Here is a 57,671-nt window from a genome sequence, read left to right on the forward strand (position 1 = left end):
GTTGAGCTCGATCTTCTCCCTGATCCGGCGGATGTGCACCATCACTGTGTTCTCCGAGGCGTAGGCCTCCTCCCCCCAGACCCGGCGGTAGATCTCCTCCGCAGGAAAGACCCGGCCCAAGTTGCACATCAGCAGGTCCAGGATGCCCAGCTCCGTTGCGGTGAGCTTCACCTCGTCCCCGTCCGCCGTCAGGACCCGGCTGTCCGGGTCGTAGGACAGCCGGCCGCTGACGATGCGCCGGTCTCTGGCGGAGGCGTTCACATCCCCAAGCCGGGTGTACCGCCGCAGCTGGCTGCGCACCCGGGCCACCAGCTCCTGGGTGGAGAAGGGCTTGGTCACATAGTCATCCGCCCCCATGGACAGTCCCAGCACCTTGTCGCTCTCCTCGCTCTTGGCGGACAGGACAATGATGGGCAGGTTGCGCCGTTCCCGGATGCGGAGGACGGCGGAGAGGCCGTCCAGGCGGGGCATCATCACATCCATCAGGATCAGCCGCAGCTCCGGGTCCAGGGCGTGGTCCAGGGCCTCCATGCCGTCATAGGCACGCAGCACCCGGTAGCCCTCCTTTTCCAGGGCCAGGGCGATGGCCCCCACGATCTCCCGGTCGTCATCCACCACCAGGACGGTCTCCTTTGTGTCCATAGCGCAGCTCCTCTCTCGGTTTGCCTGGGAACAGGATAGCAGAGATTTCTTACAAAAAAGCTGGGGGAAGTCTTACAAGTTTCTTACAGATGGGGCCCGGCCGCCGGCCCTTCCATTTTTCCTGATATATATATACCATAAATGAGGAGATCACAAAAGAGGAAAGGTGCGGACCGCCCCCAAAGCCTTCCCCCCTCTGGGGGGAGGTGGCACGGTGAAGCCGTGACGGATGAGGGGTCTTTCTTCTCCCGTCCCGCTTCTATGAGGCAGACACCCACTGTGTGCCCCTGCGCAGGTCCGGTTCAGGGGCCGCGCAAAAATTTTTTGATCCCTGCAACATTTTGCCCCGCTGTGGGGTGTTTGAGGTGAAAGGAGGGGGATGACATGGACCGGACGAGCCAGGCGGAGGAGACGGTCCGCCGCTACTCTGACATGGTCTATCGCCTTGCCTTTGCCCGGACGGGGAACACCGCAGACGCTGAGGATGTGTACCAGGAGGTCTTTCTCCGCTACCTCCGCAGCGACCCCCAGTTCACCTCGGAGGAGCACCGGAAGGCCTGGCTGCTGCGGGTCACTATCAACTGCGCCAAAAAGCTTCATGCGGCGCCCTGGCGGCGGCGGACGGAGCCCCTCAGTGAGACGCTGGAGGCCCCCTCCCCGGAGGGAGAGGCGCTCTGGGAGGAGCTGCGCCGCCTGCCGGACAAGTACCGCACGGTGCTCCACCTCTACTACTACGAGGACATGACCACGGAGGAGATCGCCCGGCTGCTGGACCGGAGCCCGGCCACGGTGCGGTCCCAGCTGATGCGGGGCAGAGACAGGCTGCGGGTGCTGCTGGAGGAGGGATAGCATGGATCGAAGAGAATACAAGCAGATGATGGAGCAGATCCGTCCTGCGCCCGAGCTGATGGAGCGGGTGCTGGCGGAGGGGCAGACGGAAAGGAGCAGACCGATGAAGCACAGGATACGTGCTGCGGGGGTAGCGGCCCTGGCGGCAGCACTGCTGATGGGCACCGCCCTGGCAGTGAACAGCGGATTTTTGGAGCGGTATTTCAAGGGCGACCTGAGCGTGGTGGAGCCCTATATCCAGGGGGGCGAGAGCGTGTCGGACGGGAAATTCCGCCTGACCCTGGACAGCGCCGTGGTAGACCAGTACGGCCTGGTAGCCCAGGTGACCCTGGAGGCCCTCACCGACGAGGGGGCGGCCTGGCTGATGGAGGGGGCCCAGATGAGCCCATGGGAGCGCTATGATGCCCCTGAGTCCACCTTTGATCCCGGAGATGTATGGCTGGCCAGCGCCGACTACGCGGGGGAACAGCTGTCCTGGCGGTACTGCAACGCCTCCCCCAAACTGGAGGGTGAGCACAGCTACAGCTTTTGGGAAGACATCAGCCTGCGCACCGACCGGAGCGTGACCACCCAGCTCCGGGTGGAATTCGACCCCAACGAGATGGAGGAGGGACTGGACACCCTGTGGATCGGGGTGGACTGCATGGGACCGAAGTATGCCATCCGTCTGCCGGAGGTGGGCTCCATGGGCGCCGTGACGGTGGAGCCGGAGTGCAAGATCCTCCTCAATCCGGAGTGGGACCGGAGCGCCACCGTCCACCTGCTGGAGTTCGGCCCCCTGAGCTACAAGCTGGTCTACTCTTATGGGGAGTGGGAGGAGTCCTGGGACACCTTCCTCCAGGGGGAGTTCTTCCTGAAGCTGAAGGACGGCACCATTTACACCCCCGGCGACCTGAAGGCCGGGTGGGGTACCCGTCCGGAGTATGACGATGCCCCGGAGGGCCAGCGCACCATCACCGAGACCACCATCGGCTTCTTTGACCGGGTGGTGGATCTGGACCAGGTGGAGTCGGTGATCCTTGGGGACCTGGAGTACCCGGTGGACAGCAGCGGGCCCGTCCCGGCGGAGCTGGACGAGAGCCTGCGGCCCTTCGTCCTCTACTACCCCGGCTGGAGCGCTGACGACCAGGTGCCGGCGGCGGAGCTGTGCAGCCGGCTGGGAGCCGGCTGTCATTGGGACCGTGAGGCCGGGACGGTGACCATCACCTACCGGGGCCACACCGCGGTGCTCACCGTAGGGACTGAGGAGCTGGTGGTGGATGGAGCAGAGGAGATGACCTTCGGCCCCACTGTGGAGCGGGACGGCCAGGTGTACCTCAACTGGAAGGTCTGCGACTACCTGGAGATCCCCTGCCAGAGCATGACCTACGCCCTGCGGATCATGCCGCCTGGTCTGAAATAAAGGGGGACTGGCATCGGGCCCACACCCCGGTATATCAACGCGCCCCCGGGACAGAAACTGTCCCGGGGGCGCGTGAAACTGTCGAAAAGTGGAAAAGTCACTTTTTCGAGAAAGCAGCAGTGCTGCGCGCAGGGTCTGTCCGCCGCAGGCGGGCAAACCCTCAGCTTGTCGACAAAGCATTTTCGACGAGCTGAGAGCACTTTTCAGAACGTTTTAACGTTCTGAAAAGTGGTTTGATTGCATGTGAAAGACAACCCTGAAGGTTTTCTTTCACAGTATCTTTTCCTCCGAGTCCTTTGGCTGGCCGTTTTTTCGACAGTCTGCCTGCACCTGCAGCCTGAGCTGGTTTTCCCGACGCACATGTCGCCGGGAAAACCAGCTCAGAACTTGGTTTGCGTCTGCGGGCGCGAACTCTGCCATGCTTTTTCCACAAGCTGATGCGTCCCCGGGACAGTTTCTGTCCCGGGGACGCATTCTGATAGGGGCTCAGACGGAGCGATCAATACACGCCCTGCCACAGCATGGCGTCGGCCACCTTCAGGAAGCTGACGATATTGGCGCCGGCCTGGATGTCACCCTCCTGGCCGTACTTAGCTGCGGTGTCGGCGCACTGGCGGTAGATGTTCTCCATGATCTCCTTCAGCTTGGCGTCCACCGCCTCAAAGGTCCAGTACAGGCGCTCGCTGTTCTGGCTCATCTCCAGGCCGGAGACAGCCACGCCGCCGGCGTTGGAAGCCTTGGAGGGGGAGTAGAGGAGGCCGGAGGCTTTGATGGCCTGGATGGCCTCGGGAGTACAGGGCATGTTGGAGCCCTCAAAGACGGCCTTACAGCCGTTGGACACCAGCAGTTTGGCGGAGTCGGTGTCGATCTCGTTCTGGGTGGCGCAGGGCATGGCGATGTCGCAGGGGACGGACCAGATGCCGGCACAGCCCTCCACGTATTTGGCCGTGGGGACATAGTTGGGATAGGTGCTGATGCGCTCCCGCTTCTGCTCCTTGATCTGCTGGATGATGCGGAAGTCGATGCCGTTCTCGTCCACCACATAGCCGTTGGAGTCGCTCATGGCCACCACAGTGGCTCCCATCTCGGTGCACTTCTGATTGGCGTAGGTGGCCACATTGCCCGAGCCGGAGATGATGACCTTCTTCCCCTGGAAGGACTGGCCGTGGTCGGCCAGATAGGCGGCGCCGAAGTAGCACAGGCCGAAGCCGGTGGCCTCGGTGCGGGTGAGGGAGCCGCCGGAGGCCAGGCTCTTTCCGGTGATGGCGCCGGTCCACTGGTTCTTCAGCTTCTTGTACTGTCCGAAGAGGTAGCCGATCTCCCGGCAGCCCACGCCGATGTCACCCGCAGGGACGTCGGTGTTCTCACCGATGTGGCGGTAGAGCTCATTCATAAAGGCCTGGCAGAACCGCATGACCTCGCCGTCGGACTTACCCTTTGGATCGAAGTCGGACCCGCCCTTGCCGCCGCCCATGGGGAGGGTGGTCAGACAGTCCTTAAAAGTCTGCTCAAAGGCCAGGAATTTCATGACAGACTGGTTGACAGAGGGATGGAATCGCAGCCCCCCCTTATAGGGGCCCAGGGCGGAGCTGTGCTGCACCCGGAAACCGTGATTCAGGCGGGTCTTGCCCTGATCGTCCACCCAGGACACCGGGAAGCAGATCAGGCGCTCCGGCTCGGCCATGCGGCCCACGATGTTCTGCTGCTCATAGCGGGGGTCGGAATCGATCACAGGGGAAAGGGGCTCCAGAAATTCCTCCACAGCCTGGAGGTACTCGGGCTCGTGGGCGTAGCGGGCCCGCAGATCATCCATCACGGAATTAAGGTAAGCGTTCTGAAAGGACATTGTTGACCACTCCTAGAAATTTGTTTTCTCTGGCACCAGGTACTTTATTGAGTTAGCGAAGTGATGCTATTATAGTCCTTTAAAAATTGATACGCAAGATGGGAAAATAAATAATTCATATTTTAACGAAAATGACGGATTTTTACCGCCAAATCCATTAAAAACAAAGGAGCGCAAAAATTATAATGCAAAAAAGACGGATGAGCTGCATCAAAATCCAGACTGGCCGCCGGGGCTGCCGGGGAGAGCACGCAGGCCGCCCTATGACTTTGTTAAAAATACCGAAAACTATGGGAAAATATGGTATATTCGGACAAAGGCCCGCCAAACATGTCCGCCCGGGCGCAAAGCCTCCCTGCTCCGGCTCGTCAGCGCCGGAACAGGGAGGCTGGAACGGGCACGGTCCCGCCCGGAGGTGGGCGGGTGCTGGGGCCCTCTGCAAAAAGGCGCGGTCCCCGTCCGCATGATCGGACGGGGGCCGCACCGGGTGCTTATCCGTGTCTTCCTACTTCTGTTCCTCGATTCAGACGAGCAGGCTCTTCTCAGATTCGGGGTCGAAGAGATGGATGAGGCTGGGGGAGAAGGTGAAGCGGAGCTTGGTGCCATAGGGCACGCCGCCCCGGTACTCCGCCGGCAGTTCTACGGTGGGGGTGCGGATGACCACCTCCTGGCCGCCCTCCACGGTGGCGTGGAGGTACAGCTCACTGCCCATCAGCTCGGACACCTCGATGGATGCCTCGATGGCGGAGGCGGAAGGGTCCTTCTGCACCGCGATGTGCTCCGGACGCACGCCCAGGATCACGTCGGCGCTCTGCTGTCCCTTCCCGGCCAGCTTGGCGCTCATCTCCCCGTCCAGCGGGAAGCTGGCCCCGGCATACTCCACCGAGTAGTCGCCGCCCTTCTTCTCCAGGCGGGCGTTGAAGAAGTTCATCTGGGGCGTACCGATGAAGCCGGCCACGAAGATGTTGATGGGCTTCTCAAAGACCTCCTGGGGGGTGCCGATCTGCTGCACAAAGCCGTCCTTCATGATCACGATCCGGTCGCCCAGGGTCATGGCCTCTGTCTGGTCGTGGGTCACGTACACGAAGGTGGTGTTGATCCGCTGCCGCAGCTTGATGATCTCCGCACGCATCTGGTTGCGCAGCTTGGCGTCCAGGTTGGACAGGGGCTCATCCATCAGCAGCACCTTGGGCTCCCGGACAATGGCTCGCCCGATGGCCACACGCTGCCGCTGGCCGCCGGACAGCGCCTTGGGCTTCCGGTCCAGATACTGGGTGATGCCCAGGATCTCCGCCGCCTGGTCCACCCGCTGCTGGATCTCCTCCTTGGGCACTTTCTTCAGCTTCAGGGGGAATTCCATGTTCTCCCGCACCGTCATGTGGGGATACAGTGCGTAGCTCTGGAACACCATCGCGATGTCCCGGTCTTTGGGCTCCACGTCGTTGACCAGCTTGCCGTCGATGTACAGCTCTCCCTTGCTGATCTCCTCCAGGCCCGCCACCATCCGCAGGGTGGTGGACTTGCCGCAGCCGGAGGGGCCCACCAGCACGATGAACTCCTTGTCCGCGATCTCCAGGTTGAAGTCGCTCACTGCGGTGACCGAGTTGTCATAGATCTTGTAGATGTTCTTCAGACTGACAGTTGACATGGCTTCTGGCCGTGAGACCTCTGCCTCCGCAGCAGGCCCCTCCCCCGGACGGACTGTCCCTCCCGGGGCTTACGACAGGTCTCCACACTGCCGCACCGCCGGCCGGCGGTCTTTTCTTCCTCCTTTTTTATGGGTCCGAGGACTATGAAGAATGGAGTAGTTCCACGGCCCTGGTCTCGTTAGATCAGCAGTACTTCCCGATGGCAGCCGAGATCATCCCTGCCGCTTCCCGCACGATGGATGCGTCTCCGTCGGCCAGAGGGGGCATGGGCAGGCGGACGCTGCCCGCGTCGGGGCCGCCCTGGAGACGGATGATGGCCTTCTGGACCGCGTACAGGTTGCCCTTGGCGGTACACATCTTGTAAATGATGCGGCAGGCCTCGTTCTGGATCTGGCGGGCAGTCTCCATCTCACCCTTGCCGTACAGCTCATAGATCTTCAGATACAGCTCGGGCATGACGGCATAGGTGCCGCCGATGCCGCCGATGGCGCCCGCCGCCAGGCCGGACAGGAACTGCTCATCGGGGCCGTTGAATACGATGCAGCCCTCGTCCTTCCACATCTGAATGTCCTGGACAGGCATGGAGGAGTTCTTTACGCCGATGACCCGGGGATTCTTCAGCATCTCCTTGAGCAGGGAGCCGTTCAGGGCCACACCGGCCAGCTGGGGGATGTTGTAGATGACGAAATCCGTGTTCGGGGCGGCGGCGGAGATGTCGTTCCAGTACTTGGCGATGGCGTAGTCAGGCAGGTGGAAGTAAATGGGTGGGATGGCGGCGATAGCGTCCACCCCCAGGCTCTCCGCGTGGGCGGCCAGGGCCTGGCTGTCAGAGGTGTTGTTGCAGGCCACGTGGGCGATGATGGTGACCTTGCCTCTGGCCTCGGCCTTCACATTCTCCAGGACCAGCTTGCGCTCCTCCACACTCTGGTAGATGCACTCGCCGGAGGAGCCGCCCACATACAGGCCCTTCACGCCCTTGCCGATCAGATAGCGGGTGAGCTCCCGCACCTTGGTGGCGCTGACGGCGCCCAAATCGTCATAGCATGCGTAGAATGCCGGGATGACGCCCTGATATTTGCTGAAATCGCGCATAAATCGATCACTCCAATATAATTTGCAAAGATTTAAAGTTTTTTAGGATCAGCCCTTGACCGCACCCATGGCGATACCCTGGGTGAAGTACTTCTGGAAGGCCACGAATACGATGATGATGGGGATGGAGGCCAGCGCCGCGCCCGCCATGATCAGGCCGAAGTCAGTGGACATCTCGCCCTGAAGGTTGGCGATGGCCAGCGGCAGGGTCCAGCTCTCCATGCTGGTGAGCATGACCAGCTGGAGGAAGTAGTCGTTCCAGGTGTTGACGAAGGTGAAGATTGCCAGCGCACCGATACCGGGCTTGATCATAGGGAAGACCACGGTAATGAAGGTGCGCAGCTCACCCGCGCCGTCCACCCGGGCCGCCTCCAGGATCTCTGTCGGGATGGTCTCGGAGAACTGCTTCATCAGGAATACGCCGAAGGGCCAGCCCACCGTGGGCAGGATGACGGCCCAAAGGGTATCGTTCAGATGGAAGAAGTTGGTCATCTCCTGGGCCAGAGGGATGACGATGACCTGCTTGGGCAGGGCCATGGCGCAGATGATGATGGTGAACAGGACGCCCCGGCCGATGAAGCGCTTCTTGCCCAGGGCGTAGCCCGCCAGGGAGGCGGTGAGACAGGTCAGGATCATAGCCGCCGCCGAAATGAAGATGATGTTGAACAGCCACAGGAAGGCGGGGTTGTCAAACAGCCGGGCGTAGTTTTCCACCGTGGGTTCGATGGGGAACCAGATGGGCGTCCGGGCCGTAATCTCCAGCTTGTTCTTGAAGGAGCCGGTGACGATCCAGTACAGAGGGAACAGGAAGAAGATCACCATGACCACCAGGATGGCCACGGAGAAAACCTTATACCCCTTGGAGGTGCCGCTCAGATCAGTGGTTTTTTTCATGTTCTCGCCCCTCCTTAATTGTCAGTCTTCGCCACTTTGAACTGGATGGCGGAGAAAATGGCGATGATGAGGGCCAGAACCACGCCGATGGCACAGGCATAGCCCAGGTCGTTGAGCCGGTACGCGGTGTCGTAGACCTGGTACATGATGGTCATGGTGGAGTTCAGCGGGCCGCCCTTGGTCAGCAGCTGGATCAGCGCGAAGCACTGGAAGGTGTTGATGGTGGTGATGACCAGCACATACAGGGTAGTGGGCATGATGGAGGGCCATTTGATCTTCCAGAACACCTGAAACTTGGTGGCGCCGTCCACCTCGGCTGCCTCGATAATGGAGTTGTCCACATTGCCCAGAGCCGCCACATACAGCACGATGGGCTGACCGATGGAGGTGGTGAACAGGATCAGGATGATAAACCAGATGGCGGTTTTGGGATTGCCCAGCCAGTCAAAGCTGGAGGTGCCGGCCACCTGATTGAGGATGCCGTTGTAGGGGTCCAGGATCCACTTCCACACCACGGTGATGGCCACCGAGCCGGTGACCACCGGCAGGTAGAACACACATCGGAAGAAGGAGCGGGGAATGGAGTGCATCTTGTAGATGGCGGAGCTCACCCACAGGGAGAATGCGGTGACGCTGGGCACCGCCACCACCACCATGAGCACCGTGTTCAGAAAGCCGCGGTGGAAGATGGGGTCCTGGAACAGCTTGATGTAGTTGGACAGGCCGGCGAAGCCCTTGACGCCGCCCAGTCCGTAGTCGGTAAAGCTGTAATACACACAGATGAACATGGGGACGACCACGAAGGTCACAAAGAAGATCAGGCTGGGCAGCAGGAACAGGTAGGCCGAGGTGGTCTCCCGCCGCACCAGCGCGCGGCTCATACCGGAGGTAGCGCTTTTCTTGACTTTTTTAGGCTTCTGTCCGGCAGCCGGAGCAGGAGTGTTCTGAGCCATAAGATTTCCCCCTCTTTGACAAGAATTTGCCTGCCCTCCCCCGGGGAGGACGGAAGATACACAGTGCCCGCCCCCTCTCATTCAGGGAGCGGGCACAGGATCGCATGGAACAGGATACGTGCTTCCGCAGGAGGTCAGCCGATGTTGGCGTTCGCCTGAGACACGAAGTTGTCGGCAGCGGTCTGAACGTCAGCGCCGGTGGTCAGGATCTCAGCGAGCATGGGCCACCACAGGGCGCGCTGCTCGGTCCAGCCGCCGGTCAGGTTGTAGTAGCGGCCCAGATAGTTGCTCATCAGGGCGAAGGGAGCGCGCAGGTCGGCATCCTCAGCGTCGGCGTAGACATCGCCCCAGTCGGAGTGCACAGGGAAGAAGCTGGAGGTCTTCACAGCCTCCACACCGGCGGTGGCATCGTTGCAGACAAAGTCGATGAACTTCTTGGCGGCGTCGATCTTAGCCTGGTCCTTGTTGTCGAAGATACCGAAGCCGTAGGGGCCGGCCATCTCCAGCTCGGGGGTGCCATCGTCAGAGGGGAACGCCATGGCGAAGGGGGTGAACTGGGTCTGGTCCGCGTACTGGCTGTAGTTGGAGAAGTTCCAGCAGAAGCTGACCGCACAGGTCTGGTTGGCGAAAGCCTGAAGCTCATCGGCAGCGGCGTAGCTGGCGTTGGCGGACAGAGAGCCGGCGTTCACCATGTTCTGCAGCAGGGTCAGAGCCTTCACATTGTTGGCGCTGTTGGCATTGTAGGAGGTGCCGTCCTCGGTGACATAGTAGTCGGAGTACAGGTTGTTCACTAGGGCGCGGGTACCCTGGTCACCGCCCTGGGCGCCGCAGTAGACGATACCGGGGGTGGCCACGGTGACGGTGCCGTTGTCGATGGCAGTCTTGATGGCAGCCATGGCGGCCTCGAAGCCCTCGGTGGTCCAGGTGCGGGTCTCCTCGTCAATGTACTGCAGGGCGCCGGCGGCCTCAAAGACCTCGTAGTTGATGGCCATGCAGTGGGCGGCCGCGCTCAGGGGGTACATGTAGTAGGTCCCGTCCAGCTGGCAGACACTGGAAATATTCTCACCAATATCCGCGGAGGCATCGCCCCACACGTCGCCCAGGTCCACCATCAGGCCCTCACGGGCGTAGTTGCCCACGATGCGCTCGGGGCCCTCAAAGATGATGTCGGGGCCGCTGCCGGAGGTGATGGCGGAGGTGAGCTTCTGGTCGCCGTCCTGATAGTTGATAGGGGTGACGGTGACCTTGATGTCGGGGTTGGCCTCGTTGAAAGCGGCGATCAGGGAATCCCAGTTGGAGGCCTCGGTGAAGCCGCCGATGTTGAAGGACCACAGGCTGATCTCAGTGGCGCTGCTGGAGGTGGTGCCCGATGAAGAGGCACCGCCGCTGGACTGACTGGGGGTGGAGCTGTTGCCGTTGCCGCAGGCAGCCAGGCCCAGCGTCATGGCGGAAGCCAAGACAAGAGCTGCTACTTTTTTAAATTTCATTTCATTGTCCTCCTTGTGAATCATTTTTCACAAATAATTGCCGATTGGGTTAAGAAAATTTTATAGGAAATCACTGAGCTTGTCAAGACGGAATGAAAAAATTTTCACAAATTGCGAAAAAAGAAAATTTTTAACGTGGAGTTAGACCCAAATTGAAACAAAACCTTGACAATTTCAGGAAAACTGATAGGTTATAGGTACAAAAAAATAAACAAAACGGGGGACTGAAATATCATGAAGCGCCATGTTATCTGTCTGGGCGACTCCAATACTCACGGCTACTGTGGAGCTCAGGAGGGGGAAACCCTCTGCGGAGGCCGGTTCAGCGAGGCGGAACGCTGGCCCTGTCTGCTCCAGCGCGCCCTGGGAGAGGAATATCTGGTGATCGAGGAGGGACTGTGCGGGCGGACCACGGTATTCCCCGATCCCCTGGAGCCGGGGCTGGACGCCATTTCCTATCTGCGTCCCTGCCTGCTGAGCCATGCCCCGGTCTCCCTGCTGATCCTGATGCTGGGTACCAACGACACCAAGGAGCGCTTCGGCCTCTCGGCGGAGGAGATCGCCCGTGGGATGGAGCGGCTGGCCCGGCAGGCCATGTCAGAGGACTGCTGGGGACCCGGGGGACCCGACCTGCTGGTCGTGGCGCCTCCCGCCATTCGTCCGGAGGTGGAGCACTCCCCCGTGGCCGCTGCCATGGGCTGGGGATGCGCGGAGAAGTCCCGTCAGCTGGCGGAGCACTACCGCCGGCTGGCAGCCAGGCTAGGCGCGCGTTTCCTGGACGGGGAGGGCTGTGAGCTGAATCGAGTGGACCACATGCACCTGACCCAGGCGGGCCATGCCCAGCTGGCGGCCAGGGTGGAAGCGGTCCTCTCCGATCCGGCCACGGGGGCGCTCGGGCAGTGAAAAAAGCGGGCGGGGACACCGGGAATGGTGTCCCCGCCCGTTTGCCGTCGAATGAGAGGTGCGGAGAGGGTCACAGCTCCTCCCCTTCAGGCTCCTTCTCTGGGAGATACCGGCGGATAACGCGCTCCGCGGGCATGGAGGCGAGCAGTGCGTTGAGAGCGGGGGTGAAGACGGCCAGCGGGAAGAAGCCGGCCGTGGTCCACACCGTGACGAACAGGAGCAGGATCAGGAGCAGGGTCTGGGGCAGGTGGCGCAGGGTCACCTGAAAGGAAGTGACCAGCAGGTGTCCCAGCCCCATCTGGAAGCGGGACAGCAGAGGGAAGGCCCAGCAGGACACGCCGGCGGGGACGATGAGGGCCGCGCAGTAGCAGCCGTACATGGCCAGGGCGCCGCCGCCCACGGAATTGGCCGCCAGGACCATGATCTGGTACCCCTGGAGGAGCAGGGCGCCCGCGGCCAGGACCAGCAGGCCGGCGGGGATGCCCACCCGGAGATTGGCCCGGAAGGAGCGGAAGAAGGTGAGGTAGGTGCTGTCCCCCTGGCGGACCACACAGTGGGTCACCGTGTGGTACAGGGCGGCACAGGCCGGGCCGAAGGTGACCAGAGGGAGGGAGAGCACCACCCATAAAAGGCTGAGCCCCACCACGTCCACCATGCGGGAGAGTGTGCGGAAAAAGCCGTTTTCCGGATCAAAAATACCTCTGAGCCCCATAAGCGACACCCTTTCCCCGGGACATAGTCCCGTATCTGTGATAGGTCGGGAAACATTATACCACTGGAACGGCAGCAGAGGCAAGACGGGAGTTTGCGGGGCGGGTCTGGGCCCCCCACGGGATGCTTGGAGCTGCCGCCCCTTCCCGTCCCTTGGGCCCCGCATTCCACGCAGGGGGCGGCTGCCCGGGCATCGGGCTGGATCGCCTGGGAAATCCGCTGTTTCTTTTTCCGGTCCGCTGTGATATACTGCTCCATTATGGGGCCGCGTCCCCCATCCCGCATGAGGTGATCTGAATGACTCGGCTGCGCGCTGTTCTGCTGGCTCCCCCAGGGACCCAGCCCAAACTGCTCCGCTGGCACCACGTCTGGCTGGCATTTGCCCTGACAGGGCTGGGCTTCTGTGTCGGCGTCCTGACGCTGATGCTCGCCGCCACCGCCTATCTCAAACTGGACAGCACGGACCTGTTCCTGTCCTATTTCCTGTTGGAGCCCATGCTCCTGCTCCTCAATGTCCTGCCGCCCATCCTGCTCATCTGGTTCTTCTATTTTCTTACCCGTCGGGCCTGGGCAGCTTTTCTGGGCAGCTTCCTCCCCTGTGTGGGACTGGCCCTGGTGAATTACTTCAAGATCCGCCTGCGAGGGGACCCTCTGCTGGCCGCCGACCTGCGCCTGGTCACTGAGGCGGGGGGGATCGTGGGACACTATCAGTTGGACCTGACCTGGCTGGTGTGGCTGTGTGCGGCCTGCCTGATCCTGGGCCTCCTGTTCTCCGTTTTCCTTCTGCCCCGCGGGATAGGCCGGGGCCCCCTTCGCTGGTTCTGCCTGTGCTCCTCCGCCGCCCTGCTGGCGGTGTCCTATGCGGCCCTCTACTGCGACCAGAGCCTGTATGACCGCACCGCCAACGACACCCATATCACCCCCTGGTCGGATGTGGAGGTCTTTGTCTCCCGGGGCTGCCTCTACCCCTTTCTGTACAGCGTGCAGGACATGTTCCCCACCCCGCCGGAGGACTACGACCCGGAGGAGGCCGCCTCCCTGCTCGCCCGGTATCCAGACCAGGACATCCCGGCGGACCGCCGGGTCAACGTGGTCGGGGTGATGCTGGAGGCCTTCTGTGACCTGACCGACTTCCCCGCCCTGGCGGAGCAGCCCGCCGTCCAGGCGGTCTATGCCCCGCTCCACGACCTGGAGGAGCAGTCCGTCTCCGGCGACCTGCTGACCAATATCTTCGCGGGCGGCACGGTGGACAGCGAGTGGGGCTTTCTCACCGGCTACACTCAGCACGAGGACTTCCGCAAGCCCACTGACTCCTATGTCTGGTATTTCCGGGAGCAGGGCTATCACACCCTTTTTCACCACCCCGGCTACAGCTGGTTCTACAACCGCCAGAATGTCAACGAGTACCTGGGCTTTGAGGAGAGCTGGTTCACCGAGAACTACTACGGGGCGCTGGTGGACCCGGTGGATGCCGTGATGCGCTCCGACGAGGCGCTGGTGGACGGTATTCTGGACGGGCTGCGGGAACCGGGCCCCTGGTTCTCCTTCTCCGTCAGCTATCAGAACCACGGCCCCTATGAGACCGCCTCCGCCCAGGAGGTCTTCCTGTCCCCTGGGGACACCGGCTGGTCGGCGGAGACCTGCAACATGCTCAACAACTATATGTCCAATGTCTCCAGCACCCTGGCCGCCATGGAGCGGCTGACCCGGGAGCTGAACGCCCGGCCCGAGCCCTTTGTGCTGGTCCTTTTTGGGGACCACAAGCCCTGGATGGGCAACGGCAATACGGGGTACACCGAGATCGGGGCCGGCTTCGACCTGTCTCAGCTCTCCGGCTTCCGGGAGTACTACTCCACCCCCTACCTTATTTGGGCCAACTCCGCCGCCCGTGAGGCGCTGGGCAGCAGCTTCACCGGGGAGGGCGGCGACTTCTCTCCCTGCTTTCTGATGAACAAGGTATTTGAGCTGTGCGGCTGGGAGGGCCCCGGCTTCATGGAGCTGTCCCGCCAGCTGGAGGCCATCTCCCCCTTGATCCATACTCGGGGGCTCTTCCTGAGCGGCGGCATCCTCACAGATGCTCTCGTCCCGGAGGAGGCCCGATTCTACCAGCAGTTCCTCCAGGCCCAGTACTACCGGGAGACTGTGGTCATCCCCGGGGAAATTTCTTCTTAAAAAGTCCCTAGCCAGGACCGGCTCTGTTCCGGTCCTGGCTGGGGGTGTTCTGGTCCTATGTGGGGAAGGTCCACGGCAGGGGCGTTTCGGGAAGAAACCATTAGAAATAAGGAGTACAGGCCCGCCTCCGTCTCAGGATGCCACAAAAGGGATTCCGCCCCGCAGGGTGGAATCCCTCTGACAAATCATGACTGAGACGGGAAAAGAAAGACCCCTCATCCGTCGCGGCATACGCCGCGCCACCTTCCCCCCGGTGGGGGGAAGGCCTGAAGGGCGGCTCTGGGAGCCGCCCCTCTGTCGGGACCTCCCTTTCTTCCCATTTGGCAGCGGCTCCCCCCTCAGCTCAACAGCAGATCCAGGTCTTCCAGGGTGAGGCTCGGCTGTAAAGCCAGGTCAATGCCGTACCCGATCACCTTGGACAGGTCTGCCACCTGGCTGTCGATATCCTTGGGCGTGACCATCAAGTCCCTCCCCTCCCCCAGGGGAGGCAGCTCCTCCGTACCCAGCAGATCGGCGGCCAGGGTGGCCCCGTCCACCACGGTGGGCACCCCCACCGCAATCACCGGCACCCCCAGGGAAGCCCGGTCCAGCGCCGCCCGGTGGTTGCCCACCCCAGAGCCCGGGGCGATGCCGGTATCCGCCAGCTGCACCGTGCGGCACACCCGTTTTAGGGACCGGGAGGCCAGCGCGTCCACCGCGATCACGCAGGCGGGCCGCAGCCGCTCCGACACCGCCCGGACCAGTTCCCCGCTCTCCATACCGGTGGTCCCCAGCACGCCGGCAGACAGGGATGCCACTGGTCTCAGGTCCCCGAAGTGCTCCGGCACCTGCCGTACCAGGTGCCGGGTCACCAGGGTGTACTCGTGGACCTTGGGGCCCACAGCGTCTGGGGTGATGGCTCGGTTGCCCAGCCCCACCACCAGCACTGGGGCCTCTGGATGAAGGAAGCCCAGCAGCTCCCCCAGCTCTGCCGCTACCGCCCGGGCCGCCCGGCCGAAAGCATCCTCTTCCCGTCTGGCCAGCCCGTCCAGGGTCAGGGTCACATAAGTCCCCACAGGCTTCCCCAGGGCCTCCTCCCCCCGCCTGTCCAGGATGCTGACCCGGGTCACGGGGATGCCCTCCCTCATCTCCTCCCGGGCCTCCACCCCCTCCAGCTGGGTACGCTCCTCCGCCGACTCCTGCCACAGCTCCCTGGCCTCCAGAGCCAGGTCCGTCCTTCTGTTCCGCATGTCCCGCTCCTCCCTCCGCAAGATATAGTGGAATAGCTGCCGCTTCTGCCCTATTTTTTGCGGCGCCAGGGATTCTATCCAAAAAAGCGGGAAAAATTTAAAAAAACAGTTGATTTTTTGAAGATCCAATGGTATAATACATATCTGCACAGAGTTTCTGTGCACCATTTTACGATTCGATCGGAGGAGGTGTTTGGTTTGCCGAATATTAAGTCTGCCAAAAAGCGTGTTCTGGTCAATCAGGCCAAGGCCATGCAGAACAAGGCCGCTAAGTCCGCGCTGAAGACCGACATCAAGAAGTTTGAAGCCGCGGTGGCGGAAGGCAACCGCAGCGAGGCCGATGTCGCTTACAAGGTGGCTGTCAAGGCGGTCGACAAGGCTGCTGCCAAGGGTCTGCTGCACAAGAACAATGCCGCGAACAAGAAGAGCAGCCTGACTCTGAAGCTGAACAAGCTGGCCTGAGTTCTGCCCTGTGTTTGCACCATAAAAGCCGTCTGCTTTGCAGGCGGCTTTTCTCAATTTTCCCTTATTCGACACCGTTGGACACGAGAGGAGGTGCCTCTTGAAGCGTCTGCTGTCCTTTCCGCCCATCTCCTTCACACTGGAGGCGTTCAGCACCTACGGCCGCTGCGGCGTGGCGCAGGCGGCCGCCGCCCTGTCCTATTTTCTGATCCTGACCCTGTTCCCCCTGCTTATGTGCGTGAACTACTTCATCGGGCTGTTCCACCTGAGTCTGGAGCAGCTCCTGTCGGGACTGGACCAGGTCCTGCCCGACCAGGCCCTGGCTGTCATGCAGGACTATCTGGCCTATGCCTCCCTGAACCAGTCCCCCGCCATCGTGGCCGCCGCCCTGGTGGCCATCGCCCTGTCCGCCTCCGCAGGGCTCCGCGCCCTGCTGCTGGCCATGGATAAGCTGTATGGCCTGGAACACCCCGGCGGGCTGCGCCGGATCGCCCTCAGCGTGATTCTCTCCCTGCTGTTCCTGCTCACCATTTACCTGTCTGTGGTGGTCATCTTCACCGGTGACTGGTTCTTCCATCTGCTGGAGACCCATCTGCCCCATCCCCTGCTGCGCCTGATCCCCCTCTCCGCCCTGTCCAGTCTCTGGCTCTGGATCCGCTATCTGCTGCTGTTCTGCTTCGTCCTGCTGCTGGTGCTGGCCATCTACCGCCTGGGCACTCCCCGGCGCTTCCGCAGCAGCCGGAAGCTGCTGCTCAGTTCCCTCTTCACCGCCGTCTCACTGGTGGCAGGCTCTCTTCTGTTCTCTTGGTTCATCGGCCTGTCCTCCCGCTACTCCATGCTGTACGGCTCTCTGGCCTCCCTCATCATCCTTCTGGTGTGGCTCTACTTCTGCGGCAACGTGCTCCTGCTGGGCGCCCTGCTCAGCCGGGTGTTGGAAGTACGCCGGGCACGGCACCACAGCACCGGCTCATAGATCCGACCGACCAGTCTATCTTATAAAAAAGCCCCGCCTGTTTTGTTTTCAAAACAGGCGGGGCTCTTTACAGTCAGGGGATCAGGCTCAGGGACAGGGTGAGCAGCATAAAGGCGATGGCCACCCACTTGGTCCACTTGGCCAGCTTGGCGTCCACAGTCTTGGCCTTGTTCTTGGACAGGAAGGTATCCGCGCCGCCGGCGATGGCACCAGACAGGCCCGCGCTCTTGCCGGACTGCAGCAGGACCACGGCGATCAGAAACAGTCCGCACAGCACCTGGATCACGGTAACAGCAGTTTTCATGGCATTTCTCGTTCCTTTCAAAGCCCAGAGCGGGCAAATCGTTTGTTCAGCGGGTCTATGCCCGGACGTAGGGAAAAGTATAGCATGTTTTTCAGGGAAATGCAAGGGGGCGTTTGAACTTTTTCGTCCCACTGGCGGCACTTCTACATCTGGGCCGGCTCCGCCTCCCCCACGCGCCAGATCCCGCCGCTGCGGGGGGGCAGCATCAGCACCGGGCCCTCCCCGGTCAAGGCCCACTCCCCAGCGCCCAGCAGGCGCTCCGGCTCCTCCGTCCAGGGCAGAGCCAGGACCGCCGGCTCGTCCCCGGCGTTCAGCGCGGTGAGCAGGCGCTCCCCCTCCGTGCTCCGGAGGAAAGCCAGCAGATGGCCCGTCCCGGCCAGATACCGGATATCCCCCCGCCGCAGGGCGGGGCATTCCTTCCGCAGCCTGCCCAGGGCGGCGAACCAGTCCACCAGCTCCCGATCCTCCCGGCCCCAGGGGTAGGGTCTCCGATTGAAGGGGTCCTCAAAGCCCTCCAGTCCCGCCTCATCGCCGTAATAGACTGTGGGGGAACCGGGAAAGGCGTAAAGGAGTACCGCCCCCACTTTCAGCAGCTCCTTTCCCCGCTGGTACTGCTCCATACTCATGCGGAAGCAGGCCCGCCAGTCCTTGCTCTGGTCCCTGCACTCGCTGCCCACCCCCAGCAGAGTGATGATGCGGGGGGTGTCGTGGGTGCCCAGAGAGTTCATGGCAGAGTAAAAGGCAAAAGAGGGGTAGTTCTCCCTCAGGGCCTCCATGGCGGAAACGAACTTGGCCCCGTCCCCGCCCCGCAGAAAGTTGAGGGCGGCATTTCGGAAGGGGTAGTTCATCAGCCCGTCGCAGTGGCGGCCCAGGATGTGCTTTCTCCGGACCCCATAGGCGATCTTGGTGGTACCGTCCTCCCACACCTCGCCGATGAGCAGGGCCCCGGGCTTCTCCGCCCGGGCGGCGGTGTGGATCCCGGCCACAAAGTCATCGGGCAGCTCATCAGCCACATCCAGGCGCCAGCCGTCCGCCCCCGCCCGCAGCCAGCGGCGGACCACCGAGTTCTCATCCCCAAAAATGAACTCCCGGTAGCCGGGGCAGCTCTCCTCCACGGCAGGCAGGGTATAGATCCCCCACCAGCTCTCGTACTGGTCAGGCCAGTGCCGGAACTGGAACCAGGGCCGGTAGGGGGAGCTCTCGCTCTGCACCGCCCCTGGCTCCGGGTAATAGCCGTCCCCGTTAAAGTAGCGGCTGACAAAGCCGGTGTGGTTGAACACCCCGTCCAGCATCACCCGCATCCCCCGGCGGTGGGCCTGCCGGCACAGCTCGGAGAAGTCCTCGTTGGTCCCCAGCATTGGGTCCACCCGGCTGTAATCAGCGGTGCCGTAGCGGTGGTTCTCCGCCGCTTCGAAGATGGGGTTGAAGTACAGCGTCTCCACCCCCAGGGACTGGAGGTAGTCCAGCTCCTCTATCACGCCCCTCAGGTCGCCCCCGAAGAAGTCCCGGTTGCGGATCTCCCCGTTGGCGTCGGGTCGGTACTCCGGCTCCTCCTGCCAGCTCTGGTGGACAGTGCGCCCCCCTACCAGTCCCGCGGGGTCAGGCACCCGGGTGCGGCGGAAGCGGTCGGGGAAGATCTGGTAGCTCACCCCCTCCCCGAACCAGCGGGGCACGATCTCGCTCCCGTCGTAGACGGTAAGCTGGTACTCCTCCTTTATGTTCCAGCGCCGACCGGTGATGGTCTCCAGCTGAAAGGTGTACCACACCAGTCCCACATAGTCCCCAGTGTCCAGGACGCCGGAGAAGGCATCCCGCCCCAGATCGGTGTCTGTCCAGGGCAGCTCCACCGTGATGATCTGATTGTCCCGCTGCTCCAGCCGGGCGGTGAGCTTCCCCCGGGAGTAGCCCTCCGACCGCAGGGGGCGGAGGGTGAACGTCACCTGGGTCCCGGAAGGGACCGCTCCATAGGGGGATTTGAACCGCACGCTCCTTGAGTCATAGACAAGAGGATCAGACATCAAACATCACTCCACATTTTTCTGGCACGGCGTGCCCCGGGCCACACGGCCCGCGGGCTGCCGCCCCAGCTCTCTCTTCTTCGTTCAATGGTACTTATAGCTGCCGCCGCCGATAAACTCCCTCAGCAGAGAGTCTACCGGCACCAGCTCCGGGTCGATGGGCTCGAACCACTGGAACGCCTCGATCAGCTCCAGCAGCTCGCCACGCCGTGCGTTCTCCTCCGGCACCGCCTGGAGCAGAGGCAGGGCAAAATTCTTCATCACCGACACCTCATAGGGCAGGGAGGAGTCGAAGATGATGTCCGCCCGGTTTTTATAGGGGGAGATATACAGCTTCTCCCCCCGGCGCACGTTGGCCCACATCTCCAGTGTGTCAGCCACACCTGTGCCGCGGAAGCTGTAATCCCGCACCGCCCGCCGGGTCAGCCGCATCCAGGTCCCCTTGAATCGGAGGGCCGCCCCGTCGTTCACATTGGAACGGGCGGAGATATACAGCTTGGCGGCCTCCGGGTGAGGACCTGCGATGTCGTCGTTCAGGGCATGGATGCCCTCAAAGATGGCGATCTCATTCTTCCCCAGCTTCAGTGGGGTGCCCCGGGCGTCGTTGCGCATCTGGCGGGCAAACTCAAATTTGGGGATGATGATCTCCTCCCCCCGGCTCAGGGCGGCGAAGTGCTGGTCCAGCAGCTCCATATCCAGGCACTGGGGAGATTCGTAGTCGATGTCTCCCTCGGGGGTGCGGGGCGCGGTCTTGCGGTTCAGGCTCTTGAAGTAGTTGTCCATAGCCACCGCGTGGGTATTGACACCCCGGCGCTGGAGCTCCTCCGCGATCTTCATGGCGGTGGTGGTCTTGCCCGAGCCCGAGGGCCCGGAGAGCAGCACCACGGGGCTCTTGTCCAGATTGCTCAGGATGCGGTCTGCGGCCAGGGACACCCGCTGGGCATACGCCTGGTCGCACTCCTCCAGAAACTCGGTGACATCGGTCTTGATCCTTCGGTTGATCTCCTGAAGTTGATAGGCCATTGGTTCAAACCTCCCGGTAGAAGCGCAGGATCTCGTCCTTCTGCTCCAGAACTTTGGCGGACATCGCCAAATAGTCATGGGGATACTTGGGGTTGGTGAGGCGGACGATCCGCCCCGAACTCCGGTCCACCAGCTTGGTGACCCCGCCAGCCCCTAGGGACAGGACGCTCTGCAGTTCCTCCATCATGATGATATTATAGTGGTTTTCCGTTCCCGGTAAACACCAGCTCACATTTTCCAGCCCGCCTGACATGTACTTCTGCCGGTAGAGGTAATAGGGCCGGTAGCCGGCCCCCTCCAGGGCCTCCAGGCTGAGGTCCACCATTCGGCCCGTCTCCTCACCGGAAGGAAGCGCGCCCCCCTCCTCCATCAGCCTGGACCCCTTTTTCATGGCCAGGGTGTGGACGGTGATGTTTTCAGGCCTCAGGGCCAGCACCTCCTCCAGAGAGTCCCGGAAGCCCTCCACGCTGTCCTGGGGCAGGCCGGCGATCAAGTCCATGTTGATGCAGGCGAAGCCCACCTCCCGGGCGGTGCAGAACGCCTCCCGGATGTCCCGGGCGGTGTGGCGGCGGCCGATGGCCTGGAGCACCTGGTCCGACATGGTCTGGGGATTGATGGAGATGCGCTCGATCCCGTGTTCCCGCAGCACCTCCAGCTTTTCCCGGGTAATGGTGTCCGGCCGCCCCGCCTCCACCGTCATCTCCCGGCAGCCCGCCAGGGGAAGATGGGCCTCCGCCGCCGCCAGCAGGCGGTCCAGCTGGGATGCGGAGAGGGTGGTGGGAGTCCCGCCCCCCACATACAGGGTGCGGACCCGCAGCCCGGCCTGTTCCAGCACCTGTCCCGTGCGGCGGACCTCCTCCAGCAGCGCCTCCACGTAGGGGTCCACCAGCTTCAGGGCCCGACCCACGTCGGCGGAGACAAAGGAGCAGTAGGCGCACCGGGTGGGACAGAAGGGGATGCCGATATACAGGGACACCTGTCCCTCTTCCAGCTGCCGGTCCTCCGCCAGACTGGCCCGGGCGCACTCCACCGCCAGCCGGGCCCGGCGGGGGGAGACGTGGTACTCCCGCTCCAGCTCCCGGCAGGCCTGGGCCTCCGTGGCCCCCGCCAGCATGGCCCGGATGGGCAGCTTCACCGGCCTGACGCCGGTGAGGGCGCCCCAGGGTGGCTCGCCCCCCAGCAGGGCGGTGCCCGCCTGGTAAAATGCCATCTTCAGGGCGTGCTGGAGGGTGTGGTACACCTGCTCCGGCGGACGGTCCAGCTCCCCGCTCCCCACACGGACCGCAGCCTGCCCCATCCCCTGGGGCCGGTACACCTGGGCGCGGACGGTGGTCCACACGGGGCTGCGGCGCAGGGTGAAGCGGGCGGCGTTGGTCTCCCCCTTCAGTGTACGGCCCTCCCGGGGGGGATATTCCGGCCGCTCCTCCGGGAAGAGGGTGAGCATCATCTGCTCCACCGCGTATTTATAGCGCTCCGGCTGGTAGTCATAGTTGTCCAGATCCAGATACAGCTTCATAGTCCACCTTCCTCACGGGAAAAATCTTCGGGCAGGCGCCCCCTCAGCTCCGCATGGCCTCCATCAGGAAGGGGTTGCTCCTCCGCTCCCGCTCCAGGGTGGAGGTGGCCTCGTGGCCGGGACAGACGTGGAAGTCCCCCTTCAGCTCCCCCAGCCGCTTCAGGGACTGCATGATCTGCTCATAGCTGCCCCCCCGCAGGTCGGTGCGGCCGCAGGAGCCGGCGAACAGGGTGTCCCCGGTGAAAAGCACGTCCTCCACCTTCAGGGTGACGGAGCCGGGGGAATGGCCGGGGGTGTGGAGCACCTGGATCTCGTGGTCCCCCAGGCGGATCACATCCCCCTCGTCGTAGAGCTTCAGATCGTCCACCTCGCCGGCCAGGGGGAACAAGGTACTGCCCGCCCCGTTGGCGTCAGCCTGGTGGATATAGATATCCGCCTGGGGATACACCCGGTGGAGGGCTGGCACCGCCGTGGTGTGGTCATAGTGGCCGTGGGTAAGGAGGAGATACCGGACCTCCACCCCCTCCTTCTCCAGCGCCTCCTGGATCAGCTCCGGCTCGTCGCCGGGATCGATGACGGCGGCCAGGTTCGTCTGGTCGTCCTCCAGAATATAGCAGTTGGTGCCGATGGGCCCCACCCGCAGCAGCTTTACTTTCATCGTTAGAACACCTCTTTTGGGTCAAAGTCCGGCGGGGACAGCCAAAGCGCGGACCGCGCCGCGCTTTACGCCCTTCCCGCTCCGTTTTTGTCCGTATCGAACAGAATGGTCACTGGTCCGTCGTTCACCGACGCCACCTGCATGTCCGCGCCGAAGGTCCCGTGCTCCACCTGGAAGCCCCGCCGGCGGCACTGCTCCATGAATCGCTCGTACAGGGGGACCGCCAGGTCGGGTCTGGCCGCCCCGGTGAATCCAGGTCTTCGGCTGGAGGTATCGGCATACAGGGTGAACTGGGACACCACCAGCAGGGCACCTCCCACCTGCTCCAGGCTCAGGTTCATCCTGCCGTTCTCATCCTCAAAGACCCGCAGGTTGCAGATCTTCTCAGCCAGCTTGTCACACACGGCCTCCGTATCTCCGGGGCCCACCCCCAGCAGGACCAGAAAGCCCTGCTCAATGGCTCCCTCCACCGTCCCGCCGATGGAGACGGAGGCGGAGGAGACCCGGGTCACCACTGCTCTCATCGCATTTCACCTCGATCGTTTTTTGATGATCGTCACACTGCCATGACGATCAGGGAGACCAGCCCGCCCAGGATGACCGCCAGGGCCAGCGCCGCTCCAAAAGCATACCAGCCGCTCCCCCGGCTCTTCCCGTCTCCCGCCTCCTGAACGGCCCTGGAGATGGCGGCCGCCAAGCAGAACACGAATACAAAGGCCCAGATCGGCCAGGTCCAAGCGAACAGTATCCCTAAGATCTCCCATACCATGACATCCTGCCCCCCTTTGTCCATCTATATTATTTTCCGCTGGCCCGGACCACCTGGTAGACACCCTGGATGTTATTCAGCTTGTTGATGACGGAAGAGAGCTCCTCCCGGTCCTTGACCTCCAGCACCACACTGACGCTGGCGTAGCCGTCGGGCATAGAGCGGGCGGACAGGGCGGACACCTTCACCTTGGCGGTGGACAGGGCCATGGCCACATCCAGGGTCAGGCCGTCCCGGTCCTTGGCGGACAGCTCCAAACTGGTCTGGTAGCTGGGCAGGCTGCCCTCCACCCAGGAGACCTTGACCCAGCGGGCGGCCTCCTCCGGCTTGCGCTTGCCGGGGTCGGCGTTGGGACAGTCCTGCCTGTGGACGGACACCCCGTAGCCCCGGGTGATGAAGCCCACCACCGGGTCGCCGGGCACGGGGGTGCAGCACTTAGCGAACTTCACCAGACAGTTGCCCAGTCCCTCCACGATGATGCCAGAGTCCGAGTGCTTGTTGGACCCCTTCAGCACCGGGACCTCCTGGCTGCTGGCGGGGACGATGACGCTCTCCGCCGTGGTCTTGGAGGCGGCCGCCGCCTTCTCCGCCTGGAGGCGGCCCAGGCGCAGCATCTCGTCCCGGATGCGGGCCACCGCTTTCACCGCGGTGGTGCCGCCGTAACCGATGGAGGCGTACAGCTCGTCCAAGGTGCCGAAGCGCACCTTGCGCAGGATGCTGGGCAGCACCTCCGGGGCGGTGATAGCCTCCAGCTTCAGGCCCACGTGCTTCAGCTCCGACTCAAAAGCTGCCCGGCCGGTGGCGATGTTCTCCTCCCGCTTCTCTTTTTTGAACCACTGACGGATCTTGTTGCGGGCCTCGTTACTCTTGGCGATCTTCAGCCAGTCCCGGCTGGGCCCCTTGGCCGTCTTGGAGGTAAGCACCTCCACGATGTCGCCGTTGGAGAGCTGGTGGTCATAGGGGACCATCCGGCCATTGACCTTGGCCCCCACCATCCGGTTGCCCACCGCGGAGTGGACCGAGTAGGCGAAGTCGATGGGGGTGGCGCCGGCGGGCAGGCTCTTTACGTCCCCGTTGGGAGTGAAGACGAACACCTCGTCGGCAAACATATCCACCTTCAGGGTGCGGACGAACTCGTCCGGGTCGGTGTCCTGCTGGCTCTCCAGCAGCTTGCGCACCCACTCGAAGTCGTGCTCCGTGCCCAGCTGCTTGTTGGCCAGCCCCTGCTTATACTTCCAGTGGGCGGCCACGCCGTATTCCGCCGTCTGGTGCATGGCCCAGGTGCGGATCTGCACCTCGAAGGGGACCCCCTCCCGGCCAATGACGGTGGTGTGCAGGGACTGGTACATGTTGGGCTTGGGGGTGCCGATATAGTCCTTGAATCGGCCCAGCACCGGCTTGAACATGTCGTGGATGCAGCCCAGCACATTGTAGCACTCCGGGATGTCGTCCACGATGACCCGGAAAGCATACAGGTCAAAGATCTCATCCAGCGTCTTGTTCTGGGCGAACATCTTGCGGTAAATGGAGTAGGTGTGCTTCACCCGGCCGTAGACCTTACAGCGGATGCCCTCTTCCCACATCCGCTGGGTGATGCGCTGCTGGACGGCGGCCAGGAACTCCTCATGGGCAGAGGACCTGGCCGCCAGCTCGTCCTCGATCTCCTTATAGCCTACCGGGTCCAGGTAGCGCAGGGACAGGTCCTCCAGCTCCCACTTCAGCTTCTGCATGCCCAGGCGGTGGGCGATGGGCGCGTAGATCTCCATGGTCTCCAGAGACTTCTCCCGCTGCTTGGCGGGGGACTGGTATTCCATGGTGCGCATGTTGTGCAGCCGGTCGCAGATCTTGATGAGGATCACCCGGATGTCCTGGGCCATGGCCATGAACATCTTCCGCAGGTTCTCCATCTGCTCCTCTTCCTTGGAGGTGTACTGCACCCGGGACAGCTTGGTCACCCCTTCCACCAGGGCGGCCACCGTCTCGCCGAACTGCTTGGCCACTTCTTCGTGGGTGGCGTTGGTGTCCTCAATGGTATCATGGAGCAGGGCCGCGATCACCGAGTCCGCGTCCAGCCCCAGGTCGGCCACGATCTCTGCCACCGCCAGGGGATGGGTGATATAGGGGGTGCCGTCCTTGCGCAGCTGCCCCTTGTGCTCCGCGTCCGCATAGGTAAACGCCCGGTACAGGCGCTGGGTGTCCAGTCCCGGGGTATAGGCGCTCACCTTGTCTTCCAGCGCCTGATATCGTTCCAGAATAGGGTCCATTCGGATCACCTCGCAAAAGTTTAGAGTAAAGCGGGGGCCGCCCAAAGCGCGCAGCGCCTTCTCTCCTCGGCGCTACGCCTCCGCACTGCCGCCGCGGATGGCCTGCCGCAGACGGCCCAGGATGGGGGAGGCCTCCAGGTCCACCTTCCTCTCCACCTGCCGCAGGGAGACCGCCACCCCCTGCGGACCGGTCTCCAGGTCGATCAGCCCCCGTTCCGCCAGCACCTCCAAGCACAGCAGGACCCGCTCGGCGGCCTCCCTCTGTCCGGTGGCCCGGGAGGCCCCCCGGGCAATGCGGGAGGCGGTGTCCTCCACCCGGCCCAGCCCGGCGCACCGGTGCTGAAGATAGCGCCACAGCCCCACAAACTCCGCCCGGGAAGGCATCAGCAGCCGGGCCTCTGCCGGGGTCAGGCCCTCCCCCCGGCGGTATTTCTCATAGACAGCCCGCTCCGCCTGAGCCCGGGTGGGGGCCGGATGCAGGTCCGCCACCTGGAGCTGCACCGAGCGGGTGCCTCGAAACTCATTGATCTGGGGATAAAAGGCCACATCCACCCGGCCGCCGGGGGCCAGCCCCAGCTCGGCCCCGTCGGCGGAAAAGAAAATGGCGTCCAGCGGGGTCCCCTTGGACTCCAGCCGCAGCTTCAGGTGGCGGCCCCGCCCCACCTGGGACATGGACTGGATCAGGGCCCCCCGCAGCACCAGGACGGGCCGGGGGTTGCCAGTACCGCAGGGCTCCAGCCGGTCCAGATCGGCCACCGCCTCCACAGTGAGCTCCCGGGCCTCCACCTCTGCGTCGGCCTCCAGGGCGGCTGGGGATGCCCCGGCCCCCAGGGCCCGCTCCAAACCCTCCCGCAGGCGGCGGGAGAGAAGCGGGATGTTCTCCTCCCGCACGGTGAAGCCGGCGGCCAGGGCGTGGCCGCCGAAGCCCTCCAGCAGGTCACTGCACTCTGCCAGCCGCTCAAACAGGTTCACGCCGCCCCAGGAGCGGCAAGAGCCCTTCCCCATCCCGTGGTCCAGGCAGATCATAAACGCAGGGCAGCCGTACCGCTCCGTCAGGCGGGAGGCCACGATGCCCACCACGCCCTGGTGCCACTCCGGGTCGGCCAGCAGCACCGCCCCCTTCTGGGGGGCCCGGTCCAGCCGATCCACACACTGCCGGAAGATCTCGCCCTCAATGGTCTGCCGCTCCCGGTTCAGGGCGCACAGCTCCTGGGCCAGCTGCTCCCCCCGCTCCCGGTCCCTGGTGAGGAGGAGCTCCACCGCCATCTGGGCCCGGCCCATCCGGCCGGAGGCGTTGATCCGGGGCGCCAGGGTGTAGCCGATCGAGGTGGCGGTGATGGCCTTGTCCTCCAGCCCCGCCTCCCGGATCAGCAGGGCCAGGCCCAGCCGGCGGGGGTGGGAGAGCTCCTCCAGCCCCAGCCGGACGATGGTCCGGTTCTCCCCGGTCATAGGCATCACGTCGGCCACCGTCCCCACGGCGGCCAGGTCACAGTACTCCGCCAGCACGTCTCCGTCCCCTTCTGGTCCGTTGATGGCCATGGCCAGCTTCAGGGCCACCCCCACGCCGGCCAGGCCCTTGCAGGCGCTGGGGCAGTCGCTGCGCCGGGGGTCCACCACCGCCTGGGCGGCGGGCAGGCCGCTCTTGCACTCGTGGTGGTCCGTGATGACCACATCGATCCCCAGGGACCGGGCCCAGGCGGTCTCCTCCAGGGCAGTAATGCCGCAGTCCACCGTGACGATCAGGGAGGCGCCCTGCTCCTTCAGGGCCGTCACCGCCTCCCGGTTCAGGCCGTAGCCCTCCTCCAGCCGGTCTGGGATATAGGGGATGACTGCCCCGCCCTTCCGTCGGAGGAAATCGGTCAGCAGGCAGGTGGCGGTGATGCCATCCACATCGTAGTCCCCGTAGACTGCGATGGTCTCTCCCCGCTCCAGAGCCAGCCTGACCCGGCCGGCCGCCTGTGCCATATCCTTCAGAGCCAGCGGGTCCTCCAGGGCCGTCTCCCCACCCTCCAGCAGGGCCCGGGCCTCCTGCGGCGCACGTACGCCCCGGGCGGACAGCACCGCCGCCAGCAGAGGTGAGATCCCCGCCTCCTCCAGGGCAGCCAGGGCAGCCGGATCAGGAGGGGCCACCGTCCATTTTTCATACTTCACAGGCCACCCGCTCCTTTCCCGCCCTTCGGCTATAGTTGCTCAGAATAGTATTATAACACATCTATTTAAGATCCTTCAAGAGAAATTCCGACCCAGCCCCCTTTGTCTGTGCCGCGGGAGCGGAACGAAGGGGCGCATGCAGCCATCAAACGCGCCAAAAGCGGTCCCCGGAAAGATTTGGTGCCCGGCGTGCCGCAGACGGCAGTTGCTTCCCGCTCCGATCTGTGCTATGATTAAATATCACCCAGATCTTCAAGAGAGGAGGGTCCCCCATGGACGCAGTCCAGCGCCGGGCCGCGCTGTCCGACTATCTCTCCCAGGCGGCCGGGCCGGTCTCCGCCTCCGTCCTGGCGGCCCGTTTTTCTGTCAGCCGGCAGATCATTGTGGGGGACATCGCCCTGCTGAGGGCCGGCGGGCTGGACATCGCCGCCACCCCCCGGGGCTATCTGCTCCCCCGCCCCACCCCCGGTCTGACCCGCCAGCTGGCCTGTGTCCACCGGCCGGAGGACATGGGCCGGGAGCTGGAGCTCCTGGTGGGTAACGGCTGCCCCGTGCTGGACGTGATCGGGGGGCACCCGGGCTACGGCCAGCCCCCCCGCCCGCTCCCCCCATCCNGTGATCGTGGAGCACCCGGTCTACGGCCAGCTCACCGGCCAGCTCCACCTATCCTCCCGGTATGACGTGGGGCAGTTCCTCCAAAAGGTGTCCCGAAGCGGGGCACGGCCCCTGTCCGCCCTCACCGGCGGTGTCCACCTGCACACCATCCTCTGCCCAGATGAGGCCGCCTGGCACCGGGTCCGCGCCGCGCTGGACCAGGCAGGCTTTCTCTATACCGGCCCCTGAGCCCGCTGAAAGGAGTCTCCCATGCCCCCAAAGATCCTGGTCATTTCCGGCCCCACCGCCTCGGGCAAGACCCGCCTGGCCGTAGAGCTGGCCCTGCGCCACGGCGGCGAGGTGGTCTCCGCCGACTCCATGCAGGTCTACCGCCGGATGGACATCGGCACTGCCAAGCCCACCCCGGAGGAGATGCGGGGCATCCCCCACCACATGCTGGACGTAGCCGACCCGGAGGAGGACTTCTCCGTGGCCCGGTACGTGGAGCTGGCCGCCCCCTGCGTGGACGACATCCTGGCACGGGGCAAGCTCCCCATCGTGGCCGGCGGGACGGGTCTCTACCTGGACTCCCTCCTCTCCGGCCGCACCTTCGCCCCCTTCTCCCCCGACGGCGGTCTCCGCGCCCGGCTGGAGGCCCGCTTTGACGCCCTGGGGGGGGAGGCCATGCTGGGGGAGCTGGCCGCCGCCGACCCGGAGGCCGCCGCCCGCCTCCACCCCAACGACCGCAAGCGCATCGTCCGGGCCCTGGAGGTCTTTCAGCAGACCGGAAAGACCATCTCCCAGCATAACCGGGAGACCCGGGCCCTCCCGCTCCGGTACGATGCCCTCACCCTCTCCCTGGCCTTTCAGCGCCGGGAGGACATGTGGGCGCGCATCGACCGGCGGGTGGACGAGATGATGGCCGCAGGCCTGGCGGAGGAGGTCCGGGCCCTCCTGGACTCCGGTGTCCCGGCGCGGTGCACCGCCATGCAGGCCATCGGCTACAAGGAAATGGCCGCCGCGCTGCGCGGCGGCGGAGATGTCTGCGCCGCCGCGGAGGAGATCAAGCTCCGCTCCCGGCAGTACGCCAAGCGCCAGCTCACCTGGTTCCGCCGTACCGAAGGGGCCAAATGGCTCTTCTGGGGACCGGAGCCTGATTTTGAAGCGGCCTGCCGGACTTCGACAAAATATTTGGAAGAATTTGGTTTAGTATAGAGGCACTCGGGCCGAGCTCTGCTCCGCCTTAAAGAAAAAAGGAGTGCTCACCATGCAGAAAACCAACAATCTTCAGGAGATCTTCCTCACCCAGGTCCGCCGGGACCGCCGCCCCGTCACCATCTTTCTGATGAACGGGTTTCAGATGCGGGGCTATGTCACCGGCTTTGACGCCTTCACCGTGGTCCTCACCAGCGATGGCAAGCAGCAGGTGATCTACAAGCACGCCATCTCCACTATCGTCCCGGAGCGGCCCGTCCCCCTCTGCCAGCCCGGCGAGCTGGAGTAACTCCCGCCCCATCCCCACACCCATCCGCAAAAGAGAAAGAGAGCCGGTCACATGAAACAGGGCAACAGTCTGGTCACGCTGGTCATCGTCCTTCTGGCGGTGATGCTGGCCGCCTATCTGGGCGTCTACGCCTGGGACAGCTTTACCGATCCCTTCACCACTACCCTCACCTACTCCTATACTGCCAATGACAGCCTAGAGGCAGACGGCTGGGTGGTGCGGGAGGAACAGCTCCTCCCCGCCCAATCGGGCATCCTGGACATTACCCGGGCAGAAGGGGAGGAAGTGGGCCGGGGCCAGACTGTGGCTCTGGTCCACCAGAACAGCCAGGCGCTGGACGTCCAGGCTCAGATGGAGGAGCTGGCCATGGAGATCGAGCTGCTGGATTACGCCATGAACCAGACCGACGACGTCGTCTCCGCCGCCCGGCTGGACGAATCCATCCTCCAGTCCCTGGCCTCCCTGCGGTTCGCCTCCGCCTCTGGCTCCTACCGTCAGCTGGATGACGACGTGATGGAGCTGAAAAGCCAGGTGCTCAAGCGCAGCTACACCTATGGGGAGGGGCTTGACTCCTCCCAGCTCTCCGCCCTGCGGCAGTCGCTGATAGAGGAGTACCGCGCCCTGCGCACCCAGTCCAGCAGCGTCACCAGCCGCATCACCGCTCCTGCCGCGGGGGTGTTCTCCTCTTTGGCCGACGGCTATGAGAGCCTGCTCACCCCTCAGTCCATCCTGACCATGACCCCCGCCGACCTGGATGCCCTGGCCGGACAGCAGGTCACGGCCCCCTCCGGCACCGCCGGCAAGCTCATCACCTCCGACCGCTGGTACTTCGCGGCCGCGGTCTCGGAGGAGGAGGCCCTGCGCCTGTCCAAGGAGAGCTCCGTCACCGCCCGCTTTTCCGGTTCCTTCAGCCAGGACGTCCCCATGACGCTGGAGCAGGTGGGGGAGGCGGTGGACGGCCGTGCGGTGGTGGTCCTCTCCTCCAACCGCTATTTGTCCCAGATCACTCTGCTCCGCGGCCAGACAGTGGAACTCATCTTCGGCAGCAGCTCCGGCCTGCGCATCCCCAAGGCCGCTCTGCGCATAGTCACCCAGGAGTCCACCGATCCGGAGACCGGCGAGACCGTCCAGACCAACCTGGTGGGGGTCTATACCCTGGTGGGCGGCCGGGCAGAATTCAAGCCGGTGGAGATCCTCACCGAGGAGTCCGACTTCTATGTGGTCTCCCCCGCCACCGAGGGGCGGGCCGTCCTGCGGGCGGGGGACGAGGTCATCGTCCGGGCCACCGGGCTCTATGACGGGAAATTGCTGAATTTCTGAGGGCCGCCCATCCGGCAGCCCGTCACCTGTAGAGAAAGAGAGAGATTGCATATGTCCATCCAACAGCAGGTCCAGGCAGTCCGGGCCCGCATGGCGGCCGCGGCAGAGTCGTCCGGCCGCCGCCCGGAGGATATCGCCCTGTGCGCCGCCACCAAGGTGCAGAGCGACGACACCATCCGCGCCGCCATCGCCGCCGGCATCACCCTGTGCGGAGAGAACCGGGTCCAAGAACTCACCGCCCACCTGGCCGCCGGCGCCTATGAGGGCGCCCGTGTCCATTTTATCGGCCACCTCCAGACCAACAAGGTCAAGCAGGTGGTGGGACGGGTGGACCTGATCCAGTCGGTGGGGTCGGAGCATCTGCTCCGGGCTGTGGAGGCCCAGGCGGACAAGCTGGGCCTGGTTCAGGACATCCTGCTGGAGGTAAATATCGGCATGGAGGAGAGCAAGGGCGGGGTGGACCCGGCCCAGCTCCGTCCCTTGGCTGAGCTGGCTCAGTCCCTGCCCCATGTGCGCCTGCGGGGTTTGATGGCCATCCCGCCTATCAGCCCCCTCCCCGGTGCCAATCGGCCTTTTTTTGCAAAAATGTATCAGCTTTTTGTTGACATAAGACGCGAAATGTCCGATAATCAATGTGATATCGATTGCCTGTCCATGGGAATGAGCGGCGACTTTGAGGACGCCATCGCCGAGGGGGCCACGCTGGTCCGGGTCGGCACCGCGCTGTTCGGCCCCCGGCCGCCCATGCACACCGCCCGTTGAACCGGCGGCAGAGCTTACACCAAGGAAAAGAGAGGATACCGCTATGGGATTTATGGATGAACTCAAGCGCTTGGCCCACCCCTACGAGGATGAGGACGAGGACGATTTCGAGGAGTTTGAGCCGGCGCCTCGTGCTGCCGTCCCTGAGCGCCGGGACCGCTCCGAGCGGATGGACCGCACGGGCTCTTTGTACAGCGCCCCGGTCGAGCCGGAGCGCCGCAGCAACAAGGTCGTCAATATTCACACCACTACTCAGCTCCAGGTGGTGCTGGTAAAGCCAGAGCGCTTTGAGAACGCCAGCGAGATCGCCGACCATCTGCGGGAGAAGCGCACCGTGGTGCTCAACCTGGAGTCCACCAACAAGGAGATCGCCCGCCGCCTGCTGGATTTTCTTTCCGGCGTGGCTTATGCCAACGAGGGCAAGATCAAGAAGGTGGCCATCTCCACCTATATCATCACCCCCTACAATGTGGACATCCTGGGGGATCTGATCGACGAGCTGGAGAACAACGGGCTGTACTTCTGAGCAGATGGGACGCGTCGCCGTTCGGCCGCCGGGCCGGCTCCTCCCCCTCCTTTTGCTCCTGGCCCTGCTGTCCGGCTGCGCCGGCGGAGGGGCCGCCTCCGCCTCCGAAGACGAGGAGCCGCAGGCCCCGCTCCTCATGGAGCACGGCTGCCTCTCCATGGATCTGGACGGAGACGGCGCAGAGGAGGCCGTCCGCCTGTATGCCCTTCAGTCCGCGGACGACCTGCCCCCTGAGGCGCTGCCGCCGGAGGGCTCGGATTCCCGGAATCTGCTGTTCCGCTGGTATGTAGAGGCCCAGATTGGGGATGACTTGGTCACCTGTGACCTGAATGGCCGGTATTATTACTATTCTCCCCAGCAGGATCAGCCCCTGTTCTTCTCCATCCAGGACCGGCAGGGCGCGTCCCTGGTGGTGGCCGGTCTGATCCCACAGTCCAATGGGGCCGGGGCCGGCATGCTGGAAGTGCATGTCCTCTCCTATGACAAGGGAGCTTTTCAGGTCCTGGAGCTCCCCCTCTGGTCTATCCAGAGCGTTCAGGCCGGCATGACCGCCCAGATCACCGTACCAGAGACCGGCACCGTGGAGACGCTGGACCTGCTCCAATGGCTGGAGCTGCGGGGAGAGGGACCGCTCTATGAGGCGGACGGGACTCTCGCCTGGCCCTGCGCCCCCGCCTCCTGGGAGGAGGGGGATATCTATGCCCTGCTCCCAGCCGAAGAGGGTATCTGGACGGCCCAGCGGCTGTACGGACAGGCCCTGTCGGACTTGATGGGCTATCTGGTGACCCACCTCACCTGGGACGACGGCACTCCCGTGGTCCTGGAGCAGTATTTTGACTGGCGCGCCCAGAACGACGACGAGGTCCTGCGCTGAAAAAAGCGTTTTGATTTAGGAGGTAATGAATATGCTCACTCCTCAGGAGGTCTCCGAGCGCGCCTTTCCCAAGGCTTCCTTCGGCGGCTACAACATGGCTCAGGTGGATGAATTTCTGGATCTGCTCACAGCGGACTATACCTCACTGTACAATGAGAACGCCGTTTTGAAGAGCAAGATGAAGGTCCTGGTGGAGAAGGTGGAGGAGTACCGCGCCACCGAGGACGCCATGCGCAAGGCGCTGATGACCGCCCAGCGGATGGCCGACGAGCTGGTGAAGGAGGCGGAGGCCAAAAAGGCCCAGATCCTCTCCGACGCCGAAGGGGAGGCCAAGGAGCGGGTGGCCAATATCCGCAAGCAGGCCGGCGACGAGGAGTTCCGTCTGTCCGCCGCCCAATCCGCCACCGCTGCCTATGTGGCCAAGGTGCGGGCCCTCCACGAGCAGGAGCTGCGCTACCTGGACGGCCTTTCCCAGCTGTGCCCCGACGCCCCGGTCTCCCAGGCCGACCCGGTGGAGGAGGCCGTGGAGGAGATCGATGACAATGTCCAGCGCCTGGTGGCCCAGGCCATGGCAGACGCCACCGCCGAGAATCTAAAGGCCCAGGCCGCCCAGGAGGCTGCGGAGGGCCCAGAGGACCTGTCGGACACTGCAGAGTTCCCCCCCGCCCCCCAGGCGGAGGAGGAGCCTGAGGAGGAGCCGGTCCACGGCACCCGCCGCATCGACTTCGGCAACCTCCAGTTCGGCCGGGACTATGAGATCAAATAAGATCGCAGAGATACACTGGAAGCGCCCCCTCCGCCGTGCGGAGGGGGCGCTCTGCGCACCTATGACTGGAGCGTGCTAGACATGAAAATCCTCAACAAAATTCTTGACATTCCTCAATAAAGTGGATAGAATATAAGGGTATATCGTTATCATGCGCAGAAAAGGAAGAGTACCCGCCTCCGAGACGCACAGAGAGCCGCCGTTTGGTGCAAGGCGGACGGGAGGGGCTGGGGAAGATCACCTTGGAGCAGGGGGGCTGAACCTGAGTAAGCCCCTCCGGATGCCCCCGTTACCGGGCAGCATTTGAGTGGCTGGGACGGGATGCCCTTCCGGCAAGAAGAGTGGTACCGCAGAGGTCTTGTTCGCCTTTGTCTCTTTGAGAGACAAGGGCGTTTTTGTTTTTCCAGAGAGGAGTGGCTTTGATGAAGTGCCCTAAGTGCGGCCTTCTTATGGAAGAAGGGACCATGCACACGCAAAAATATCCCTTCTGGACCCAGCAGGAATTGCGGTTTTTTCACAGCCCCACGGATATGGTGGAACTGGCCCCCCCAGGTGATGACACCACCAGTATGTTCACGCGGGACCCGTTTCCGGAATTTCCCCACGCTATGCTCTGCCGGGCGTGTGGCCTGGTCACATTTCTATGTAATTTGATCGAAAAGTCTAAAAAAGACCCAGAATAGGAGGAAGCAAACCCATGGACTACAACAAGACCATCAATCTCCCCAAGACTGACTTCCCCATGCGGGCCGGTCTGCCCAACCGGGAGCCCGGGATGCTCCAGCGCTGGAACGACATGGACCTGTACCACGAGCTGCTGAAGAAGAATGAGGGCAAACCCCGCTTCGCCCTCCATGACGGCCCTCCCTTCTCCAACGGCAATCTGCACATGGGCCACGCCCTGAACAAGTCCATCAAGGACTTCATCACCCGCATGTACGCCATGCGGGGCCGCTATACCCCCTACATCCCCGGCTGGGATAACCACGGCATGCCCATCGAGTCCGCCATCATCAAGGAGCAGAAGCTCAACCGCAAGAAGATGAGCGTGGCAGAGTTCCGCACCGCCTGCCACAACTACGCCCAGAAATACATCGACATCCAGATGGAGGGCTTCAAGCGCATGGGTGTGCTGGGGGACTGGGAGCACCCCTATAAGACTATGGACCCCGGCTTTGAGGCGGAGGAGGTCAAGGTCTTCGGCTCCATGTACCGCAAGGGCTACATCTACAAGGGGCTTAAGCCCGTGTACTGGTGCCCCCACGACGAGACCGCCCTGGCCGAGGCGGAGATCGAGTACCAGGACGACCCCTGCACCACTGTCTATGTGAAGTTCCGGGTAAAGGACGATCTGGGCCGTCTGAGCCAATATGGCGACCTGTCCAACATGTACTTCGTCATCTGGACCACTACCATTTGGACCCTGCCCGGCAACCTGGCGATCGCCGTTCACCCCCGGGAGAGCTATGTGCTGGTCAAGGCGGACAATGGAGAGCTCTACATTGTGGCCGAGGCCCTGTGCGCCAAGGTGATGCAGGCGGGCGGCTTTGACCACTATGAGATCGTTAAGCAGTTCCGCGGCCAGGACTTCGAGTATATGAAGGCCCAGCACCCCTTCCTGGATAAGGAATCCCTGCTGTGCTGCGCCGAGTATGTCACCATGGATTCCGGCACCGGCTGCGTCCACACCGCCCCCGGCTTCGGCGCCGATGACTACGAGACCTGCAAGCGCTACAAGGTGGAGCTGGTGGTCCCTGTGGATGACCAGGGCCGCCACACTGACTACGCGGGCAAGTACGCCGGCCTGAAGACGGAGGAGTCCAACCCGGTCATCCTTACCGACCTGAAGGAGAGCGGAGCCCTCTTCGCCAGTGAGGAGATCGTTCACTCCTATCCCCACTGCTGGCGCTGCAAAAAACCCATCATCTTCCGGGCCACCCCCCAGTGGTTCTGTTCCGTGGACTCCTTCAAGGACGAGGCGGTGGCCGCCTGCGACGATGTTCGGTGGCTCCCTGCCTGGGGCAAGGACCGGATGATCTCCATGATCCGGGAGCGGGCCGACTGGTGCATCAGCCGCCAGCGCCGCTGGGGCCTGCCCATCCCGGTGTTCTACTGTGCCGACTGCGGCAAGCCCATCGTCACCGACGAGACCATTGAGGCTGTGAGCAGGCTCTTCGGTGAGAAGGGCTCCAACGCCTGGTATGAGATGGAGGCCAAGGATATCCTGCCAGAGGACTTCGCCTGCCCCCACTGCGGCTCAAGGACGGGCTTCACCAAGGAGGAGGACACCCTGGACGGCTGGTTCGACTCCGGCTCCACCCACTTCGCCTCCATGCAGAAGGACCAGAATTTCTGGCCCGCCGACATGTATATGGAGGGTCTGGACCAGTACCGCGGCTGGTTCCAGTCCTCCCTGCTCACCGCCGTGGGCGCGCTGGGCAAGGGGGCTCCCTTCCAGGAGTGCGTCACCCACGGCTGGACCGTGGACGGCGAGGGCAAGGCTATGCACAAGTCCCTGGGCAACGGCGTAGACCCCGCGGAGATCTTTAAGAAGTATGGTGCCGACCTGCTCCGGCTGTGGGCGGGTTCTGCCGACTACCATGTGGACGTGCGCTGTTCGGACAACATCTTTAAGCAGCTCAGCCAGAACTATCTGAAGTTCCGCAATACCGCCCGGTACTGCCTGGGCAACCTGGACGGCTTTGACCCCGATCACCTGGTGTCCCCGGAGGAGATGCTGGAGCTGGACCGCTGGGCGGTGACCAAGCTCAACGAGCTGATCCGAAAGTGCTTTGCCGCCTACGACAACTACGAGTTCCATGTGGTCTCCCACGCCATCAACGACTTCTGTGTGGTGGAGCTCAGCTCCTTCTATCTGGACATCATCAAGGACCGTCTGTACTGTGAGGGAGTGGACAGCCTGGAGCGCCGCTCCGCTCAGACCGCTCTGTGGATGATCCTGGACACCATTACTAAGCTGTTCGCCCCCATCCTGGCCTTCACCTGCGACGAGATCTGGCAGGCCATGCCTCACCGGGAGGGTGACGACCCCCGCAATGTGGTCCTCAATGAGATGAACCAGCCCTTCCAGGACTACGACATGGGCGCGTTGGTCTCCTGGACTGCTCTGATCCAGCTGCGGGACGGGGTGAATGCCGCCCTGGAGGCCGCGCGGAACGAGAAGAAGATCGGCAAGAGCCTGGAGGCCCACATCACTCTGGTGCGGGCCCAGGACCAGGCGGACAACCTGACCGCCCTTCAGGAGAAGTTCCAGGACCAGTGGGCCGACCTGTTCATCGTTTCCGACGTGGAGGTGTCGGACGACCCGGCTCTGTACGCCCAGGGGAGCGACACCCCCATCGCCGGTGTGCGGGTACTGGTGAGCGAGGCCAATGGAGACAAGTGCGAGCGCTGCTGGAAGCACCACCCCCTGGTGGGCGCCAATGCGGCCCATCCCACCCTGTGCCCCCGGTGTGCCAAGGTGGTCCAGGCCATCCATCTGTGATCGGGTCCTCCTTTCCTTCTGACTAACGATCAGAAGTCCCGCCGCTCAGGCTCCTGAGCGGCGGGACTTTTCTTATTCCCCCGTTATTCCGCATGTACAAAGGGGCATGAAAAGGCTCCGGCACAGCCTTTCCTGTGCCGGAGCCCAAATGGTTTCTGGTCGTTCAGCTGAGATAGGACAGGGGATTCACCGAGGTGCCGTTCACCCGCACCTCAAAGTGGCAGTGGGTGCCGGTGGACCGGCCGGTGCTGCCCGCCTTGGCGATCTGCTGTCCCTTGTACACCTTCTGTCCTGCGGACACCAACAGGGAAGAGTTATGGCCGTAATAGGTCTGGGTGCCGTTGTCGTGGGTGATGATGACCAGATAGCCATAGCTCCCCTTGTAGCCGGCGAAGGTGACGGTGCCGCCGTCTGCCGCCTTGATGGCCGCACCGTAGGAGGCGGAGATATCGATGCCGGAGTGGTAGCTGTAACTGCCGAAAATATTCCGCCCGCCAAAGTAGGAGGTGATCCGCCCCCGGATGGGCCAGGAGTAGCTTCCAGTGGAGGCTGTCTTAGGCTTCTCCTTGGTCCCCACCGCCTTGACTGTTGTGGTGGGCTCGCGCAGGGTGGTGGAGGACAGGATCTCCCGCTGGGTCTCGCTCCCGTTCACATAGGTCACCTGGGCGTGGACCTGGGCCTCGCCCTCTGTACCCTGGGTCAGGATCTTCGAGTCCCCCACATACATGCTGGAGTCCTTCACCTCCTCCACCGGGCATGCGATGGGCTCGGTATAGGTCACGTCGTCCACCGTAGTCACCGACAGCAGAGGGATCTGCTCCTTCACATTGAGCACGTCCCCGATCATCAGTCGGTTGATATCGATGCCCGGATTCAGCGCCTTCAGGTCGCTGACAGACATGTCGTTGGCATAGGCGATGGCGTTGAAGGTGTCTCCCTTCACCACCGTGTAGGTGGTGTCGCCAGTGGTGTTGGCCATCAGGGCGGTCTGGAGCTCCTCGGCGGTCATCTGCCCCTCCTCCGAGTAGACATCCTCCACCTGGATGTCATCCACAAATTCAGCGGAGATGGTGTTCTCATTCACATACTGGCCCTTCAGCTGGTCCAGCACGGACTCCAGGGCTCCCATCTCCTCCACGGAGCCCACCGTCACGCCGTTGACGCTGACCTGATAGCGGCGCAGGCCATCGGCTACCTGGCTGAGCTGCTCCAGGAAGTAGTTCTCCACCTGGTCGGGCTGGGTCAGCTCAGACCGCAGGGAAAGGGTGAAATCATAACCGATCTGCCCCTCCACCTGGTAGTCGTGTCCCAGGATCTCCGTGCCTCGGCGCTCCACCTGAGCCACCGCGTCGGCTACCACAGCCTGGTCGCTCACCACACCCAGAGTATCCCCGTCCACCGTGACAGTGTAGGCCGGGGCGTATAGGGTGGAGACAGTCAGCGCCAGTCCCAGCGCTCCGGACACCGCCAGAAAGGTGACCGGACCGGTGGCGCGGTTCCCCCCCGCCAGGTCATGGACCGTGTGGATCACACGGCGGCCATGGAACCGGGCCCACTGATAAAAATGCTTCCAATCTGTGACCACCCGGCGCGCCAGCAGCCCCAGCTGCTCCTGAGCTGACAGCTCCCGGCCGTCACTCTGCCGGGGCCGGCGGCCGGCGGGCTTGTGCAAAACCTCGTCCATGAATCATGACCTCTTCCAGATCAAATTTCCCGCTGCCCCAAAAGTGACAGAACGGAAAAGAAAATGTTACAATTTGGTTACAAACGTACTATACACGCAATCCCGCTTTACGTCAACCCCTTTTTCTCCTCTCCAAATGTAAATTTTTTATTTCTTTTTCTCGTCTTTTTCCGGTTTTTTCACGATATCTTGTGGCCCCTGTCCCGTCCTCCCCACTCTGTCCGTGGGCTCCCCTGTGCCCCCCGTTTTCCCGCCTCAAATTTTTGGCGAAATCACAATATCCTCTCCTATTTTTCCGCTTCTCCGTGTCAAATCGGGGATCCAAATAGATCCTCTTCTGTTTTTCCGCAAAAAATGTTGCGTTTCTCGAAAGGGCGCTGTATAATATTACGTCAACACGAACACCTCCCCTTTGGGGAGCGCTTCCCGCTGATCTGCGGCGATCCGCCATTTGAGCCTCCTCTCCGGCGTCTCATATGGTTTTGTATCTTTAAATGAGAAGCGGCCGCAAAGCGCGAAAAACAGAGACGTGCCGCCATGATCGCCCACGCCGGCCACGGTATGGCCGCCCCGCGGGCCTGATGCCCCGCAGGGACCCCAGATATTTAAATGCTTGGCGGAAATAAATTCCGCCTGCGTCAAGCTTTTTCTTCCGGACAAAAGCTTGTACGCGCCATTCGGCGCGCCCCATCGGCGATGGGGCCCCGAGTGGTCTTGCCATATTGCTGGTAGGAGGAAAAATGATGAAGAACGAAAAACTGAGAAATATTGCCATAATTGCCCACGTTGACCATGGCAAGACCACTCTGGTGGATGAGATGCTCAAGCAGTCCGGCGTGTACCGGGAAAATCAGGCCGTGGTGGAGCGCGTTATGGACTCCAACGACCTGGAGCGCGAGCGGGGCATCACCATCCTGGCCAAGAACACCGCCATTCAGTATCAGGATGTGAAGATCAACGTCGTGGATACTCCGGGACACGCCGACTTCGGCGGCGAGGTGGAGCGCATCCTGAAGATGGTCAACGGCGTCATCCTGCTGGTGGACGCCGCGGAGGGCCCCATGCCTCAGACCCGCTTCGTGCTGTCCAAGGCCCTGGAGCTGGGCCACCGGGTCATCGTGGTAGTAAATAAGATCGACCGCCCCGACCAGCGGGTGTACGAGGTCATCGACGAGGTGCTGGAGCTGCTGCTGGACCTGGATGCCACCCCGGAGCAGCTGGACTCCCCCATGCTGTTCTGCTCTGGCCGTCAGGGCACGGCCTCTGTCCAGCCCGATGTGGCGGGCAGCGACCTGAAGCCCCTGTTCGACACCATTCTGGAGTATATCCCCGCCCCCGACGCGGACGTGGACGCCCCTTTCCAGATTCTGGTCTCCTCCATCGACTACAACGAGTTCGTGGGCCGCATCGCCATCGGCCGCATCGAGCGGGGCGCCATCAAGCAGAACCAGGAGATCGCGGTGTGCAACTACCACGACCCCGACGCCGCCCCCAAGAAGGCCAAGGCCACCGCGCTGTATGAGTTCGACGGCCTGGGCAAGGTCCCCGTCACCGAATCCACCGCCGGCAACATCATCGCCATGAGCGGCATCGGCGACGTGACCATCGGGGACACCATCTGCGCCCCCGACGCGGTGGAGCCCATCGAGTTCGTGAAGATCTCCGCCCCCACCATTGAAATGACCTTCTCCGTCAACGACTCCCCCTTTGCCGGACGGGAGGGCAAATTCGTCACCTCCCGCCAGCTGCGGGAGCGGCTGATCCGGGAGACCATGAAGGACGTCTCCCTCCGGGTGACCGAGACCGACAGCACTGATGCCTTCAACGTGGCCGGCCGGGGTGAGATGTCCCTGTCCATTCTCATCGAGACCATGCGCCGAGAGGGCTATGAGCTCCAGGTCTCTCCCCCCCGTGTTCTGTATCAGGAGATCGATGGTGTGAAGTGCGAGCCCATCGAGCGCCTGGTAGTGGATGTGCCCTCTGACTGTGTGGGTGCGGTGATGGAGAAGATCGGCTCCCGCAAGGGCGACCTGGTGGAGATGACCCCCGTGGGCGACCGGATGAAGGTGGAGTTCCTGGTCCCCGCCCGGGGCCTGTTCGGCTACCGCAACGAGTTCCTTACCGACACCAAGGGCGAGGGCATCATGGCCTCCGTCTTTGACAGTTACGCCCCCATGAAGGGGGAGATCCAGCGCCGGAACACCGGCTCCCTGGTGGCTTTCGAGACCGGCGAGGCAGTGACCTACGGCCTGTTCAACGCCCAGGAGCGGGGCGTGCTGTTCATCGGCGCCGGCACCCCGGTGTACGCCGGCATGGTCGTGGGTGAGACCCCCAAGGCAGAGGACATCTCCGTCAACGTGTGCAAGAAAAAGCAGCTGACCAATATGCGGGCCTCCGGCTCTGACGACGCCCTGCGCCTCATCCCGCCCCGCCAGATGTCTCTGGAGCAGTGCCTGGAGTTCCTGGCTGACGACGAGCTGCTGGAGTGCACCCCGGAGAACCTCCGGCTGCGCAAGCGCATCCTGGACCACGGCGACCGGATGAAGGCCCTGAAGGGCGGCCAGAAGTGATCCCCCTTCCACGCCAGAACACCCAAAGCGAACAAACGGCCCCTCCCCCGGCCTGACCGGCGGCTGGGGCCGCTTTTTCATCCCCCGAAAGGAGGCCTCTCCATGACCACCCGCCGGCGGCGCTGGGACGTGCTGCTCTCCGCCGCCCTGTTCCTGCTCCTCGCCCTCCTCTTCGTCCCTGAGTGCGACGACTGCTACTTCATCTACTGGGACTTCGCCTCCTGGAAGGACTTCCTGCTGGTCCGCCCCATCCCCCAGGAGGGCGTGGTGCTGGGCGTCCCATCCAACGGCCGGTATCTGGGCAACCTGCTGGGGCTGATCCTGGGCAAGCTGGCGTTTTCCCCCCTCTGGCCCCTCCGGGTGCTGATCCTGGGGGGCGGGATGCTGGGACTCACCCTGCTCCTCTCCCGCTTCTTCCAGGGCGGGCCGGCAGGCGGCCGGGAATCCTTTGCCCTGGCCCTCTTCCTGGTGGTATGGGCCCCCTGGGGCATCTGGCAGCAGGTGTACAGCTGGTCTGCGGCCTGGGCCAACTATCTGGCCCCCACCCTGCTCCTGCTCCCCCTGCTTCTCCTGCTCCGCCAGGGGCGGCCGGACCGCTGGCCCCTCGTCCTGCTCCTCTCCCTGTCCATCGGTCTGTTCACCGAGCACAATACCGCCTATCTGGTCCTCCTCTCCTCCGCTATGGCTCTGGCCGGACTGGTCCCCGCCCTCCGGGGCCTCCTGCCCGCCCCGTCTCTCCGGGCCGCCCTGCTGGCAGGCAGCTGGGCCGGGCTGGCCCTGAGCATGACCAACTCCGTCTTCGCTCAGGTGGACAGCGGCCTGCGGGGGGTGGGGCTGGATCTGGCCCGGGACAACCTGCCTGTCATCTTTACCGAGGTCCTCCTCCGCCCCATTCCCCTCTGCCTGACCATCAGCCTCCTGCTGCTGTGGCTGGTACGGCGGCAGGGCTGCCCCCGCTGGAGGCTGTGGGCCTGCCTCCTCCTCCCCCTCCACCTCTACATCGGCTATGACCGCCTTCTGGTCGTGCTGAAGCGGCGGGACCTGTACCGGGAGGAATGTCTTTGGCTGGGCCTGGCTCTGGCCCTGCTCTGGCTGATCCTGGCGGCCGAGTGGCGGGGCGGCGCGGACAGGCGGGAGCTCTGGTTCTGGGTGGCCTCCCTGCTGGTGGTCACCGGCCCCATGCTGGTGGTCTCCCCGGTGAACGCCCGGATGTTCTTCTCCAGCTACCTGTTTCTGTGCCTGGCCGCGTCAGTGCTCTTCCGACGTGCCCGGGCAGAGGGCCTGCGGCCCCTCACCCGCCTGAATCGGGCGGCTGCCGCCGCTGGGGTCCTGCTGGTGGCAGTGTATGCCTGCAACGCTGCCGTCTGGGTCCATCGGCTGGACACCGCCCGCGCCCAGGCTGACGGAGGCGCCAGCCAGATCACCCTGCCCCTGGTCCCCTTTCCCCAGTTCACCGCCAATGAGATGGCAGGCAAGGGAGACATCGTCTATCTGGTCTACCACCAGCAGCCTTGGGACATCTCATTTACCTTTGTGCCCTATGAGGACTGGGCGGAGGGGTGAGCTTTTCTCTCCTATTTGTATTTTTTCGACATGTCACAACAGAAAGGACTGATCGTTTGAAGCGGCACACCGTCCCCTGGCGGAAGCTGGCTGTCCTTATCCCTGCCGCCCTTCTGGGGGCCGCAGGGGGCTACTTCTTCATGTGGGCTCTGGACCCCTATGGAATGACTGTCCTGCTGCCCTCCCTGGCCTGCCTGATCCTCTCCTTCTGGCTCCAGGCCATCCTGCACGAGGGCGGTCACCTGGTCTGCGGCCTGCTCTCCGGCTACCGCTTCCTCTCCTTCCGGGTGGGCTCTTTCACCCTGCTCCGCCAGAATGGCCGCCTGGTCCTGCGCCGCTTCTACCTCCCCGGCACTGGCGGCCAGTGCCTGCTGGAGCCCCCAGACGGGGACGAGGTCCCCTTCCGGCTTTATAATCTTGGGGGCGGCTTGGCCAATCTGCTTTCCGCCCTGGCGGCGGCCCTGACCGCCTTTCTCCTCCCCTTTCCCTGGCCGGTCTTCCTGCTGATCTTTGCAGCTGCCGGCCTGTTTCTGGGGGCCGTCAACCTCATCCCTCTCTCCATGGACGGGGTAGCCAACGACGGCTTCAACCTGCACCTGCTCTCCCGCAGCCCCCAGGCCCGCCGGACCTTCGCCCTCCAGCTGCGGTGCCACGCCCTCCTCCAGCGGGGCATCCCCCTCCGGGACCAGCCCGCCCGCTGGTTCCAGCTCCCCCAGGACCTGGAGCCCCAGGACCCCTTTACCGCCGCCGCCCTATCCTTCCTCCCCAGCCGGCTCATGGACCAGGGGGACCTGTCCGGGGCGGAAGCCGCTTTCCGAACCCTGCTGGACGTCCCCTCTGGCCTGCTGGACATCCAGCGGTGGGACCTGACGGTGGATCTGCTCTCCTGCTCCCTGCTCCTGGGCCGCTCCCAGGAGGAGCTGGCCCCCCTCCGCACCCCTGCCCTTCTCCATTACTGCAAGGCTACCCGGAAGTTCACCCCCTCCACCAGCCGCATGGAGTTCCTCTGGGCTCTGCTGGCCCAGCGGGACCCGGAGGCCGCCCTGCTGTCCTGGCGTCAGTTCCAGCGCTGTGCGCCCCGCTGGCCCTATCCCGCCACCCTGGACACGGACCGCCGCCTGATGGAGCTTGGTCTCCAGCGCGCCCAGGGGCAGGGGTTTCCCCTGCCTCCCCTCTGACCACCCCAACTTTTTCGGAATATTTCTTCCATTTTCGTTCTGTTTATGTCTTTTTTTGCAATATCTTGTGAACACTTTATGAATTTTAGCACTCTCTGCTTGACAGTGCTAATTTCAGTGCTATACTAAGGGCGTACCAAGAAAGAGGGGGACCTGAGAGGTCCCCCGGCAGGCACGAAATAAGGATCGCGAATGGAGGAATGACTTATGTTGCCTAGCATTTTTGGTGAGAACCTGTTGGATGAATTCTTTGATGAGCCTTGGGAGAAGAGCCTGTTCGGCGCCCGGAATCCCCTATACGGCAAGCACGCCAAGAATCTGATGAAGACCGACGTGAAGGAGACCGGGGACCACTACGAGGTGGATATCGACCTGCCCGGCTTCCAGAAGGATGAGATCAGCGTGGAGCTGCAAAACGGCTATCTGACCATTCAGGCCGCCAAGGGCTTGGACCGGGACCAGAAGGACCAGGAGGGCCGCTACATCCGCCAGGAGCGGTACAGCGGCACTTGCAGCCGCAGCTTCTATGTGGGCGATGTGCAGCCCGAGGAGATCAATGCCAAATATGACAGCGGCATCCTGATGCTGACCCTGCCCAAGAAGGACCAGCAGACCCTGCCCACTCAAAACCGCATTGCCATTGAATAAGTTCTCTCCGAAATGCCCCCGCTGTGTACACAGCGGGGGCATTTTTTTGCTCTGGCACCAAGCTTCTCTTTTCTGTACGGGGCAGCGGGCAGTTCAAGCCAAATATTCCTGCCTTTCAAATTTGCTGATGGTCCTCTTTTTTGTATCGCGAGACAGATATGAAACACTTTTGAGACAGCATCATTTCTAAAAACCCCCCTTTTTTCTGCCGTTTCCCCGTAATTTTTAATAAAATTAAGTTGGCACAGAACTTGCTTGTATTAATCTATGGAATTCCAAAACAAACTATAAAATGGGAGGAAATTTGAATGAGTAATGCTGTTCCGCAGAAGAAGACCTTCTTCCAGATCGCCAACAAGAACTTTATTATGCTCTTTGTGGCGTACACGGTCATCTGCATCACCCACTCTATGACCAACTCTGTCACCAGCGCAGGCTGGCGGCTGGCCGGCATGGACCTGACCACTATTGGCCTCATTGCCAGCGCCATGAGCTGGGCCGCCTTCATCATCCGCCCCTTCTCTGCCCCTATTACCGACCGCGGCAACAAAAAGCTGATCTACATCGCTGCAGTGGGGGCCCTGACCCTGGCTGTGTTCATGTATTCGCTGAGCATGGACAACTCCGCCTTTGCAGTGCCGGCCAAAATTATCCACGGCGTATCCTGGACTTTTATCTCCACTATTACCGCCGTCATCGTCAGTGAGTATGTTCCCCGGGAGGATCTGGGGACCGCCATGGGATTTTTCATGATTTCCCAGATGATCGCTTCTGCGGTCTCCCAGCCTGTGGCCTTTGCCCTGGCCGAGTACATGGGCTATGCCTCCATGCTGCTGGTCTTTACCGCCATCTCCGCCTTCGGTCTGGTGCTGGTGTGCTTCACCGCCCCCACCAAGGTCCCAGCGCGCCTGCCCGGCCAGTCCATGTTCGGCGGCCTGAAGCTGAACAACCTGTTTGCCAAGGAAGCCATCTCCCCCATGATCATCAATGTGGCCTTTCAGGGCACCCGGACCGGTATCACCGTCTTTATGGCTGCCTTTGCCCTGGAGGAGCTGGGGATCGCCAATATCGGCGTGTTTGCCACCGCCGCCTCTCTCATGGGCTGGGTCGCCCGCCCCGCCCTCGGCATTCTCCTCGACAAGAAGGGACCCATTGCCACCCTGATCCCCGCAGGCCTGTTCTTCTCTGCAGGCCTCCTGTGTCTCGCCTTTGCCCAGGATCTGACCTGGTTCATTATCTCCGGTATCCTGATCGGAATCGGCCAGAATGGCATTTCTCCCGTACTGATGACCATCTCTATGCGCACCGTTCCTGCGGAGCGGAAGGCCGCTGCAAATTCCACCAACTACCTGGGCATGGACATCGGTTCTGCACTGGCCTCCACGGTGGGCGGCGTGCTGTGCGCTGTGTTCGGTTACCGTGTGGGCTTTGCCGCCTTTGTCGTCCCTGTGGTCCTGGCCGTTGCCCTGGCTGTGGTAATTTTGTCCAGATTGGAAAAGCAGGAAAGGACTGCCTGACTGTTTCGCTCCCCCGCATTTCGGTCAGGGCTGTGGTATAATCGTTATATTTCACCCACGGGCTTGGGGGCGGCTCAGCTGCGTGTGTCCTCCCCCTCCCGGAGCAACGCCGAAACGAATAAAGGAGCGATGGGATATGCACTCAGACATTACGTTCATTGCCTCGGACCTGCTGGCCGCCGAAAAGGTCCAGAATATTTTGCGGGAATCCCCTGCCAACTGCCAGGTGGTCCTCTCCAATACCCAGGATCTTGAGGAGGTATCCCGCAGCCAAGTAGCCCAGGGCGCCAAAGTTCTGATCGCCTTCGGCATGTTTGCAAAAATCGTGCGCCAGAGTGTGGATGTCCCCGTAATTATGGTGGATCTGCAGGCGGAGGACGTTATGGACGCTCTGCTGGAGGCATCTAAGCTGGGAAAGCGCATCGCTATCTTTGGCTTCCGCCGAGTTCTGAAGGATGTGTTTTATGTCCGGGACCTGCTCTCCATTGATCTGGTATGGCTTCCTACTGTGTCCCCGGAAAAGATCCCCCATGAGCTGGAGAAGGTCCAGGACATCGATGTACTGGTGGGGGGCTACTATCAGGCCAGGATCGCCAAGCAGTACGGGATCCCGACTGTACTCATCAAGACCCGGGATTCCGAGATCCGAAAGGCCATCTCTCTGGCCCAGTCCTATCTGGAAAAGCGGCAGGATGAATCCGAGACCGGGACCCCCATGATGGAGTCCTCTATCTATGCCGCCATTACGGTGGACTGCCTGGGTGAGATCCTGATGATGAATCGGCTGGCCAGCGAATATCTGAAGCTGGACCAGCTCAATGCAGTCGCCTTTTCTGTGGATGACGTCTGTCCCCAGTTCAGCCGCATCGCTGACGTCATCTCTACTCGCCGTCCCTATCTTAATCAAATCGCCAAGCTGGAAGACCGAATCTTTCTCTACCATGCGGAGCCCATCCTGCGGAAGCGGGACGGCACGCTGGAGGGTGTGTCGGTCATCTTTCAGGACGTAAATACGGTCATGAGCTCCGAGGTCAGTATCCGCCGTACGCTCACCACCAAGGAAAATCAGGCTGTCTATTCCTTTGACCACATTCTGGGGAACAGCCCCTGCATGACGCAGGCGCTCAGGCTGGCCCTGCGCTACTCCAAGGTGGACGAGACTGTGCTCATCCAGGGGGAGACGGGTGTAGGCAAGGAAATGTTTGCTCAGGGAATTCATCGGGCCAGCCGCCGGCGGGACATGCCATTTGTGGCTGTCAACTGCGCCTCCCTCCCAGAAAGCATTCTGGAAAGTGAGTTGTTCGGCTATGTAAAGGGAGCCTTTACCGGAGCCAGCCGGGACGGCAAGCGGGGCCTGTTCGAGTGTGCTCATACCGGAACTATTTTTCTGGATGAGATCGGTGAGATCTCTCCCTCCATGCAGGGCAAGCTGCTGCGTGTCCTGCAGGAGCACAGCATCCGCCGTATTGGTGCTGAGACTCCCATTCCCATTGACATCCGCATTATTGTTGCCACCAACCGTGATTTGGTCTCTATGGTCCGGGAGGGCACCTTCCGGGCAGATCTGTACTTCCGCATCAATGTGCTGGGACTGTGTATCCCGCCTCTGCGCCAGCGCCAGGGGGACATTATCCTGCTGGCCGACGCCTTTCTCTCCGAGACCTCGGAGCGGGCGGGACGCTATCTCCGCTTCAGCAGCCAAGCCAAAGCCGCCATGCTCCGTTATGACTGGCCCGGAAACATCCGGGAACTCCAGAACATGGTGCGCCGGGTCAGCGTCATCAGCGACTCCGATGAGATCGGTCCGGAGCTGGTGGAGACCTATATTCAGGAAAACAGGGGGCTTTCCGCCGCCGGTGGGAGCCTCCGCAGCCGCTATACGCTGGAGGAAGCCCTGGCCCTCAGCGGCGGCAACAAGCTCCGGGCCGCCGAACTGCTGGGCATCAGCCGCGCCACCTTGTATCGGATGCTGGAGCGAAAGGGGATGTAAGCTTGCTCAATACGATCCTGTTTTTTGTTTTTATCGTGCTTGCCCTAATCCTGGGGACCAGGCTGAACATCAACATTGGCCTGATCTCGCTCAGCTTTGCCTTTCTGCTGGGCACCACAGCAGGCGGTCTGACCCCCGGCGGCGTGGTCGCCCTCTTTCCAGTGCCCCTGTTTTTTAACTTTATGGTGGCCACATTTCTCTTCGGCTTTGCCCAGGAAAACGGGACACTGAAAAAAGTGGCGGAACATCTGCTCTACTCCTGTCGGGGGGCAGGCTGGCTTCTGGGTCTGTTGTTTTTCGGCGTGTCCGCCATTGTGGCCGGTCTGGGTGCTGGTGGGGCCGCTCCCTTCTTCATGTCTGCCATCTGCTTCAGTTTGGCTCTCCAGGCGGGCATCGATCCGCTCCTGGTATCCGTGGCGCTCTGGACCTCCTCCATGGTGGGTGGCAGCATGCCCTGGACCTCCGGGTATGCTACCAATGTGGGACAGCTGGAGATCTACTTCGATCTCTCCACTTCCTCGGGATATGTGGTGGACTTCTTTACCTTCCGCGGAATATTTTACACCATTCTGTATGTGGCAATGTTTGTTCTCCTGAGGGGCTGGCGGGTCAGATCCTCGGCGGTCTCTCTCACCAGACCGGCCCCGTTTGATACTGGGCAGCGGCAGACTCTCTTTATCATCCTCGGCATCATCGCTATGATCGTGGTGCCTGCCGCAGTCCAGCTGCTGTTCCCCAATCCTGTGACCCAGTGGATCAGCACCTACTGCAGCTTTCAGTTTCTTGCGGTCATCGGCATCACGCTGAACGTGCTTCTGAAAACTGCGGATTATCACCGCGTAGTTCAGACGCGCATCCCCTGGGACACCCTGCTGATGCTCTCCCTGACCGGCATGTACATGGCCCTGGCCAACTCCATGGGGGTCGTCAGCTATCTGTCCGATCTGCTCCAGAACACCATCCCCGCCCATTGGATCCTGCCTGGGGTAGTGCTGGTCATGTGTGTGCTCAGCTTTTTCGTCTCAGGCGGCGTGGTGGTTCCCATGATGCTTCCTCTGCTTTCCGCCCTGTCCTCTGCCTCCGGTATGCCAGTGGGGACCATTTACTGCGGGATGCAGATGGGCCTGACCGCCAGCAGCATCAGCCCCTTTTCCCAGGGGGGCGCCGCCGTGCTCACCGGCTGCAGTGATGAGTCCCTCCGCCGCAGGCTGATCCGGCAGCAGACCATCCTCGCCCCCATTTTTTCCGCAGTTCTTGTTTTTGTCGCAATTCTAGGCGGCTTTCGTCTGGTCGGTTAACGACGGACAGCCGCAGAAAGGAGGGGGACCACCTTGCACTATGTCCCCTATTTGGAAGGCCGCTTCCATACCGCCTCCCCTGATTCCCAGGGCGTTCCCAGCGGTGCGATCCTGCAGTTTCTGACCGAGCTGGACCGCCTGGATGTCGATCTCCACAGTCTGTACATCTTCCGCAACGGCTTTCAACTGCTGGGTGCCAACCGCCGTCCCTATCAGGGCGACACCCCCCGGCGCATCTATTCCGCTGCCAAGGCCCTCACCGGCCTAGCTGTTCTGTTCGCCATTCAGGAAGGACTGGTCTCACTGAAGACACGCCTGACTCAGCTTTTTCCGGAAGATCTGCCCGAAACAGTCACCCCCAGGATGGAATCCATCACCGTCTACCATCTCCTGACCATGACCACCGGCCATGATCGGGACACCTTCCGACCGGTGCTCAACAGCACCAACAGCGTCCGCGCCTTTCTGGAGGAGCCTCTGGACTTTGAACCCGGCACCCATTTTCTCTACAACAACGGTGTCCCCCACATCTTGGGCCTGATCGTGAAGAAAGTCTCCGGCATCAACTATCTGGACTTCCTGCGCCCCCGCTTTCTGGAGCCCCTGGGCATCTACTGCACTGTGGAACAGACCCAGCGCGGGGAGCTGGAGGGCTCCCGCACCATGTGTACTGCGGAAGGTTTCGCCAAGCTCTCCCTGTTCTATCTTCAGGAGGGCAATTGGAATGGACAACAGCTGCTGGACGCCCGACTGGTGCGGGCAGCTGTCTCCTTCCAGGTCCCTACCCGGCGCTGCTCCTCTATCTCCTTCATGCACAGCGACCAGCTGGCAGGCTACGGCTTCCAGCTCTGGCGCAACGCCCGGGAGGGAGCCCGCCTGGACGGCGGCCGCAGTCAGTTCGGTTTTCTGTTCCCGGACAAGGAAATGGCCATCGTCTGCAACGCCATTGAGGAGGACAGCGGTCTGATCCCTGCCATCCTCTGGGATACCCTCTATTCAGCCATACAGCCCCAAGCCGTCCCCGACCATGGAGAATCCGCCCGTCTCAAGTCCTATCTGTCCCATTGGTCCTGCGCTCCGCGCACAGCGGCACAGCCCAGCTTTCTGGACGACTACTACGGCTGCGTCTATGTGCTGGAGGAGAACCCCTGGCATCTGCGCACCCTCTCTCTGTCCCTGCGGGAGGGACAGCCCCATATTTCCCTGGAAACGGATCAGGAATCCTGTACTCTTCAGGTCGGTCTCCATGGGGATTGGATCGCCAATGATGCCTTTCTTTCCATGCCCAGGGAAAACGAACGGCTGAACATGATGTTTCACACGGGTCCGGTCCGGCACTGGGTCAGCGGCGGCTGGGCCTCTGATTTCTGCTTCATCTTTCAGGTCCGCTCCACAGATTGGATGGACTACAATACATTTTACTGCCGTTTCAACGGCCAGCGTCTCAGCCTTGTTGTAGAATCCAACATGGAGCGAATGAGCCACTGCCGCCGCCGCATTCCCATGCGGCCCTGGCCCTATCCAGATCATCAAATCGAGGGAAAACGTCAATCTGCAAACTGAGGAGGAACCTTTTATGCCCATTCTGAATCTGAACCATGTTTCACTCTACTATGAAGAATTCGGTCGGGGAGACCGCTATCTCATCCAGGCGCAGCAGTTTGTCAACAGCCATATCTACTATACCAAGGATCTGGCGGACCGCTGCGGCTTTCATGCCTTCATCATCCGAATTCGGGGCTATGCCCCCTCCTCCATGGTCACAGAGGACCTGGGAGACGACTGGTATGACGTATGGGCTCAGGACGTAGTGGATTTTGCCGATGCCATGGGGATAGAAAAATTTTTTTACACCGGCCACTCCCACGGTGCCGGCATTGGCTGGCATCTGTGCATGAACCACCCGGACCGCCTGCGGGGCTTTTTTGCCAGCGGGAGTGGTCCCCATCTCAAGGACGGCAAGCCAACCGGCTCTGCCCGCATGGACACCATCAACGCAGCGAAAAGCCGGGAGACCTGGGTCCCCTATGCGGAAAAGCAGGCCTCTTACTGTGCCAAGGCGTTTGTTCCTCTGGAGTCTGACCCCGTCATCGGCGGAGAGGCCAAAAAAGCGGTAGAGCAGACTGTGGAGTTTTGGACCAACATGCCCGCCCAGTCCGCTGTTCTCAATCCCCGGAAACCCTTTGCAAAAGTTCAGACAGAGGAGGAGCTTGCCCAGGTGCTGGGCCGCATCACTGTCCCCACCATTATGATGGGCGGGACCGAGGACAACATCAGCAGCCCCGAACTGATGCTCCGCACTCTCAGGGCCCTGAAAGGCTCCAAGCTGGTACTCCACCAGGGGGTGGACCATGTTGACCTTCCCATTAAGTGCAGGGAGGACTATGTGGGGGATATTATGGCTTTCTGTCAGGAGCGGGGTCTTCTGTAATCCAGCGCTCTCTCCTGCTGGCAGGGGCGGCGTACTGCCCCCGGACACTGATACGATAAAGAGAGATGCGGCTACCGGCTTTGAAAAGGGGACGCGTCAATATCAATAAACGGTCACATGAATGTTGGTGTGAGGGACTGGACGGATGCCGTCTTTTGGGGCAAGGGCACAAAAAGACCGCGCAGGCGATACGGAACTTGCCCCGCCGTGCAAGGGCGGTTAAACCGATATTTCTGTCATAAAGGAAAAATAGCCGCCCGCAGGGCGGCACCAAACCAGCGCCCAACGAAGTGAGTCCGGTTTGGAAGCGAGAAACAGCAGAATGAGTGCGCTCTGACTTTAAAAAAGTCGGAGCAAGCGATATGGCGCTTGCTCCGACGTGGCACGCCCGAGAGGAGTCGAACCTCCGACCTACCGCTTAGGAGAAGGTCCAGCGCGGTTGTGACGGACACTCACAACACCCCGCAAACCCTTGCAAACACTCACTTTTTTCAAATCCCATCACTCACAATTTGCCACGTTTTCTTGCTAATCACGGCCATTTTTTAGGGCCGCAATTAGCAAGCAATTAGCAAGGGGATGAAAAATCGCTTGACGGTTCAGCGTTCAAAACATCTCATCTTTGCAACATCAATGGCAACCAGTTCAATTCAAATGTCGCCGGTCTTGTAGGTGTTGTAGCCCTCATAGCGGTAACTGGCATCCACGCCTTTCATATAAACCTCACGATCATTGATTTGATCGGTTAGAGCGGCCTTTAGGAGTAGCTTGATCTCGGTGTCCTTGATTGGGCTGCGCTCCATCGCCAACAGGTAGTCGTCTTTATCTACCTTGCTCCAGTCCACGACCTGACGCAGTTCTTTCTTCAAGATAGCGTCCAGCCATAAGCGGGTGCTGCGTCCGTTTCCTTCACGAAAAGGATGGGCCACGTTCATTTCAACATACTTTGCGATGATCTCATCAAACGTGGATTGCGGCATCCTGCTGATGTTTTCCAGGGCCGAGGTAAGATAGAGGACAGGGACAAAACGGAAACCGCCCTTGGCGATGTTCACTGTGCGAACCTGTCCCGCAAAGTCGTATATTTCATCAAACAGATATTTATGGATTTGGGAAAGTCCCCGGAACGTACCGACTTCAAATGTGTCCAGCAGACCCTGCTGAAACATCTCCAGTGCTTTTGTCTTGCTGATCCGTTCCTCCGCCTTTGCCAGTTCAGTGGAGTCGGTGATACCCAGCTTATTCTCCAATGCCATAAGCGACACCCCCTCGTATTAGCAACAGATTTTATGTCCATATTATACCACAAATTAGCTTTCCGGGCAATCAAAGAGCGCCGAACACAACTATGTAAAAGCGGACAGGAATGGTACTCATTCCTGTCCGTCTCTATTATGCGCTTCTTCCTGCAAGGGCTGTCAAAAGCGCCGCCATATCCGGGGATTCTGTAAGGAGTTTGAGAAGCAACTGCTGTTTGGCTGCTGCGTCAAGGTTTTGAAGCGGGTCTGGTGCCGGGGGCTGCTGTTCCACGGGAGACTCAGTCACCGCTGCGGTTTCCGCTGTGCTGCCACCCCCATAAAACTCTTTCTGGAATCTTGCGGCGTTTACACGGCGGTCATCGTCTAAGATATGGGCATACCGTTCCATGACCATTGTGGCCTGTGCGTGCCCGGTGTCACCCTGAACAGCTTTAATGTCGCCACCGCTGAGTTTAAGTTTGTAGGTCGTGCTGGTGTGCCTGAGACTATGAAATACCACTTTGGGGAGATTATTTTCCGTGATGAGTTTGTCAAAGGCCCGGTTGATGTAATTTGCTTCGGTAGGGGTCCCCTGGGTACTGGCGAATACAAGGTCATAATCTCTATATTCATCCCCCAGCAATTCTTTCAGTTCATCAATCGTTTTTCTGCGCTCTACCAGCATTTCCGCTACCGCCCTGGGCAGAAATACCTTCCGCACACTTGTCTTGGTCTTCGGCTCTTTCAGGGCCAGTACAGTGGAATTGCACCCTCGCATCGTGGGAAACTTAAACATGATACCTTTTTCCCCGATCTGTGCCAGTGATTCCCTAGAGATCCGCTGAAGTTTTTTGTCGATATAGATATAGGCGCAGTCATGGTCTATGCTGTCCTGGCTAATATCCACACAGCTCCATGTCAGGCCCAGCAGTTCCCCCATTCGCAAGGAACAGGCAAAGGCCAAATTGATCGCCAGGGCGAGGAATGGGTTATCGCAGAGGGATAACGCTTTCATCAGTGTTTGAGCGTCCCAAATATTCCGCTCATGCTTCTCGGCTTTGGGAACGGTGGCATTCTGAACAGGATTCCTTGCCATCAGCTCCCACTTTACCGCCTGATTGAACGCATTCCGCAGGAGTTTGTGTATCTCCCGTATCGTATTGGGGGAGATAAGTTCCCCCTCGGGCTGCCCGTACCGGGGAACTGCTTTCACGGTTTGGAGGTCTTTATAGAATTTAGTTATCATTCTGGGGCTGATGTCATCCAGCTTCACATCTCCGATGATGGGCTTGATGTAGTTGCTGATCAGCGCCGTATGTCCATCAAAGGTAGAGGGGGCCCATGTGTTGACACCATAGAGGGATACATATTCGTCCAGAAAATCGGATAGGGTGTCGGCACTGGGCGGGATGAACACTCCGGTGTCTAGCTGATGCTCAATTTCCGCTTTTCGCTTCTTGGCTTCCGCATGGGAGCCGCAGGTTTCCCATTTTTGGCGCTTGGCGCCATTGCTGTCCGTATAGGTATAAACAACGGAATATTTGGTTTTACGTTTGATAATTGACGCCACGGTTGTTCCTCCTTTCAGCTGGCAACTATGGTATGGCGATTTTGGGACTTATACCACGCTTCAAAGCTGTCCTTATAAATGCGGATCTTGTCATTCACTTTCACTGTGACAAACAAATCTCGCTTGTTCACCATGTTATAAACGCTGTTTCGGTGTATGCCCAGCAGTTTTGCCACATCGCTCACCGAAAGGGTTGCGTCCAACAGCTCTTGCGGTGCCGCGTCCTCTCGTTTCTTATAATGGGACTGTCCTTGATACCACGTCTCAAAGTTTTCCTTTAGAATGCGAGTTTGCCCATCGACCTTGAACGTCTCAAAGGGTGCATGGTTCTTTATCAGCTCATAGATGGAGCCAGGGTTCAGCCCGAGGATGCCAGCCGTCTCCGGGACGGTCAGAGACGCAGGGAGTAGTTGTCCTGGTTCCGGCCCGTTGACCTTTTTGTAGCGGAATTGACTGCCGTACCATTCCTCAAAGCTGTCCAGCATGATCCGCATTTTGCCGCCGACAAGAGTAACCTTGAAGCGTCCCTGTTTTACGAGCCAATATGCCTCGACCTTTTTCATACCGAGCAGCCTCTGCATTTCGGGGACAGAGATGCTGGTTTTTCCCATAACAGATATTCCTCCTATGTAGATTTTGTAATAGCTGAAGTCAAATATCGCGTGGAGTGGGAGATACACCATCCAGCCACTCATCAAAACTAACCTTCGAGATGCGAATCTGATTTCCAATCTTATGACCTCGAAAGAAGTCCTTTTTAATTAGGATGTATGCGGACGAACGGCTAATATCCAACATAGCCATAATGTCACCCACGGAGTAGGCTCGTTTTTCTTTGATATGTACTGGAACCATTTCTGCGTTTCGAGCATTGTGTTCCAGTATACGCTGTTCCATAATTTTATCGTTCATATTCCGTTAAATACCTCCCTATGCCGACTTGATGAGCCTGCCAATGCAGCCAAGGCACTTGCCTTGACTGCATTGTACCGGGGAGACATTTTTATCTCAAATGTGCGATTGTTCAGACCAACTTAAAATCGTACTGTTGACAATCAACCCTTGTCCAACCACTCGTCAAAACTTGCTTTAGAGATTCGGAGTTGTTTTCCAATCTTAAAGCTCCGAAAGAGGTTTTTTTTGATTAGAATGTACGCAGATGAGCGGCTAATATCCAACATAGCCATAATATCGTCCACGGAGTAGGCCCTTTTTTCGCTGTCAAAAGCAGGCGCTTTTTCTGTGTTGCGGGCGTTGAGTTCTGCCATGCGCTGCTCCATCAATTCATCAGTCATACCTCGTGCCTCCTCAATACCTGTCATCGCCCAGGTGTTTTTTCTTGTGAATGATACGGTAATCGTAGCCGTCCCGGACGTGGCAGTACATACAAGGTTCTTTAGCTTGTGCGTGGTTAATCCGCCTCACAATATGTTCGGGTGAACAGATGAACTGTCTAAGGCAGGTGCCACAAAGAGTCAGCACCATTTCGCCACGCATCTCATCACGCGGCTCATCAGCATACGGCTTCTGTTCCTTCTCGGCAAGATTATGCAGGCCGACGCTGATGCCAAGGGCCACGTCAACATAGTCCATCACATCATCATCTAAGCAACCTACATAGCTGCCAAGCCTGCCCTTATCAATCGTTCTGATCTGCTCCAGCATAACCATAGAGTTTTGGGGCAGGCCAAAGTATGGAGGGACACCGATATGGGTCGGCTGATGGAGTTTCTTCACCCTGGTCGTGATAGGGGCAATGATGATGGTCGGGCTGTGGCGATTCCCTATGTTGTTCTGGATCACAAGGACGGGGCGGTTGCCGCCCTGTTCAGAGCCGATCACCGGATCTAAATCAGCATAGTACATCTGGCCGCGCAGCACTTCATCTGGCAGTTCTATATTCATAAGGACACCTCACCTTTATGTGATTTGCCCTTGCAGCCAAATACCCAATTACTTCCCAGGTAGTGTGCAAAACACATCTGACCGCCAATCCATCCAGAGTCCCCTATTATCATAGCTGGCGATTGGCCGTCCTCGTGTTGGCGGTCAGATATGTAATGCACACTATTTGTCCTCGACACCCCGTGCGCAGGCCGAAGCCTGGGAAGTCGTCAAGCGGTGGCCTGCTCACCACCTCACGGGAGTTTCACCCCAACTGTCGTT

At 61.4% G+C, this 57,671-nt stretch carries 52 protein-coding genes and 1 other annotated feature; of the genes, 26 read left to right on the forward strand and 26 right to left on the reverse strand.

Features of this window, described 5'->3' with window-relative positions; genetic code table 11:
• Positions 1-642, reverse strand: a 642-nt coding sequence (locus tag BN1969_RS00435) for a response regulator transcription factor (protein WP_050622489.1), incomplete at its 3' end; no start/stop codon positions are given.
• Between the two features lie 384 nt (positions 643-1,026).
• Between BN1969_RS00435 and BN1969_RS00440 the strand changes: the two genes are divergently transcribed.
• A complete protein-coding gene (locus BN1969_RS00440) occupies positions 1,027-1,491 on the forward strand; it encodes an RNA polymerase sigma factor (protein ID WP_050622490.1) in 465 nt (154 codons plus the stop codon).
• A gap of 1 nt (position 1,492) precedes the next feature.
• Positions 1,493-2,893 carry a stalk domain-containing protein gene (locus BN1969_RS00445; RefSeq protein WP_050622491.1) on the forward strand — a complete coding sequence of 467 codons (1,401 nt, stop codon included), beginning with the start codon at positions 1,493-1,495 and terminating at the stop codon, positions 2,891-2,893.
• Between the two features lie 499 nt (positions 2,894-3,392).
• Here BN1969_RS00445 and gdhA read toward each other — a convergent pair whose 3' ends face one another.
• From gdhA to BN1969_RS00475, 6 genes are all read right to left on the reverse strand, one after another.
• A complete protein-coding gene (gene gdhA / locus BN1969_RS00450) occupies positions 3,393-4,739 on the reverse strand; it encodes an NADP-specific glutamate dehydrogenase (protein ID WP_050622492.1) in 1,347 nt (448 codons plus the stop codon).
• Between the two features lie 523 nt (positions 4,740-5,262).
• Entirely contained in the window at positions 5,263-6,387 is a 1,125-nt protein-coding gene (locus BN1969_RS00455) for an ABC transporter ATP-binding protein (protein ID WP_050622493.1), read from the reverse strand.
• A 184-nt stretch (positions 6,388-6,571) separates the two neighbouring features.
• Positions 6,572-7,480, reverse strand: a complete 909-nt coding sequence (locus BN1969_RS00460) for a dihydrodipicolinate synthase family protein (protein WP_050622494.1) — start codon at positions 7,478-7,480, stop codon at positions 6,572-6,574.
• A 48-nt stretch (positions 7,481-7,528) separates the two neighbouring features.
• A complete protein-coding gene (locus BN1969_RS00465; protein ID WP_050622495.1) occupies positions 7,529-8,374 on the reverse strand; it encodes a carbohydrate ABC transporter permease in 846 nt (281 codons plus the stop codon).
• Between the two features lie 14 nt (positions 8,375-8,388).
• On the reverse strand, positions 8,389-9,327 hold the full coding sequence (locus tag BN1969_RS00470) for a carbohydrate ABC transporter permease (RefSeq protein ID WP_050622496.1): 939 nt from the start codon (positions 9,325-9,327) through the stop codon (positions 8,389-8,391).
• Positions 9,328-9,461: 134 nt separating this feature from the next.
• A complete protein-coding gene (locus tag BN1969_RS00475; RefSeq protein WP_050622497.1) occupies positions 9,462-10,814 on the reverse strand; it encodes an extracellular solute-binding protein in 1,353 nt (450 codons plus the stop codon).
• A gap of 234 nt (positions 10,815-11,048) precedes the next feature.
• Between BN1969_RS00475 and BN1969_RS00480 the strand changes: the two genes are divergently transcribed.
• Positions 11,049-11,717: a GDSL-type esterase/lipase family protein gene (locus BN1969_RS00480; protein ID WP_050622498.1), complete on the forward strand. Its 669-nt coding sequence runs from the start codon at positions 11,049-11,051 to the stop codon at positions 11,715-11,717.
• Positions 11,718-11,787: 70 nt separating this feature from the next.
• Here BN1969_RS00480 and BN1969_RS18155 read toward each other — a convergent pair whose 3' ends face one another.
• Positions 11,788-12,429, reverse strand: a complete 642-nt coding sequence (locus tag BN1969_RS18155) for a DUF624 domain-containing protein (protein WP_050622499.1) — start codon at positions 12,427-12,429, stop codon at positions 11,788-11,790.
• Between the two features lie 296 nt (positions 12,430-12,725).
• On the opposite strand from BN1969_RS18155, the gene BN1969_RS00490 reads away from it, so the two are divergent.
• On the forward strand, positions 12,726-14,600 hold the full coding sequence (locus BN1969_RS00490) for an LTA synthase family protein (RefSeq protein ID WP_050622500.1): 1,875 nt from the start codon (positions 12,726-12,728) through the stop codon (positions 14,598-14,600).
• A gap of 338 nt (positions 14,601-14,938) precedes the next feature.
• Here BN1969_RS00490 and gpr read toward each other — a convergent pair whose 3' ends face one another.
• Positions 14,939-15,829, reverse strand: coding sequence for a GPR endopeptidase (gene gpr, locus BN1969_RS00495; protein ID WP_050622501.1), 891 nt, complete (start codon positions 15,827-15,829; stop codon positions 14,939-14,941).
• A 198-nt stretch (positions 15,830-16,027) separates the two neighbouring features.
• Here gpr and rpsT point away from each other — a divergent pair, with 198 nt between their 5' ends.
• Positions 16,028-16,291 (forward strand): 30S ribosomal protein S20, encoded by a 264-nt coding sequence (gene rpsT / locus BN1969_RS00500; RefSeq protein WP_050622502.1) that lies wholly within the window; start codon positions 16,028-16,030, stop codon positions 16,289-16,291.
• Between the two features lie 100 nt (positions 16,292-16,391).
• The gene (locus BN1969_RS00505) at positions 16,392-17,264 is read left to right on the forward strand and encodes a YihY/virulence factor BrkB family protein (RefSeq protein ID WP_050622503.1); all 873 of its coding nucleotides are present in this window, start codon (positions 16,392-16,394) and stop codon (positions 17,262-17,264) included.
• Positions 17,265-17,337: 73 nt separating this feature from the next.
• On the opposite strand, the gene secG is transcribed toward BN1969_RS00505, so the two are convergent.
• The 9 genes from secG to recJ all read right to left on the reverse strand — a co-directional run bounded on the left by secG (position 17,338) and on the right by recJ (position 27,967).
• Positions 17,338-17,568: a preprotein translocase subunit SecG gene (gene secG, locus BN1969_RS00510; RefSeq protein ID WP_050622504.1), complete on the reverse strand. Its 231-nt coding sequence runs from the start codon at positions 17,566-17,568 to the stop codon at positions 17,338-17,340.
• Positions 17,569-17,711: 143 nt separating this feature from the next.
• Positions 17,712-19,586 (reverse strand): glycoside hydrolase family 13 protein, encoded by a 1,875-nt coding sequence (locus tag BN1969_RS00515; protein WP_050622505.1) that lies wholly within the window; start codon positions 19,584-19,586, stop codon positions 17,712-17,714.
• Positions 19,587-19,670: 84 nt separating this feature from the next.
• Entirely contained in the window at positions 19,671-20,609 is a 939-nt protein-coding gene (locus BN1969_RS00520; protein ID WP_050622506.1) for a uridine kinase family protein, read from the reverse strand.
• A 4-nt stretch (positions 20,610-20,613) separates the two neighbouring features.
• The gene (hemZ, locus tag BN1969_RS00525; protein ID WP_050622507.1) at positions 20,614-22,125 is read right to left on the reverse strand and encodes a coproporphyrinogen dehydrogenase HemZ; all 1,512 of its coding nucleotides are present in this window, start codon (positions 22,123-22,125) and stop codon (positions 20,614-20,616) included.
• A 43-nt stretch (positions 22,126-22,168) separates the two neighbouring features.
• Positions 22,169-22,783: an MBL fold metallo-hydrolase gene (locus BN1969_RS00530; RefSeq protein ID WP_050622508.1), complete on the reverse strand. Its 615-nt coding sequence runs from the start codon at positions 22,781-22,783 to the stop codon at positions 22,169-22,171.
• Positions 22,784-22,848: 65 nt separating this feature from the next.
• On the reverse strand, positions 22,849-23,307 hold the full coding sequence (dtd, locus tag BN1969_RS00535; RefSeq protein WP_050622509.1) for a D-aminoacyl-tRNA deacylase: 459 nt from the start codon (positions 23,305-23,307) through the stop codon (positions 22,849-22,851).
• A gap of 32 nt (positions 23,308-23,339) precedes the next feature.
• Positions 23,340-23,552, reverse strand: a complete 213-nt coding sequence (locus BN1969_RS00540) for an RNA-binding protein (protein ID WP_108980095.1) — start codon at positions 23,550-23,552, stop codon at positions 23,340-23,342.
• A 29-nt stretch (positions 23,553-23,581) separates the two neighbouring features.
• On the reverse strand, positions 23,582-25,816 hold the full coding sequence (locus BN1969_RS00545; protein ID WP_050622567.1) for a RelA/SpoT family protein: 2,235 nt from the start codon (positions 25,814-25,816) through the stop codon (positions 23,582-23,584).
• A gap of 72 nt (positions 25,817-25,888) precedes the next feature.
• The gene (gene recJ / locus BN1969_RS00550) at positions 25,889-27,967 is read right to left on the reverse strand and encodes a single-stranded-DNA-specific exonuclease RecJ (RefSeq protein ID WP_050622511.1); all 2,079 of its coding nucleotides are present in this window, start codon (positions 27,965-27,967) and stop codon (positions 25,889-25,891) included.
• A 272-nt stretch (positions 27,968-28,239) separates the two neighbouring features.
• Between recJ and BN1969_RS00555 the strand changes: the two genes are divergently transcribed.
• From BN1969_RS00555 to ileS, 11 genes are all read left to right on the forward strand, one after another.
• Positions 28,240-28,647: an HTH domain-containing protein gene (locus tag BN1969_RS00555; RefSeq protein WP_336454697.1), complete on the forward strand. Its 408-nt coding sequence runs from the start codon at positions 28,240-28,242 to the stop codon at positions 28,645-28,647.
• Positions 28,589-28,810, forward strand: a complete 222-nt coding sequence (locus BN1969_RS18955) for a 3H domain-containing protein (RefSeq protein ID WP_336454698.1) — start codon at positions 28,589-28,591, stop codon at positions 28,808-28,810. The genes BN1969_RS00555 and BN1969_RS18955 overlap by 59 nt, the downstream gene beginning before the upstream one ends.
• 21 nt (positions 28,811-28,831) lie before the next feature.
• On the forward strand, positions 28,832-29,776 hold the full coding sequence (gene miaA, locus BN1969_RS00560) for a tRNA (adenosine(37)-N6)-dimethylallyltransferase MiaA (RefSeq protein WP_050622512.1): 945 nt from the start codon (positions 28,832-28,834) through the stop codon (positions 29,774-29,776).
• A gap of 52 nt (positions 29,777-29,828) precedes the next feature.
• A complete protein-coding gene (hfq, locus tag BN1969_RS00565; protein ID WP_050622513.1) occupies positions 29,829-30,065 on the forward strand; it encodes an RNA chaperone Hfq in 237 nt (78 codons plus the stop codon).
• A 51-nt stretch (positions 30,066-30,116) separates the two neighbouring features.
• Complete coding sequence (locus BN1969_RS00570) at positions 30,117-31,385, forward strand: biotin/lipoyl attachment domain-containing protein (protein WP_050622514.1); 1,269 nt, start codon at positions 30,117-30,119, stop codon at positions 31,383-31,385.
• 51 nt (positions 31,386-31,436) lie between these two features.
• Complete coding sequence (locus tag BN1969_RS00575) at positions 31,437-32,147, forward strand: YggS family pyridoxal phosphate-dependent enzyme (RefSeq protein WP_050622515.1); 711 nt, start codon at positions 31,437-31,439, stop codon at positions 32,145-32,147.
• Positions 32,148-32,190: 43 nt separating this feature from the next.
• Positions 32,191-32,673: a cell division protein SepF gene (locus tag BN1969_RS00580; RefSeq protein WP_050622516.1), complete on the forward strand. Its 483-nt coding sequence runs from the start codon at positions 32,191-32,193 to the stop codon at positions 32,671-32,673.
• A 4-nt stretch (positions 32,674-32,677) separates the two neighbouring features.
• Positions 32,678-33,547, forward strand: a complete 870-nt coding sequence (locus tag BN1969_RS00585) for a hypothetical protein (protein ID WP_050622517.1) — start codon at positions 32,678-32,680, stop codon at positions 33,545-33,547.
• 31 nt (positions 33,548-33,578) lie between these two features.
• Positions 33,579-34,313, forward strand: coding sequence for a DivIVA domain-containing protein (locus BN1969_RS00590; protein WP_050622518.1), 735 nt, complete (start codon positions 33,579-33,581; stop codon positions 34,311-34,313).
• 147 nt (positions 34,314-34,460) lie between these two features.
• Positions 34,461-34,692, forward strand: a binding site (T-box leader).
• A 43-nt stretch (positions 34,693-34,735) separates the two neighbouring features.
• A complete protein-coding gene (locus BN1969_RS19005) occupies positions 34,736-34,996 on the forward strand; it encodes a PF20097 family protein (RefSeq protein ID WP_050622519.1) in 261 nt (86 codons plus the stop codon).
• Positions 34,997-35,010: 14 nt separating this feature from the next.
• On the forward strand, positions 35,011-37,818 hold the full coding sequence (gene ileS / locus BN1969_RS00600; RefSeq protein WP_050622520.1) for an isoleucine--tRNA ligase: 2,808 nt from the start codon (positions 35,011-35,013) through the stop codon (positions 37,816-37,818).
• A 163-nt stretch (positions 37,819-37,981) separates the two neighbouring features.
• Here the strand turns inward: ileS and BN1969_RS17410 are convergent, their stop codons facing one another.
• Both BN1969_RS17410 and BN1969_RS17690 read right to left on the reverse strand, forming a co-directional pair.
• Positions 37,982-39,502 carry a peptidoglycan DD-metalloendopeptidase family protein gene (locus BN1969_RS17410; protein ID WP_050622521.1) on the reverse strand — a complete coding sequence of 507 codons (1,521 nt, stop codon included), beginning with the start codon at positions 39,500-39,502 and terminating at the stop codon, positions 37,982-37,984.
• A 112-nt stretch (positions 39,503-39,614) separates the two neighbouring features.
• Positions 39,615-39,953, reverse strand: coding sequence for a hypothetical protein (locus BN1969_RS17690; protein WP_147576945.1), 339 nt, complete (start codon positions 39,951-39,953; stop codon positions 39,615-39,617).
• 292 nt (positions 39,954-40,245) lie between these two features.
• Between BN1969_RS17690 and typA the strand changes: the two genes are divergently transcribed.
• The 9 genes from typA (at position 40,246) to BN1969_RS00655 (ending at position 52,697) form a co-directional block, all read left to right on the forward strand.
• The gene (gene typA / locus BN1969_RS00615; RefSeq protein WP_050622523.1) at positions 40,246-42,072 is read left to right on the forward strand and encodes a translational GTPase TypA; all 1,827 of its coding nucleotides are present in this window, start codon (positions 40,246-40,248) and stop codon (positions 42,070-42,072) included.
• A gap of 102 nt (positions 42,073-42,174) precedes the next feature.
• On the forward strand, positions 42,175-43,635 hold the full coding sequence (locus BN1969_RS00620) for a hypothetical protein (RefSeq protein ID WP_050622524.1): 1,461 nt from the start codon (positions 42,175-42,177) through the stop codon (positions 43,633-43,635).
• 56 nt (positions 43,636-43,691) lie between these two features.
• A complete protein-coding gene (locus tag BN1969_RS00625; RefSeq protein WP_050622525.1) occupies positions 43,692-44,813 on the forward strand; it encodes a hypothetical protein in 1,122 nt (373 codons plus the stop codon).
• A gap of 207 nt (positions 44,814-45,020) precedes the next feature.
• On the forward strand, positions 45,021-45,461 hold the full coding sequence (locus tag BN1969_RS00630) for an Hsp20/alpha crystallin family protein (RefSeq protein ID WP_050622526.1): 441 nt from the start codon (positions 45,021-45,023) through the stop codon (positions 45,459-45,461).
• 308 nt (positions 45,462-45,769) lie between these two features.
• Entirely contained in the window at positions 45,770-46,978 is a 1,209-nt protein-coding gene (locus BN1969_RS00635) for an MFS transporter (protein WP_050622527.1), read from the forward strand.
• 136 nt (positions 46,979-47,114) lie between these two features.
• Positions 47,115-48,968 carry a sigma 54-interacting transcriptional regulator gene (locus BN1969_RS00640; RefSeq protein ID WP_050622528.1) on the forward strand — a complete coding sequence of 618 codons (1,854 nt, stop codon included), beginning with the start codon at positions 47,115-47,117 and terminating at the stop codon, positions 48,966-48,968.
• 2 nt (positions 48,969-48,970) lie between these two features.
• Positions 48,971-50,266 (forward strand): SLC13 family permease, encoded by a 1,296-nt coding sequence (locus BN1969_RS00645; RefSeq protein WP_050622529.1) that lies wholly within the window; start codon positions 48,971-48,973, stop codon positions 50,264-50,266.
• A gap of 33 nt (positions 50,267-50,299) precedes the next feature.
• Entirely contained in the window at positions 50,300-51,829 is a 1,530-nt protein-coding gene (locus BN1969_RS00650) for a serine hydrolase domain-containing protein (protein ID WP_050622530.1), read from the forward strand.
• A 13-nt stretch (positions 51,830-51,842) separates the two neighbouring features.
• Positions 51,843-52,697 (forward strand): alpha/beta fold hydrolase, encoded by an 855-nt coding sequence (locus tag BN1969_RS00655; protein WP_050622531.1) that lies wholly within the window; start codon positions 51,843-51,845, stop codon positions 52,695-52,697.
• 650 nt (positions 52,698-53,347) lie between these two features.
• On the opposite strand, the gene fic is transcribed toward BN1969_RS00655, so the two are convergent.
• The 6 genes from fic to BN1969_RS18775 all read right to left on the reverse strand — a co-directional run bounded on the left by fic (position 53,348) and on the right by BN1969_RS18775 (position 57,410).
• Positions 53,348-53,953, reverse strand: coding sequence for a protein adenylyltransferase Fic (gene fic / locus BN1969_RS00660; RefSeq protein WP_050622532.1), 606 nt, complete (start codon positions 53,951-53,953; stop codon positions 53,348-53,350).
• 136 nt (positions 53,954-54,089) lie between these two features.
• A complete protein-coding gene (locus BN1969_RS00665; RefSeq protein ID WP_050622533.1) occupies positions 54,090-55,505 on the reverse strand; it encodes a tyrosine-type recombinase/integrase in 1,416 nt (471 codons plus the stop codon).
• A gap of 14 nt (positions 55,506-55,519) precedes the next feature.
• Entirely contained in the window at positions 55,520-56,116 is a 597-nt protein-coding gene (locus tag BN1969_RS00670) for a helix-turn-helix domain-containing protein (RefSeq protein ID WP_050622534.1), read from the reverse strand.
• Positions 56,117-56,156: 40 nt separating this feature from the next.
• The gene (locus BN1969_RS00675; protein WP_419185497.1) at positions 56,157-56,417 is read right to left on the reverse strand and encodes a helix-turn-helix domain-containing protein; all 261 of its coding nucleotides are present in this window, start codon (positions 56,415-56,417) and stop codon (positions 56,157-56,159) included.
• A gap of 143 nt (positions 56,418-56,560) precedes the next feature.
• Positions 56,561-56,800, reverse strand: coding sequence for a helix-turn-helix domain-containing protein (locus BN1969_RS00680; protein WP_434320047.1), 240 nt, complete (start codon positions 56,798-56,800; stop codon positions 56,561-56,563).
• A 13-nt stretch (positions 56,801-56,813) separates the two neighbouring features.
• Positions 56,814-57,410: a type II toxin-antitoxin system PemK/MazF family toxin gene (locus tag BN1969_RS18775; protein ID WP_077138657.1), complete on the reverse strand. Its 597-nt coding sequence runs from the start codon at positions 57,408-57,410 to the stop codon at positions 56,814-56,816.
• Between the last annotated feature and the right edge of the window lie 261 nt (positions 57,411-57,671).

The organism is Clostridium phoceensis (genome assembly GCF_001244495.1).
GTDB classification, from domain to species: Bacteria; Bacillota; Clostridia; order Oscillospirales; family Oscillospiraceae; genus Lawsonibacter; species Lawsonibacter asaccharolyticus.

Bases quoted from the DNA above. Each gene is read 5' to 3' on its own strand.
- BN1969_RS00590 (WP_050622518.1), top strand. From the start codon at position 33,579: ATGCTCACTCCTCAGGAGGTCTCCGAGCGCGCCTTTCCCAAGGCTTCC.
- BN1969_RS00465 (WP_050622495.1), bottom strand. From the start codon at position 8,374: ATGAAAAAAACCACTGATCTGAGCGGCACCTCCAAGGGGTATAAGGTT.
- BN1969_RS00470 (WP_050622496.1), bottom strand. From the start codon at position 9,327: ATGGCTCAGAACACTCCTGCTCCGGCTGCCGGACAGAAGCCTAAAAAA.
- secG (WP_050622504.1), bottom strand. From the start codon at position 17,568: ATGAAAACTGCTGTTACCGTGATCCAGGTGCTGTGCGGACTGTTTCTG.
- BN1969_RS00620 (WP_050622524.1), top strand. From the start codon at position 42,175: ATGACCACCCGCCGGCGGCGCTGGGACGTGCTGCTCTCCGCCGCCCTG.
- BN1969_RS00515 (WP_050622505.1), bottom strand. From the start codon at position 19,586: ATGTCTGATCCTCTTGTCTATGACTCAAGGAGCGTGCGGTTCAAATCC.
- BN1969_RS00480 (WP_050622498.1), top strand. From the start codon at position 11,049: ATGAAGCGCCATGTTATCTGTCTGGGCGACTCCAATACTCACGGCTAC.
- BN1969_RS00475 (WP_050622497.1), bottom strand. From the start codon at position 10,814: ATGAAATTTAAAAAAGTAGCAGCTCTTGTCTTGGCTTCCGCCATGACG.
- BN1969_RS17410 (WP_050622521.1), bottom strand. From the start codon at position 39,502: ATGGACGAGGTTTTGCACAAGCCCGCCGGCCGCCGGCCCCGGCAGAGT.
- hfq (WP_050622513.1), top strand. From the start codon at position 29,829: ATGCAGAAAACCAACAATCTTCAGGAGATCTTCCTCACCCAGGTCCGC.
- ileS (WP_050622520.1), top strand. From the start codon at position 35,011: ATGGACTACAACAAGACCATCAATCTCCCCAAGACTGACTTCCCCATG.
- BN1969_RS17690 (WP_147576945.1), bottom strand. From the start codon at position 39,953: ATGGCGGATCGCCGCAGATCAGCGGGAAGCGCTCCCCAAAGGGGAGGT.
- BN1969_RS19005 (WP_050622519.1), top strand. From the start codon at position 34,736: ATGAAGTGCCCTAAGTGCGGCCTTCTTATGGAAGAAGGGACCATGCAC.
- BN1969_RS00655 (WP_050622531.1), top strand. From the start codon at position 51,843: ATGCCCATTCTGAATCTGAACCATGTTTCACTCTACTATGAAGAATTC.
- BN1969_RS00585 (WP_050622517.1), top strand. From the start codon at position 32,678: ATGGGACGCGTCGCCGTTCGGCCGCCGGGCCGGCTCCTCCCCCTCCTT.
- BN1969_RS00580 (WP_050622516.1), top strand. From the start codon at position 32,191: ATGGGATTTATGGATGAACTCAAGCGCTTGGCCCACCCCTACGAGGAT.
- typA (WP_050622523.1), top strand. From the start codon at position 40,246: ATGAAGAACGAAAAACTGAGAAATATTGCCATAATTGCCCACGTTGAC.
- gpr (WP_050622501.1), bottom strand. From the start codon at position 15,829: ATGCGGAACAGAAGGACGGACCTGGCTCTGGAGGCCAGGGAGCTGTGG.
- BN1969_RS00460 (WP_050622494.1), bottom strand. From the start codon at position 7,480: ATGCGCGATTTCAGCAAATATCAGGGCGTCATCCCGGCATTCTACGCA.
- BN1969_RS00570 (WP_050622514.1), top strand. From the start codon at position 30,117: ATGAAACAGGGCAACAGTCTGGTCACGCTGGTCATCGTCCTTCTGGCG.
- BN1969_RS00575 (WP_050622515.1), top strand. From the start codon at position 31,437: ATGTCCATCCAACAGCAGGTCCAGGCAGTCCGGGCCCGCATGGCGGCC.
- BN1969_RS00445 (WP_050622491.1), top strand. From the start codon at position 1,493: ATGGATCGAAGAGAATACAAGCAGATGATGGAGCAGATCCGTCCTGCG.
- BN1969_RS00490 (WP_050622500.1), top strand. From the start codon at position 12,726: ATGACTCGGCTGCGCGCTGTTCTGCTGGCTCCCCCAGGGACCCAGCCC.
- BN1969_RS00545 (WP_050622567.1), bottom strand. From the start codon at position 25,816: ATGGACCCTATTCTGGAACGATATCAGGCGCTGGAAGACAAGGTGAGC.
- BN1969_RS00635 (WP_050622527.1), top strand. From the start codon at position 45,770: ATGAGTAATGCTGTTCCGCAGAAGAAGACCTTCTTCCAGATCGCCAAC.
- BN1969_RS00675 (WP_419185497.1), bottom strand. From the start codon at position 56,417: ATGAACGATAAAATTATGGAACAGCGTATACTGGAACACAATGCTCGA.
- BN1969_RS00455 (WP_050622493.1), bottom strand. From the start codon at position 6,387: ATGTCAACTGTCAGTCTGAAGAACATCTACAAGATCTATGACAACTCG.
- BN1969_RS00530 (WP_050622508.1), bottom strand. From the start codon at position 22,783: ATGAAAGTAAAGCTGCTGCGGGTGGGGCCCATCGGCACCAACTGCTAT.
- BN1969_RS00440 (WP_050622490.1), top strand. From the start codon at position 1,027: ATGGACCGGACGAGCCAGGCGGAGGAGACGGTCCGCCGCTACTCTGAC.
- miaA (WP_050622512.1), top strand. From the start codon at position 28,832: ATGCCCCCAAAGATCCTGGTCATTTCCGGCCCCACCGCCTCGGGCAAG.
- fic (WP_050622532.1), bottom strand. From the start codon at position 53,953: ATGGCATTGGAGAATAAGCTGGGTATCACCGACTCCACTGAACTGGCA.
- gdhA (WP_050622492.1), bottom strand. From the start codon at position 4,739: ATGTCCTTTCAGAACGCTTACCTTAATTCCGTGATGGATGATCTGCGG.
- BN1969_RS18155 (WP_050622499.1), bottom strand. From the start codon at position 12,429: ATGGGGCTCAGAGGTATTTTTGATCCGGAAAACGGCTTTTTCCGCACA.
- hemZ (WP_050622507.1), bottom strand. From the start codon at position 22,125: ATGAAGCTGTATCTGGATCTGGACAACTATGACTACCAGCCGGAGCGC.
- BN1969_RS00520 (WP_050622506.1), bottom strand. From the start codon at position 20,609: ATGGCCTATCAACTTCAGGAGATCAACCGAAGGATCAAGACCGATGTC.
- BN1969_RS00540 (WP_108980095.1), bottom strand. From the start codon at position 23,552: ATGGTATGGGAGATCTTAGGGATACTGTTCGCTTGGACCTGGCCGATC.
- BN1969_RS00670 (WP_050622534.1), bottom strand. From the start codon at position 56,116: ATGGGAAAAACCAGCATCTCTGTCCCCGAAATGCAGAGGCTGCTCGGT.
- BN1969_RS00640 (WP_050622528.1), top strand. From the start codon at position 47,115: ATGCACTCAGACATTACGTTCATTGCCTCGGACCTGCTGGCCGCCGAA.
- BN1969_RS18775 (WP_077138657.1), bottom strand. From the start codon at position 57,410: ATGAATATAGAACTGCCAGATGAAGTGCTGCGCGGCCAGATGTACTAT.
- dtd (WP_050622509.1), bottom strand. From the start codon at position 23,307: ATGAGAGCAGTGGTGACCCGGGTCTCCTCCGCCTCCGTCTCCATCGGC.
- BN1969_RS00680 (WP_434320047.1), bottom strand. From the start codon at position 56,800: ATGACTGATGAATTGATGGAGCAGCGCATGGCAGAACTCAACGCCCGC.
- BN1969_RS00630 (WP_050622526.1), top strand. From the start codon at position 45,021: ATGTTGCCTAGCATTTTTGGTGAGAACCTGTTGGATGAATTCTTTGAT.